The sequence below is a fragment of the Rhodococcus jostii RHA1 genome (genome assembly GCF_000014565.1).
Classification (GTDB): domain Bacteria; phylum Actinomycetota; class Actinomycetes; order Mycobacteriales; family Mycobacteriaceae; genus Rhodococcus_F; species Rhodococcus_F jostii_A.
Window position 1 is genome coordinate 3,776,377 of sequence record NC_008268.1, and the last position, 56,435, is coordinate 3,832,811.

Sequence of the window (56,435 nt, forward strand, 5' to 3'; positions counted from 1 at the left end):
TCCGCCGCGACGGCACCGTGGAACCGCTTCGCAGCTCCGGACTCCCGCTGGGAGTGATCGAAAACCACTCCTGGACGGCGCAACACACCACACTGCACCCCGGCGACATGCTCATGATCTGCTCCGACGGCCTGCTCGACCACCTCGACGACGCCGACTGCGAATGGAAGTCGGTGCCCGCGTTCGCCGCTGCGCACCCGTCGCCGAAGCAGCTGCTGGCAGCCGTCCATACCCTCGCCGCTGCCACCGCACCCCTCGACGACATCACTGTCGTCGCGCTTCGACGGCGCGACTGCTGAGGAGGACACCTGTGTCGCCCATCCGACTTGCCGGGCTCCGGATACTCATCGTCCTCACCGCCCTGCTCGGTCTCAACTACATCGTGTGGCGATGGCTGTTCTCGGTGAACTGGCCGGCGTGGTGGATCGCCGTGCCGCTGGTGATCGCCGAAACCTACAGTCTGATCGACTCGTTGCTGTTCGGACTGACGATGTGGCGCCTACGGAAGCGGCCCACGCCATCACCGCCGCCGCCCGACCTCACCGTCGATGTCTTCATCACCACGTACAACGAACCCGAGGACCTCGTGCTCGCGACCGCAGCCGCGGCACACCGGATCCGGTACCCACACACCACATGGATTCTCGACGACGGTGACCGCCCCGAACTGGCCCACGCCGCCGACGAACTCGGCGTGCGCTACATGACGCGCGCGGCGTCCTGGACGAACAAACCCCGGCACGCCAAGGCCGGCAACCTGAACAACGCACTCCTGCTCACCGAGGGCGAGTACATTCTCGTCCTCGACGCCGACCAGGTACCCGATCCGGCAATCCTCGACCGCACTCTCGGATACTTCAGGGACGAGAAGATGGCCATCGTCCAGACACCGCAGTACTTCGTGAACGTGACCGCGAGCGATCCTCTCGGCAGCCAGGCCCCCCTCTTCTACGGTCCCATCCAACAGGGCAAAGACGGCTGGAACGCCGCCTTCTTCTGCGGGTCCAACGCCGTTCTGCGCCGCGACGCCCTGATGCAGCTCGGCATCGCCGGATATGTCGAAGCCGTCGAACGCGACGTACATCGGGCACTGCGTACCGCCGCGAAGGTGGTCACGAAAGCTCGGGCCGAGCTGAACGGGGACCAGGAAGAGATCGCCGACGCCCTCGATGATGTCACCGAGGCCGTCCACTCGGCACGGGAAGCCCTCCGCGGCAACCGACCACTCGCCGACGTTACTTATGACTTCCAGCAGCGGGTCGACGCCGCCGCGCGCCGGATCGTCGACGCCGACGTCGGGTCGATGCGCGAGGACCTGGCGGCCATTGCCGCACTGGAATCGGATCTGCACGATACCGACACTCCCGTCGCGGTACTCGACGACGCCGCGTTGGCACGGCTGGCCGAACGCGAATGGTCGCCGCTCGGCGCGATCGAGTCCGTCCGCACCCTGATCCGAGCGGTTGACGTCGGCCGCGACGACGAGGCGCAGCCGGTGTTGCCGATGGCCACCATCTCGGTCACCGAGGACATGGCGACGTGCATGAAACTGCACGAACTCGGTTGGCGCACCGCCTACCACCACGAGAACCTTGCCCACGGTCTGGCACCGGAAGACGCCGGCACGATGCTGACTCAGCGACTGCGGTGGGCGCAGGGCACCATCCAGGTGATGTTCCGGGAGAACCCGCTGCTGCAGCGTGGTCTCACCCTCGCGCAGCGGCTGATGTACTGGGCGACGATGTGGAGTTATCTCTCCGGCTTCGCCGCCGTCGTCTACATCGCCGCACCCGTGATATATCTCGTCTTCGGCGTCATGCCCGTGCAGGCATACAGCTGGGAGTTCTTCGGCCGTCTCGTCCCGTTCCTCGTCCTCAACCAACTGGTGTTCTTCGTGGTCAGCCGCGGCACACCCACCTGGCGTGGCCAGCAGTACAGCCTCGCCCTCTTCCCGGTCTGGATCAAGGCGTGCTGGACCGCTGTCCTCAACGTGTACGCAGCGCGGCCGCTGGGCTTCGCGGTAACGCCCAAGACCCGGCAGGAACACGGTGCGACCCCGTGGTATTTGGTGCGATACCAGCTGATCGCGATGGCAGCACTCGTCCTCGCGTCGGTGATCGGCGTGATTCATCTCGCGCTCGGGAACATCTCCGTCCTCGGTGTCGGTGTGAACCTGTTCTGGGTCGCGTTCGACCTGGTCATCTTGAGTGTCGTCATCCCCGCGGTCCGATATCGCGGATTCCGACAGGAGGAAACTGCATGATCGAGTTCGAGAGCCGTACCACGGACGAGGGTGTGGCGGTGGTACGTCCGGCCGGCAGGCTGAACATGGTCGCAGCGCCGCGCCTGCGAGAGCTGTTGCGCGACGTCGTCGACGGCGGAACGACCTGCGTGGTAGTCGATCTCAGCGCCACCGACTTCATCGACTCCTCGGGGCTCGGGGCACTCATCGCCGGCCTCAAGGCCGCCCGACAGGCCGGTGGCGACCTCCGCATCGCCCAGCCCACCGAGCAAGTCGAGACCGTACTCGCGCTGACCAACCTCAATCGTGTACTTCGAACACACGATTCGGTCGATGCCGCATTCGATGGCCGCTGAACTCGGCTCCTTCTCCCGGCGGCTTCGCACCACCGCCCGCCCGGAAAGCCTGGACGAGGTCCACGAACTCCTCGCGGACCTGTGGGCGCACGACCCGCTGGACGTGTCCCGGCGCATCGAGTTCGAGTCCGCTGTCGCTGAAATCGCCGCGAACATCATCGAGCACACTTCCGGTGACAGTGTGACCATGACACTCGAGGTCCGTGCCCTGCCGGACCGGATCGAAGCCCGGTTCGAGGACGACGGCGATCCCGTGTCGGTCGACCTCACAGCCATCGAACTCCCAGACGAGCTCGCCGAACGCGGCCGCGGCCTCGTCATCGCCACCACGGTTCTCGACCGGCTCGACTACCGACGGGACGGCACCGTCAACACCTGGATTCTGGGCCGCAACCGGGTGGGTTGACGCGAAACCGACGACGGTCAGCCAGATCCTCCACCGAGGGCACCGCGATCCTCACCGGACTCGTTCGGGAGGGGGCGAGCATGCTCAGCAGTTGTCGGCGGCCGCTGGGGCGGGTTACCTGCTGAGGGGCTGGACCGCCCGGCTCCAGATACGGCGCCGCCATCGAATCGGTTGCGGGTCCACAACACCGGCCCGTGACCGTCGCCGACCGCAGCCACGCCGGGGCACCCGTCGTACTTCATTTCGCCGCCCAGCCGCCGTTCAGTGCCTCCGGGAGCTCACCCGGAGTTTCCGCCGGTAGCCGGAACCCGCCCTCGCCTGATCGGCGGGGACGGGTTCCGTTTCAGCTGAGGCACTTACGTTCGGACTACCGCATATCCGCCGCTTCTCCGTCGATCATGACCATTGTGGGACGGGGTATTTCGGTGGTGCCGTCCGCGAGATCCCCGAGACTGCCGCCCAGCGCCACCAGGTCTGCACGACGCCCCGCCGTCAAGGTTCCGACACGGGTCTCGTCGTGCACCAGGTACGCGCTGTCGATGGTCATGGCCCGGATCGCGCGATCCACTCCGATCCGCTGGTTCCCGCCGAGCACGGTGCCGCCCCTCGTCATCCTGGTGACCGCGGTCCTGATGGTCGCGAGCGGGTCCATCGGGGTGATCGGGCAGTCCGAATGCAGTCCGAATCGCAGCCCCAGTTCGTCGGCGCAGGCGAGGGGATCCATCTCGGCGGCGCGCTCGGCACCGAGAAACCGGTCGCGGTGACGATCGCCCCAGTAGAAGACGTGGTTGACGAAGAAACTCACCCCGAGTTCGGCTTCCCGGATCGCGGCCAGGTCGCTCGGTGCGCTCACCTGGCAGTGCTCGATGCGGTGCCGTCCCACCCGGCCGTCGGTGGCTTGCGCCCTCCTCAGCGAGGTGATCGCGGCGCCGACCGCCGCGTCGCCGTTGGCGTGCACGGCGACCTGACCGCCCGCGCGATGCACCCGCAGGATCATCTCGTCGAGTTGCGCCTGCGGGTAGAGCAGGTCGCCGTGATGGTTGGGGTCGCACGCGTACGGCGTGCGGAGTGCGGCGGACAGCCCCTGGATCGACCCGTCGGCCCAGAACTTCGCGCCGGCCAGCCGGAAGCGTGCTCCGGCCGCGGGTGCGTGTTCGAACGTGACTCCCCGGTCGTCGAGGGCCTCGAGCGCCATGTCACCGCGCAGGAACCCGACGACGTGCACCGGTAGCTCACCCGAGGCGTCCAGCGAGCGGTAGGCGGTCAGCTCCTGCTCGCCCGCCGAGAGACCCACCCCGAGATCGTGGATGGTGGTGATGCCCCGCGACCGCGCCGACAGCAGGCTGCGAAGCAGGGCGCCGTTGACCTCCTGCTCGGTCAGCGCGGGAACCGCCGCGGTGAGCCTCGCCACCGCATCGATTTCCCACGCCATCCCGGTCAGACGGCCGTCGGCCCCGCGGGGGAACAGCGGGTCGTCCACCGGCACCGTGGATTCGTCGATGCCTGCGGCCGCGAGTGCGGCGGTGTTGGCGACGGCGAAGTGCCCGCAGATGTGCAGCACGATGACCGGCCGGTCGGTGCTGACGGCGTCGAGATCCGTCCTCGTCGGATGCCGTCCCTCGGCGATCTGGGTGTCGTCGTAACCCCACCCCCTGATCCATCCGCTGCCGGTGGCCGCGGCACGCAACGCCTGCTGGATGTCGGCGATCGACCGGCACGGTGGTGTCCGGCAATCCGCCCAGCCGTCGGTGAGGCCGGCGTAGGTGGGGTGGATGTGCGATTCGATCAGTCCCGGGATCACCGTGGCGCCGGGCAGGTCGAGGCGGCGGGCCCCGCTGCCTGCGTAGTCGGCCATGTCCTTCCTGGTGCCGGTGGCGACCACGTCGGCTCCGTCGATGACCAGCGCTTCGACGCTCGGCGACGACGGGTCCTGCGTGTGAATCGAATCGGCGGTGAGCAGTGTCCTGGACATCAGGCACCCACTTCGCTGCGTGCGGCCACGGATCCCGCGGCGGTTCCGGACGTTCGGCCGTCGGCGCGAAGGCCACGGACGGGATCGGTGGGTGGCCAGAACACCCGCGTCGACACCACGAAGAGGATGTTGAGGACCAGGGCGGCCGCGCCGAGGTTGACTCCGTGCTCGGCGAGCCACAAGGACACGGGACCGTGCTTGTCGAGATACAGCCACAGCACCACGACGTCGCCGAGCACCACGCCCATGGCGAGGGCGGCCGGCCGCAACTTCCATCCGAAGACCATCGTCGCGAAGACCACCGCGGCCTGGGTGACGCCGTAGTACGCCGTGTTGACCAGGGTCAGCAGGAGCTGAGGTGTCGCGAGGGTGAGCAGGAGCGAGATACCGAGGTACGCCACGACGACGCTACGCACCCAGACCCGTTGGCGGGACTCCGGGATCCCGGGAATGATGTTGCGCGACACGATCGCGCCGATTCCGAGGGCCGCCCCGCACAGCACCACGATCGCACAGAGGGCCGCGCCGCCTGCGACGACGCCGGTCAGCCAGTCGGGCAACAGTTGTCGCGACAACTGCAAGAGCACCTGGTCGGATTCCGTGCCCTCGAGCTTCGTCGGCAGCAGCGTGATCGCCCCGAAGGCGGCGGCGACGAGGAACGGGTACATGAGCATGTACAGGGGATTGAACTTGGCGACCCGCTTGATCGTCGCCTCGGACTTCGCCGCGAGCACGGCCTGCACGATGATTGGGAAGATGAAGAACCCGACCGATTGGAACACGATCGTCGTCAGTACGAAGGTCAGTGACGACCCGGTGACCGTGGAGTGTGAGGCCGAGCCGCCGGCACTAGCGGCCGCCGCGGCGAACAGTTTCTCGGTGCCACCGGTCTCGATCACTGCCGCCAGTCCGATCAGGACGGCGCCGAGCAACAGGGCTGTGTCCTTGACGTACGACACGAATGCGGGGGCGCGCACCCCGGACAACATGAGGAACAGCAGCGCGAGGGCTGCGCCTGCGAATACCGCGACGGTGGGGTCGATGGAGATACCCAGACCGGTCAGCGCGATCTGCAGCCCGGCGAGCTGAAGCTGACCCCACGGGATGAGGAATACGACCGAAGCGATGGCGATCGTCAATTCCAGCCCACGCGACCGGAAGTGGCGCCCGGCCACATCGGGCAGCGTCATGGCGCCGTATCTCTTGCCCGCGCGCCAGAGGTAGGGGGCGAAGAAGTATCCGATCGGGTAGGCCAGCAGGATGTACCCGATGAACCAGACGCCGTAGCTCGCCCCGTGGGCGTACACGCCGCCGGGGAACCCGATCAGGGTGCCGATGCTGTACGCCTCACCCGCTCCCAGGATGAAGACCAGCAGCGGACCGAACGACCGGCCACCCACCAGGTAGTCGGAGATCTCCTTCTTGCTGCCGCGCCGCGACAGCACGCCTGCCCCGAGGGCGAGGACGAGCACGAGGGTGAAGAAGGCCGCGGTCATGACCGGTCTCCGATCCGAGCGCTCTCAGCGGCCGATTCGGCGCGCTCGGCAGCTTCGAAGTCCTTGCGGTCGAAAAGCTTCCAGGCAAGATGGAGGCAGAGCGAGGTGAGCGGCATCCACAGGAACAACCACGCGAACAGGATGGGGACTCCGAAGACCGTGGCCGTGGATCCGGACAGGGCGACGATGCCCCCCAGGACCCCGGCGAACGGGACACCTATCGCGAGTAAGGCGCTTTTTGCCTCGTTGGACATGATTGTTTTGTCTCCTATTCCGACTGCGTCCACCGGCGTCGCGGGTTGGGTCCGGTGCCGGTCGACGTGCACTCTGGCACTAGTGTGGTCTGAATCACTCCCTTCGGGCCATGGGCGAATCCCGGAAAACGCCGAGGCGGTTCGTGAATTTCACGGGAGTGCGGAAAGCGAGAGAGAGGGTGCCCGAGTCCGTGGGAGAAGACACGATCCAGCGGTTGTGCCGACAGGTCTCGGAGGAGATCGACTCGGTAACCGACCGGGCGGTGGGTCAGATCCGCGCCGAGTTGCAGTCGTACGCTGCCGTTCCGATCGACGAGCAGCGCGGATACATCAGTCGCCAGCTCGCGGCGACGTTGCGCGCCCTCGCGGAGAGCGAACCGCTCGCCGACGACGTCCTCGAGCGTTCGCGTCAGCTCGGCCGGCGCCGGGCCATGCAGGGGTTGCCACTGTCCGACGTCATCGAGACGTACCACATCGCGTCCCGCGAATTGTGGAACACGATGGTGGCCACGGCCGCCGAGCCGACAACCGACCTGCTGCGTGCAGGCGGCATGATGTGGGATCTCGTCCACACCGCCACCAGCGCGGTCGCCGTCGGGCACACCGACGCGACCCGAAGCGAACAGGCCATCCGCGCGGGGGTGCGATACCGGTTCTTCGAGGCCCTCGCGAGTTCGGTCGACGGCGACCACCGTGATGTGCGCGAGCTGGCAGAGGCGCTGGGTTTCACACCGCAGCACGAGTTCCAAGCGGTGTGCGTCGCCGCGGAGGAGTGGTCGGAGGCGGCGCTCGAACGGCTGCAACGCACCCTGGACACGATCCCGGGCACCACCCAATGCAGCGGGCACGGCACCGTCATCATCGCCCTGAGCCAGCGCACACCGGTCGACGACATCATCCGCGAGGTCCGGCTCGGTCACCCGGGGACAACGGTCGGAGTCGGATTGGGCCGCCCCGGCCTGGCCGGCGCGGCGATGAGCATCACGGACGCGCGGAGAGTCCTGCATCTGGCCTCGCCTACCGGCGGGGTGGTCCGTTTCGCCGACGAATGGGTGGCCGCCACCCTGGCCGACCATCGCAACGAGCTCGCCACGCTGCTGGAGCCGGGTGTCGCCGTCGCCGCGGACCATCCGCACCTCGTCGAGGCGGTATTGGCATTCGCCCGCAACGAATTCTCCATCAGCGCGGCCGGGCGGGACATCCACCTGCATGCGAACTCGATCACCTACCGGCTCGACCGCTGGCAACAGCTGACCGGCTGGGATCCCCGGACCCTCGACGGCCTGCAGCGCTCGGTGTCGAGTCTGAGTCTGTTCCAGCGTGATTCGGGTGATTCGGGCTCCCGGGATACGCGATCAGCGCAACGCCACCTGCACGAGGACTGCGGCGCCGAGGAAGCCGAGTAGCCACAGCACGCGCTGACGGACCTGCTGGGCGGTGGTGCGGTCGTACAGCCATTTCCCCGCGGCGGCTCCGAACATGCAGAGCGGCGTGAACAGGGCGATCTGTGTGAGGACGGGCACGGTGAGGAGACCACCGGCGGCCGACCCCGCGGCGCCGAACGCGTCGATGACGAGGAAGAACACGACGAGCGAGGCGCGCCCGGCCGCCACGTGGGAGGACGCGGAGAAGTACATCAGGACGGCGGGCGGGCCACCGAGCGCGAAGCCGCCGTTGAGGAGACCGGACGCCACCCCCGTCACCGTGGTCAACCCGGGGCCGGGCAGCGACTGCCGGTCGGGGACGGCGGCCATGGCGACGGCGGAGCCGATGATCGCGACACCCAGCAGTACGCGCACCAGGTCGCCGGACAGTTGCGTGAGCGCCCACATCCCCAGCGGCATTCCGATCAGGGTGCCGGCGAACAACCAGCGCAACGACTTCCAGTGCACCTGCTGCCACACCTGGGGCAGCATCGCGGCGCTCGCGACGACCTCGAGGACGAACACGGTGGGGATCACCGACGTCGGCGGGAGCAGGACGACGAGTCCCGCAACCCACACCATCGCGCCACCGAACCCACCGAAACCGCGGACGACTCCGCCGGCCACCACGACGCCGAGCGCGAAGAGGAGGGCAGGCAACGACAGATCCCACACCGTTGCCGCCATACCCTGTTTCACCGCTTCCGTTCGCCGTTGTCTCCGTCAGAAGTGTGGGGGTCGCGGCGGCGAAGCGACAGGTCCAGACGGCGTCGAATCGTCGGTACCAGGAACGCACGGGGCGTGGCCCCCGGGCGTGAGCGCCGGGGGCCACGCGCTCGCAGGGAACGGACTACACGTAGTCCTTGTACTTGTCGAGCAGGCGAACCGGCTTCGACAGCGCGTCGCGGCGGAAGGGGTCGCCGAGTTCGCGGGTGCACATGATCTCGATGACCGTCGTCTTGCCCTCGTTCATCTGTGCGGCGACCGCGCGCTGCAGTGCGGGACCGACCTCTTCGAGCTTGTCCACCACGATGCCCTCGGCGCCCATCGCCTGTGCGATTCCGGCGAAAGACTCGCTCTCGAGCTCACCGGCGACGAAGCGGCGGTTGTAGAAGTCGACCTGGTTCTTCTTCTCCGCACCCCACTGCCGGTTGTGGAAGACGACGGCGGTGACCGGGATGTCGTGCCGGACAGCCGTCATGATCTCGCCCAGGCTCATTCCCCAGGCGCCGTCGCCTGCGTAGGCGATGGCGGGCCGTTCCGGTGCCGCCGCCTTCGCGCCGATGATGGTCGGCAGCGCGTAACCGCAGTTACCGAAGCTCATCGGGGCGAGGAAGCTGCGCGGCTTCTCGAACCGGAGGTAACTGTTGGCGACGGAGTTGATGTTGCCGATGTCCGTGGACACCATCACGTCGTCCGGCATCGCATTCTCCAGCTCCCGCAGCACCTGACGCGGGTGCAGCCAGTTGCCGTCCTCACCTTCCTGTTCGGCGATCATGTCGAGGCTGAACGCATCGCGCTCGTGCGTCCATTCGTCGAGTTCCTTCTCCCACGCGGCCTTCTCGGCGTCGATCTTCTCGCCGCGTGCCGCACGGTTGGCGTCGCAGACGAGGGACTTGCCCTCGAGCCGCTCGGTGAGGGCGACGGCAGCGGCCTTCGCGTCACCGCAGATCCCGACGGAGATCTTCTTGACCAGACCGAGCATCTTGTGGTCGGCGTCGATCTGGATGATCTTGGCATTCTTCGGCCAGTAGTCCATGCCGTGCTGCGGGAGAGTCCCGAAGGGGCCGAGGCGGGTGCCGAGGGCGAGCACCACGTCCGCCTGGCTGATCAGCTTCATCGCGGCCTTGGAACCCTGGTAGCCGAGCGGTCCGGTCCACAGCGGGTGGCTGGCGGGGAACGAGTCGTTGTGCAGGTAGCTGTTGACGACGGGGGCGCCGAGACGCTCGGCGAGTGCCTTGCACTCCTCGACACCGTCGGCCATCACCACGCCGCCGCCGGAAACGATCACCGGGAACTCGGCCTGCGCCAGCAGTTCAGCCGCCTCGTTCAGGCTCGTCTCGCCACCGGGACCGCGGTCGAGGCGGGTGGGCTGCGGGATCTCCGTCTCGATCTCACCGTAGAAGTAGTCGCGCGGAATGTTGAGCTGCGTCGGGCCCATCTCGGACATCGCGCGGTCGAAGCAGCGGCCCGTGAACTCGGCCATGCGCTTCGGGTTGTTGACGTGCCCCTGGTACTTCGTGAATTCCTGGAACATCGGCAGCTGGTTGGCTTCCTGGAAGCCGCCCAGGCCCGTTCCCATGGTGCCGGCCTCGGGAGTGACGATGACGACGGGGCTGTGCGCCCAGAACGCGGCGGCGATCGCGGTGACACAGTTGCTGATACCCGGACCGTTCTGCCCGATCACCATGCCGTGCCGCCCGCTGACCCGGGCATATCCGTCGGCCATGTGTCCCGCGCCCTGCTCGTGCACGACCGGGACGAGTCGAATGCCGGCGGGAGCGAAGATGTCCATCGCATCCATGAAGGCGGATCCCATGATGCCGAACATGTCGGTGACGCCGTTGGCGACCATCGTCTCGACGAACGCCTCCGACGGCGTCATCTTCTGTACACCGGAGACAGCGGTGCGATCGGCACCGTTCTTCTTCTTGCTCATGTGTGATCCTCCTTCAAGGGCGCGCCGGAACCGGCAGAGAATGTCAAAAATCGGAACGTTTCGTTCGTGATTTTGTGATCTGCAGTGACAGTAGGCCACGTCACACACTTCGTCAATGAATGTTCCTAAAACTGGAACGAGATGTATGATTTTTCGATACACGATGCGAATGCGTCGCCGTTTCGGCCAAGGAGGAACCGTGGGTGAGATTCACCGGATCGACGAGTCGAACGGACACCCGGCAACGGAGCTACCCGGAGACACACCGACGCTCCGCCTGTTCGCACTGCTCGAGATGATCGCATCCAAGGACCAGCTGTTCACGTTGCAGGGGCTCGTCGAGGAGACGGGCATGGCCAAACCGACGCTGCACCGCATGCTCCAGCAGCTCGAGGGCGCCGGACTCCTCACCCGGCAGAACAACGGCAGGCATTACGGCACCGGCGTGCGCCTGCGACGTTTCGCCGAGAATTTGCTGCTCAACGACACCCACCACGGCGCGCGGCACGCCATCCTCCGGAACCTCGTCGCGGAACTCGGGGAGAGCTGCAACGTGACCACCCTGTCGGGCAGCGAAGTGGTGTATCTCGACCGCGTGGAAACCTCCGAGCCCCTTCGGTTTACACTCCATGCTGGTTCGCGGGTGCCCGCGCACTGCTCGGCCAGCGGCAAGATGATCCTGTCGCAGCTCAGCCCCGCCCAGCGCCGGCGACTTCTCGGGCGGATGCCGCTCGAAAGGTACACCAACAAGACGGTCACCGACATCGAGCTGATCGAGACCGAACTCAAACAGGTCCGCCGCGACGGCTACGCCATCGACGACGAAGAGTTCCTCCCCGGCCTCGTGTGCGCCGCGGTGCTCGTCCCCTGTGCCACAGGCAATTCCAATCTCTGCATCGCGGTCCAGGCCCCGGTCATGCGACTCACCCCAGACAAGGCGCTCAAGCTTCTGCCCGCACTCCGGCGGGCAGCCGACGCCATCGGCGAGATCGAGAACGAGGTCATGGACGACGGTTCGTCAGACCTGAACTGAAGGAGGGCGCATGCCCGAAATGACCACTGCGACACCCAGCCACGTGGTGTCCGCACGCGAGCTGTTCGGACTCGACACCGACCTGACGGTACGCGCCTTCCGCGAACCCGCCGACCACGTCCCCGACGTCGACCCCGCATACCGGTTCGATCACGCGGTGACCACGGCCCTGCTCGCCGGGTTCAGCCGCAACCGACGAGTGATGGTGCAAGGCCTGCACGGCACCGGCAAGTCCACGCACATCGAACAGGTCGCGGCGCGGCTCAACTGGCCGTGTGTGCGGGTCAACCTCGACGGACATCTCAGCCGGCTGGACCTGATAGGCCGGGACGCGGTGGTGCTGCGAGACGGCAAGCAGGTCACCGAATTCCAGGAAGGCATCCTGCCCTGGGCGCTGCAGCGACCCGTCGCCCTCATACTCGACGAATACGACGCCGGCCGCCCCGACGTCATGTTCGTCATCCAGCGTCTCCTCGAACGCGACGGGAAACTCACCCTGCTCGATCAGAACAGGGTCCTGACTCCACATCCGGCCTTCCGGTTGTTCGCCACCGCCAACACCGTCGGCCTCGGCAATCTCAACGGGTTGTATCACGGTGTGCAGCGGCTCAATCACGCGCAGATCGATCGCTGGAACATCGTCGCGACGCTCGATCACCTCCCCGCGGAACAGGAAATCGAGATCGTGTCCGCGCGGGTGCCGTCGCTGAGCCGGGAGCTCATCCGGTCGATGGTCGCCGTGGCCAACCTGACCCGGAGCGGTTTTCGGGTGGGCGACCTGTCGACGCTGATGTCGCCGCGCACGGTGATCACCTGGGCCGAGAACATCGAGATCTTCCACGACCCGGCGCTGGCATTCCGGTTGTCGTTCGTCAACAAATGCGACGAGGCCGAGCGGCCCGTCGTCGCCGAGTACTTCCAGCGATGCTTCGACTCGGAACTGGAGCGGTCTGCGATGCTCGCAACGAGCACGGCCTGAGCGGGCAGTCATGACAGAACTGCCTGTGCGTCCCGCGTCGGTCCGCCGTCAGCAGGAGGTGCACGAACTCTGTGCCGGCGCGATCCGCGCCCTCGCGGGTCAGGGTGGGTTGCACTTTCGCGGACCGGAACTCCATCGCGGACATCGGCGCGTGCCGATGCCCGCCCCACACCTGCACCCGTCGTTCGACGGCGCCGACTTCGCATCCTTCCGCGGTGCGGCGGACGGCATGGCGTCACGCCTCCTCCACACCGACCCCGTCCTGCATCGCAGCCTGTGCCCGGACGACACGGCGGGCCGGCTGATCTTCGAGATCCTGGAACAGTTCCGCGTCGAGTCGCTGGCCGCCGACGCGTGGAGCGGCGTGCGCGCCAACCTCTCCCACCGCTTCGCGCAGTGGTCGCAGGACTACGTGACGTCCGGTCTGACCGAGACCGTGCACGGGATGCTGCTGTTCACGGTGACGCAGATGTGCCGGGCCCGGATCACCGCCGAGCCGATTCCCGAGGCCACCGAGGACCTGATCGAATCGACGCGGTTCGCTCTCGCCGCCGTTCTCGGCGACCACCTCCCGTGGCTGCGTCGAACCCGTTTCTCGCAAGACGACTTCGGCGTCCACGCACAGGACGTCGCCGAGCTGATCGGCCGTCACCTGGAGTCACCCGCCGACACGGACGGCTCGTCCGACGACCGGAGCGACGGCCGGGCGGCGTTCTCCCTCCTGTTCGACTTCGACCCCGACGACGACGAGACCGTCGCGACCGCGGTGTCGGGACGCAGTCGCGCGCTGGGGGAGGGCGGAGACGGATACCGCGTGTTCACCCGCGCCTACGACGAGACCCGGCAGATCGCGTCCCTCGTCCGCCCCGAGTTGCTCCAGGACTACCGCCGGCGACTCGACCTCGTCATCGACACGCAGCATCTCAACGTCCGGAAACTCGGACGGCAGCTGAAGGCGCTGCTCTCGGAACCGGTCCGCGACGGATGGGAAGGCGGCCGGGAAGAGGGGTACCTCGACGGTCGGCGGCTCGCCCAGCTGGTCACCTCGCCCACCGAGCGCAGACTCTTCCGGGCCGAACGCACCGAGCCGCACACCGACACGACGGTGACCTTCCTCATCGACTGCTCCGGTTCGATGAAGGAGTTCGGCGAACCGGTCGCGGTGCTGGTCGACGTGTTCGCCCGGGCCCTCGAACTGGCCGACGCCCGGTGCGAGATCCTCGGTTTCACGACCGCTGCATGGAACGGGGGCCGAGCCCGCCGAGACTGGCTCCGGTCGGGCCGTCCGCACGACCCGGGACGGCTCAACGAGGTCCGGCAGCTGGTGTTCAAGGACGCCGAGACTTCCTGGCGCCGAGCCCGTCCCGCGATCGCCGGGCTGCTGAAGAACGACCTGTTCAAAGAGGGCGTCGACGGTGAGGCCGTCGACTGGGCGTGCTCCCGGATGCGGGACCCTCAGGGCCGCAGGCTCCTGTTCGTGATCTCGGACGGAAGCCCACTGGACGGCGCCACCGCCCTGGCCAACGACGAGTTCTACCTGGACCACCACCTGCAGGTCGTGGTCGAGCGACACGAGGACGAGCGGGCCGTCGAGGTGTACGGACTGGGAGTCGGGCTGGATCTGAGCCCGTACTACGACCGCTGCCGGACACTCGATCTGTCGCACGGTACCAACAGCGACGTCATTGCCGACGTGCTGTCGATGATCGGCCACTGACAGCCATCACCTGCCAGTGACGCAACAGTGAAGGAGTCACACCCATGACCGCACACGGGGTTTCCCTGGTCACCTTGGACATTGCCGGAACGAGCGTCGACGAAGGCGGCGCCGTGTACGCCGCGTTGCGCGACACCGTCGAGAAGCACCTCGGCGAGCCGATTCCGGATGCTCGGTTCGACCGGTGGAAGGGCACGGGCAAGCGGCAGGCCATCGAGGGACTGCTACGGGAGACCGGGGTGCCGGCTGAGAAGAATGTCCTGGACGCCGTCGAATCCGATTTCACCGCAATGCTTCTGGACGCGTACCGGAAGACACCGCCCACCGCACTGCCCGGGGTTCACGATGCCTTCGGTGCGTTGCGGCAGCGCGGCATCAAGATCGTTCTCCAGACCGGCTATTCCCGCGAGATCGCGGAACCGCTACTGGAGCAGGTCGGGTGGGAGATCGGGCGGGACATCGACGGTGTGATCACGAGCGATCAGGTGCGGATGAGCAGGCCGTCGCCGTATCTCATCTTCCGCGCCATGGAGCTCGCCGGAGTGCAGAACGTCGACGCGGTGCTGGTGGGTGGTGACACCCCGAACGATCTCCGAGCAGGGACGAACGCCGGGGCGCGGTACGTGGTGGGTGTCCTGACCGGCGCACACGACGCGGCGGCGCTGCGTCCGGAGCCCCACACGCACATCCTGGAGAGCGCCGCGAAGATCCCCGAACTGCTGGGCTGAAAGACAACTGTGGGCCGGTTCTGCTGCACGACAGCGGAACCGGCCCACAGTGTTTTCGGAGGAGCAGGGATCAGAACGTCACCAGCCGCGTTCGGCGAGCCGGTGCGGGACGGGGATGTCGTCGACGTTGATCCCGACCATCGCCTCACCCAGCCCACGGGAAACCTTCGCCAGCACATCCGGGTCGTCGAAGAACGTGGTCGCCTTCACGATCGCCGCGGCCCGCTCCGCCGGGTTACCCGACTTGAAGATCCCCGACCCGACGAACACACCCTCCGCACCGAGCTGCATCATCATCGCCGCATCCGCCGGGGTGGCGATGCCACCGGCAGTGAACATCGTGACCGGCAACTTCCCGGCCTTGGCGACCTCGACGACCAGATCGTACGGCGCCTGCAACTCCTTCGCCGCCACATACAGCTCGTCCTCGCTGAGCGAGGTCAACCGGCGGATCTCCCCACCAATCGTCCGCATGTGCGTGGTCGCGTTCGACACGTCACCGGTACCGGCCTCCCCCTTGGACCGGATCATCGCCGCACCCTCGGTGATCCGCCGCAGCGCCTCACCGAGATTGGTGGCACCGCACACGAACGGGACGGTGAACTGCCACTTGTCGATGTGATTGGCGTAGTCGGCCGGGGTCAGCACCTCCGACTCGTCGACGTAGTCGACCCCGAGGGACTGCAGGATCTGCGCCTCCACGAAGTGCCCGATCCGGGCCTTGGCCATCACCGGGATCGACACCGCGGAGATGATGCCGTCGATCATGTCCGGATCACTCATCCGGGACACCCCGCCCTGCGCCCGGATGTCCGCGGGCACCCGCTCGAGCGCCATCACCGCGACCGCACCGGCATCCTCGGCGATCTTCGCCTGATCGGGGGTGACGACGTCCATGATGACCCCGCCCTTCAACATCTCGGCCATGCCACGCTTGACGCGTGCCGTACCGACGGCGGAATTGTTCACGACTGTCTCCTCTGATGACGATGGGTGTGCGGCTCCTGTTGTGCCGCGGCAAGCAGTTCGATGTCCGAGCCGCCGAGCGTCTCCACGGACTCGATGCGCTTCTCCGCCTCCGCAACCGACTCGTCCGCGGAACCGATCGGGGGAGCACCGGACAGCGATTCGTCGTCGCGACCGCCCTTGCCGAGCAACTTCCGCACCTCGTAGCTGATCAGGATGACGATCAACGTCAGACCGCTCATGAGGAACTGGGAGCGGGTGGTCGGCAGGAACGCCATCGCGAGGATGACGGTGGCCATCAGGGCGATGGTGGCGTAGCTCAGCCACGGGAACAACCACATCCGCAGTTGCAGTGCGGCTGGGTCTTCGCGCTCGAGTCGACGCCGGAGCACTACCTGGGAGATGGCGATCAGGAGGTACACGAAGAGCGCGACGGCGCCGTACGAGTTGACGAGGAAGCCGAAGACGACGTCGCCCCACACGTACGTGCAGGCGACGGAGACGTATCCGACGGTGGTGCCGAGCAGGATCGCACGACGGGGCACACCGTTGCGGGACAGTGTCGTGAAGAACTTCGGGGCGTCGCCGTTGCGGGTGAGCGCGAACAACATTCGGGACGTGGTGTACAGCGCCGAGTTCAGGCAGGAGAGGACCGCCGTGAGGACGATGAAGTTCATGATCGTCGCGACACCGGGAATTCCCAGGACCTCGAGCACCGCGGCGTACGGGCTCACACCCACACTCTCGGTGTTCCACGGCTGGATCGTGACGACCACGAGAATCGAACCGACGTAGAACGTCACGATCCGCACCACGATCGACCGCATGGCGTGGGCGACAGCACGCTTCGGCTCCTCCGACTCGGCGGCCGCGATCGTCACGATCTCGGCTCCCGTGTAGAAGGCGACGCAGGGGACGACCGCCGCGAGCACCGCGCCCCAGCCGAGCGGGGTGAAGCCGCCGTGGTTCACGAGGTTGCCGAGCCCGGGCGTCGAATCGGGCCACAGCCCGGTGATCCACAGGGCCCCCATCCCGAGAAACAGAACGATCGCCACGACCTTGATCGACGAGAACCAGTACTCGAACTCGCCGTAGGAGCGGGCGGACACCATGTTGGTGGCCGTCAGCAGGAGCATCAGCCCCAGGCTCAGGAGCCACAGCGGGATCATCGGCAGCCAGAGCTGCAGGATCCGGCCACCGGCGATCGCCTCGACGGCGACGACAATGACGAAGAAGTACCAGTACATCCACCCCGTCGCGAACCCGGCGCGGCGCCCCAGGGCCTGGCGGGCGTAGACGTAGAACGATCCGACCACCGGCCGGGCCACCGCCATCTCCGCCAGCATCCGCATGATCAGCAACGTGATGATGCCTGCGATGAGGAAGGAGATGATCGCGCCGGGGCCGGCCCCGCCGATGACGACACCGCTGCCCACGAAGAGACCGGCGCCGATCACCCCGCCCAGGGCGATGAGGTTCATGTGCCTGCGTTTCAGGCCCTTGCCGAGACCTGAACTGTCGGTGTGTCCGGGAACGGTACTGTCCACATTTCCTCCAGAAGGCGCTGCCGGGACCCTCGCCCGACACGACCTCGTCGGTCGTACGTCGATGCGGGCACCCACCGGTTCAGCGACCCAATCGTATGTGTGATCCACATCACTTATTCCAGTGTTCACCTCACACTACGACTGGTGTCAGAACTCGCCCAGAGCCAGTTGCCTCGCAAGCGATGGGTCCAGTTCGACCGCGGAACCGCCGACCGAGAAACCCCGTGAACTGGGAAGACGGCGATCATCACCGGGAGGAGCGTGTTCGGTTGGCCCGGCGGGTGCGCTGTCGCGGCCGATCTGGATCCCCCGGCGCCGGCGCTCACCCACGAGACCGTGTACACGCCCTTACCCTGTGACCAGTGGTAACGAACTGGTCCTCAGACGTGCCGTCGAACTGGCACTGTGCTGCCCACCGGACCCTCCATACAGTGTTGTGCATCACATCAACAGTTCAGTTCGCGGTGGATCGTCTCCCGTATCTCCGCCGGCACTGTTCTCCGTTCCAACCGCCCGACGATCCGGCCCCGGATCGCGATGGCGACCTGACGATTCCGGTCAGCGCACAGTGGAGGAAAACGTGACTTCAACACCACCCCCGGTCCAATCCCAGGACTCCGGCCTCGGAAAGGGCCTGAAGAAACGGCACATGAACCTCATCGCCCTGGGCGGCGTGATCGGTGCCGGATTGTTCGTCGGCAGCGGCGTCGTCATCGAGAGCGCAGGCCCGGCGGCGATCGTGTCGTTTCTCATCGCGGGGATCATCACACTCCTGATCATGCGGATGCTGGCGGAGATGGCGGTGGCCCGGCCGGTGGTCGGATCGTTCTACGTGTACGCCAGGGAAGCGCTCGGCAATCGCGCCGGCTTCTCCGTCGGCTGGATGTACTGGTACTTCTTCGTCATCGTCGTCGCCGTCGAAGCCATCGCCGGCGGCCGAATACTCCAGCTCTATCTCCCGTCCGCGCCGCTGTGGATCCTCAGCCTCGGGCTTCTCGTCATCCTGACCTGCACCAATCTCGTGTCAGCGCGTTCGTTCGGCGAATTCGAATACTGGTTCTCGTCGATCAAGGTGATCGCGATCGTCCTCTTCCTCGGTTTGGGCGCACTGTGGATCACCGGACTGTGGCCGGACGCGACCCCCGGAGTGGCGAATCTCGTCAGCCACGGCGGATTCGCCCCGCTCGGCTGGGGCGCGGTGCTCGCCGCGGTCGTCCCCTGCGTGGCCTTCTTCACCGGGGCCGAGATCGTGACAATCGCGGCCGCCGAGTCCGCGGAACCCAAGAAAGCGGTCGCCCGGGCGATGCGTTCCATCGTGGTCCGGATCATCACCTTCTACGTCGGTTCCATCTTCGTGGTCGTCGCGGTGGTGCCGTGGAGCACGGAGGCCGTCGGCGTCAGCCCCTACGCGGCAGCCCTCTCCGCCCTGCACATTCCCGGTGTCGCCACGATCATGAACGTCGTCATCCTCACCGCGGTGCTGTCCTGCCTGAACTCCGCGCTGTACACCTCCTCGCGGATGCTCTTCGCGCTCACCCGCAACGGCGACGCCCCGCACATGTTCACCCGACTGTCCGGCGGCGGCGTGCCCCGGCGCGCGATCCTCGCCGGAACGGTGATCGGCTACGCGTCGGTGATCGCGGCGTTCGTCTCCCCGGATCTCGTGTTCTCGTTCCTGGTCAACTCGTACGGCGCCGTGGCGCTCTTCGTCTACCTCATGATCGCGATCTCCCAGGTCGCGCTCCGCAAGAAGCTGGAAGCGCGAGATCCCGAGGCCCTCAGCCTGAAGATGTGGCTGTTCCCCTGGCTCAGCTACGCGACCATCGTCCTGATGGGAGCCGTGATCGCCGCCATGGCCGTGCTCCCCACCACCCGTTCGCAGTTCTGGCTGAGTGTGGTGACTCTCGCCTTCATCCTGATCGGGTACGAGTTCCGCCGCCGCAGCCGGACCAGCGCCGAACGCCTCGACACCGTCACACCGCCCGCGGCCTCGCCCGGCGACGGATCCGACGCGGAACAACTCGTCGGAGTCGTCACCCGCGAGCAGCCCTGACGCACCCGCCGTACCGAAGGACAGGGACCGCACCAGCGGTCCCTGTCCTTCTCTGTGCGTCCGATGCCACATCGGCTTTTCCGGCACGACCCGCCGAAAATCGGGGCACACTTGCAGAAGACCTCGGCGGAGGAGGGCACCGTGTTCCACCGCGGAGACGACGCCGTCACCGAAGAACACTCGCTGGACGAGTCCCTGCTCGTCGAGCCCGAATCCCGGAGCCGGCCGTGGCGGGAATTCCTCGTCTCGACCCCGGGACGACTGTCCGTGCTGGGGATCGCCCTCGTGACCGCCGCGCTGGCGACCGGGGCGATCACGTCGGCGGCGATCGGTGCCCGGCAACAGCGCATCGAGACCCTGCGGACACACACCGAACCCCTCACCTACGCGGCCGAACGGCTCTACAGTTCGCTGTCCATCGCCGACGCCGCGGCCGCCACGTCCTTCATCTCGGGCGGTGTCGAGCCGATCGACGTCCGCAATCGGTACAACCAGGCGATCGGGGACGCGTCGAACGCGCTGGTCACCGCGTCTAACGGCGTCGACTCGACAGACGCCGCGGCCCTCGCGCTGCTGTCCGAAATATCGCGGGATCTCGCCGACTACACCAGCCTGATCGCCACGGCCCGCGCCAACAATCGGTCGGGCAACCCGGTCGGCGTCGCCTATCTCAGCGACGCCTCCACGATGATGCAGGACACGATCCTGCCCGCAGCCGAGAGCCTCTACTCGGAGCAGTCGAGAGCCGTCGCCGACACCCAGGTCCTCACCGCGCGGCTCCCGAGAGCCGCATCCGCCGTCGCCGTCGCCCTGCTCGTCGCGCTCGTCCTCGCGCAGGTGTACCTGGCGCGCAAGAGCAAACGCCGCGTCAATCCCGGCCTCGTCCTCGCCTCCCTCCTCGCCGCCACCCTCCTGATCTGGCTGGCCGCCGCCACCCTGGTCTCCACCGCGGCCACGGACCGAGCGAGAACCCAAGGGGCGCAACCACTCGGCACGATCACCCAGGCGCGGATCCTCGCCCAGCAGGCCCGGGCGGACGAGACCCTCGCGCTGCTGCAGCGCGGCTCCGACGAACAGTCCGAGGTCGACTACGCCCGGCGGTCGGCCGAACTCGCCGACATCCTCGGGGCGCTGCAGGACGGCGATCACGGGCCGGCGACGACACCGCCGATCGACGCCGCCGTCACCGCGCTCGGCGACTGGCGGCGCGCGCACACCATGCTGCAGGAGAAGCTCGACGTGGGGGACTACCCGGGGGCGAAGGCCATCGCGATCGGCCCCGCGGACTCGGCGTCCCCCGCCACCTTCGCGGCGCTCGACGAGTCGTTGCAGGACGGCATCGACCGATTCCGCAGCGAGGAACTCGACGGGATGGCCGACGCATATCGCTCGTTGTCGCTGCTCGCGGTGGGTAGCATGGTGATCGGCGTCCTCTGCGGGTTCGCCGTCGGTGGGGGGATCTGGCCCAGACTGAACGAGTACCACTGATGACGCGGGTGATTCGACCGAGACGGCGGACGCGCCCGCGCGCCCTCCTCCTCTCCGCCGCCGTGGTCGCCGTCCTCGCAGCCGGATGCGCCACCCCGCAACCCCTCACGCCCACCGTCAGCGGCGACTACTCGGAGGTGCCGCTGACGAGTGGGGCCGAGATCCTTCTGCCCACCGGCGACGTGCCCGAGGAGCCACCCGCACCCGACTCCTGCGGTGCGCTCGCGAGTCTCCGCCCCGCCGCCACCCCGGACGTCCGGGCGCCGGGAAGCTCGCTGGCCGAGATCACCGCCCGCGGCCGGCTGATCGTCGGAATCGATCAGAACACCAACCTCTTCAGTTTCCGGGATCCGACCACCGGCATGCTGATGGGATTCGACGTCGACGTCGCGGGCGAGATGGCGCGGGACCTGTTCGGTGACCCCTCCCGGGTCGAATTCCGCCTCCTCACGTCCGGCGACCGCTTCGACGCCCTCCAGAACGAGGACGTGGATCTCGTGGTGAAGAGCACGTCGATCACGTGCGAACGGTCCGAGCGTGTCGCCTTCTCCACCGTGTACTTCCAGGCCTATCAACGTCTGCTGGTGCCGAAGGGCTCCGGCATTTCCGGCCCGGCGGATCTGGCGGGCAAGCGCGTCTGCACCGCCGGCGACACCACCTCGCTGGACACCGTTCGCCGAGTGCAACCCGAAGCCACGATCGTGGCGGTACCCGACTGGGACGACTGCCTCGTGGTCCTCCAGCAGCGGCAGGCCGACGCCGCGAGCACCGACGACTCCATCCTCGCCGGGCTCGCCGCCCAGGACCCGAACCTGGAGATCGTCGGCCCGCCGCTCGAATCGGAGCCGTACGGCATCGGGGTCAACAAGAACCACGACGATCTCGTGCGCTTCGTGAACGGCACGCTGGATCGGATGCGTGCGGACGGAACCTGGACGAGGCTCTACGACAACTGGCTGACGGTTCTCGGCCCTTCCGCCGGACCACCCGCCCCCACGTACCGGGACTGAGGTGACACCGAGTGAGCGACGAAACCAGGCGAACACCGATGGACGACCCGCAATCCACCAGGGGTGTGCGGTTCGATCCGTTCGCGGACGACGACGATGACGACGTCCCCTCCGCACGCACGGTGCCGGACGCCGCCCACACCTCCGACCTGTCGATGCTCCTGACCAATCCCGTTCTGGCGGAGCACAAACGTTACTGCGACCGATGCAAGCGCCCCGTCGGACGTTCCACCGCCGCGCGGCCGGGCGACACGGAGGGTGTGTGCACCCACTGCGGCACCGTCTTCTCGTTCGCCCCGCAACTCGAGGCGGGTGAACTGGTCGCGGGCCAGTACGAGGTCCTGGGGTGCCTCGCCCACGGCGGTGTCGGCTGGATCTACCTCGCGCTCGACCACAACGTCAGCGACCGCTGGGTTGTCCTCAAGGGCCTGCTGCACTCGGGCGACCCCGAGGCCCAGGAGGTAGCTCTCGCCGAGCGCCGGTTCCTCGCCGAGGTGACGCATCCGAGCATCGTGAAGATCTACAACTTCGTCGAACACCCTGGGATGGACGGCAATCCCATCGGCTACATCGTCATGGAGTACGTCCGGGGCAGAACCCTGCGCGACCTGCTCACCGAACTGAAGGAGGACGCCGGACCCGACGACCCGAAGCCGATGCTGCCGGTGGAGCACGCCATCCGCTACCTCCTCGAGGTCACGCCCGCGCTCGGATACCTGCACTCGATGGGGTTGGTGTACAACGACCTCAAGCCCGAGAACATCATGATCGGCGACGACTACGACCAGCTCAAGCTCATCGACATGGGCGCGGTCGCCAGGATCGGGGATCACGGATACATCTACGGCACACAGGGTTACCAAGCCCCCGAGATCGCCACCACCGGTCCCACCGTCGCCTCCGACATCTACACCGTCGGGCGGACGCTCGCCGTGGTGACCCTCGACATGCCCACCGCCGGCGGCTGTTACGTCGACGGCCTGCCAACGCCCGAGGAGGCGCCGCTGCTGGCGGAGTACGAGTTCTACCACCGGCTGCTGCTCCGGGCCATCCATCCCGATCCGGCCCGGCGGTTCGCGTCGGCCGAGGAGATGTCGACCCAGCTCGAGGGTGTCCTGCGCGAGGTGCGGGCCCAGCAGACCGGCCACCCGCAGCCGGGGCTGTCCCACCGGTTCAGCCCGCAGCGCACGACGTTCGGGACCGACCTCACGATCAGCCGCACCGACGTCTACGTCGACGGGCACCGCCGGGACGAGCGGATCAGCGCGATGAGTATCGTTCGAGCGCTGCCGATTCCGTTGGTGGACCCGGACGATCCGGCCGCCCCGTTGCTCTCCGTCGTCCACAGCCGACCGAGGGAGCTTCTCGATTCACTGCACAGGGCGAAGGAGGTGGCGGACGACGGTGTGGCGTCCACGAGCATCGAGATCCCGCTCGCCGAGGTACGCGCGCACCTCGACCTCGGGCAGCCCCGTGATGCCGCCACCATTCTCGAATCCCTCGACCATCAACGTGAGGACACGTGGCGCGTCGACTGGCACACGGGACTGTGTGCGCTGGTGGGCGGCGACTTCGAGGCGGCATTCACCCGGTTCGATTCCGTCCTGACCGCGCTACCGGGCGAGGAGGCCCCGAAGCTCGCCCTCGCGGCGACGGCCGAGATGTGGTGCGAATACCGCTCCGGTGAGGACATCGGGCGGTGGCGCCGGACCGCCGAAAAGTATTACTGCACAGTGTGGCGCACGGATCACGGCGCGGTGAGTGCGGCGTTCGGATTGTCGCGGCAACTGGAGCACCGCGACGACCGGGCGGCCGCGGTGGAGGCCCTCGACGAGGTGCCACCGACATCCCGGCACTATGCCGAGGCCCGGTTGACGAGTGTGCTGATGCTCGTCCACGATCGGCCCCTCGCCGAGGTGAGCGAACGGGATCTGCAGGAGGCCGCCCGGCGGGTCGAACTACTCGCCCACGACGAGCGTCGCGCACTCCAGACCCGGGTGCTCGTCCTCGGCGTGGCCGTCGACTGGCTGCACGCCGGCGGCATTCCCGAGACCACGCGGATCCTCAGCGTGCCGTTCACAGAACGCGGTCTGCGCACCGGGGCGGAGTCGGCGCTCCGGGCCCTCGCCCGCAAGGCCCCCGAGCGCAGGCATCGGTACACCCTGGTGGATCTCGCCAACCTGATCCGCCCGACCACGTGGCTGTGACTCCCGGACTCGGGTCACCGCACCCCGAATCCGGTGTGCTCGCGGCCCCACCGGGCATTCCACGCCATCACCTGCACGCGGTCGCTCAAAGCATCACGGCTGCGGACCGTTTCGGCCAGCTGGCCCATGAGTTCGATGATGCGGCGCCGGGCGTCCTCCAGTTCCGTTGCCAGGCGCTCCTCCTCCCTCGACCTCGCGGTGCGGTTTCTGCGCGCGACCATGGTGTTCATCTCTACTCCGATCGTGACGACGTGGTGTTCGGCTCCTCGCACCGACAACTCTGGGCCGTCTGGTACGGGTCCAGAAGATCCAGATAGACGGCGAGACAGGGGTCCAATCTGGACCTATGACGTAGCGCACAAGTGGTTCTGACGTCGGAGACGATTCGATCGTAGGGTTCAAGTGCTCGCCGAATTCTCGACCGGAGGTACCCATGCGCATCCACACCGACGCACTCACGATCGCGGGCCGGGACTTCGCGTCCCGCCTCGTCATGGGCACGGGCGGTGCGGCCAACCTCTCGGTACTGGAAGAGGCACTCGTCGCCTCGGGCACCGAACTGACGACGGTGGCACTGCGCCGGGTGGACGCCGCGGGGAGAACCGGGCTGCTCGAACTGCTGGATCGACTGGGCATCGCGTTGTTGCCGAACACAGCCGGCTGCCGGGGCGCCGCGGAGGCGGTGCTGACTGCGCGCCTGGCTCGCGAGGCCCTGGGCACCAACTGGGTCAAGCTCGAAGTGATCGCCGACGAGCGCACGCTCCTGCCCGACGGGATCGAACTCGTCTCGGCAGCAGAACAACTCGTGGACGACGGATTCGTCGTGCTGCCGTACACCAACGACGACCCCGTGCTCGCGCAGCGCCTGGTCGATGCCGGGTGCGCCGCCGTGATGCCGCTCGGGTCGCCGATCGGCACCGGGCTCGGTATCTCGAACCCCCGCAACATCGAGATGATCGTCGCGCGCACCGGCGTCCCGGTCATTCTCGACGCCGGGATCGGCACCGCCAGCGACGCAGCTCTGGCGATGGAACTCGGCTGCGACGCCGTGCTGCTCGCCTCCGCGGTGACGAGGGCGTCGGACCCTCCGCTGATGGCCGCGGCGATGGCCGCAGCGGTCACGGCCGGGCACCTCGCCCGGAATGCCGGACGGATCCCGAAACGGTTCTGGGCGCAGGCGTCGTCGCCGGTCGCGGTGTAATCGGGCATCCGCGAAGCCGGGCCTTCGGCCCGTGCGCGGTTGACGAGCCCCTGCACTCGTCAGCCACGCACGGGCGCTACTTGGCCCATTCCAGCAGGTCGTCGGCGGACCACGTGTTCACGACGCGGTCGGCCTCGACACCGCACCGCATCGCCCGCTCGCATCCGTACCCCTGCCAGGCAAGTTGCCCGGGTGCATGCGCGTCGGTGTCGATCGAGAACAGGCACCCCAGGTCCATGGCCAGATCGATGAGACGGCTCGGGGGGTCGCGGCGTTCGGGACGGCTGTTGATCTCGACGGCGGTGCCGTTGTCGCGGCACGCGGTGAACACCTGCTCCGCGTCGAACGTCGACTCCGGCCTGGTCCCGCGCCCGCCTTCGACGAGACGGCCGGTGCAGTGTCCCAGCACGTCCACCAGCGGATTCTCCACCGCCCGGACCATGCGGCGGGTCATCGCCCCGCGCTCCGCCCGCAACTTGGAGTGCACACTGGCGACGACGATGTCGAGTTCGTCGAGCAGATCCGGATCCTGGTCGAGTGAACCGTCGTCGAGGATGTCGACCTCGATGCCGGTGAGGATGCGGAACGGTGCCAGTTCCTCGTTCAGCTCGGCGATCACCTCCAGCTGAGAACGCAGCCGCTCCGCCGACAGCCCGTTCGCGACCGTCAGGCGTGGGGAATGGTCTGTGAGAGCGCAGTATTCGTGACCCAGCGCGGCTGCGCTGCGCATCATTTCGTCGATGGGGCTGCCGCCGTCCGACCAGTCGGAGTGAGTGTGCAGGTCGCCTTTCAGTGCCTCCCGCAGCGCACCGCCGCCGATCGGCTCCGCGTTCTCCCGTAGTTCCGCGAGATAGACGGGCACCCCGTCGAGCGACTCCCGGATCACGGTCGCCGTCTTGGGTCCGATGCCCGGCAGATCCTTCCAGCTGTCGGTGCGCCGGCGGACGTCCCGCTGCTCCTCGGACAGTTCGGCCACCACGTCGGCGGCACGCCGGTACGCCTTCACGCGGTGCGTCTCCGCACGCGACCGTTCGAGCCAGAACGCTGTCTCTCGCAGGGCCTGCACCGGGTCCATCGGGCTGTCGGCGTCCATGCCTCCAGTGTTGCGCCCACCCCGACGTCACCGCAACGCTTCGCGCGCCCCGTCCCGGACTGCGGTGGTGAGCGCCGCGAGGATCGGCGAATCCAGCTTCCATCGCTGCCAGTACAGCGGGACGTCGACCGGGCGGGACGGGTCGAGTTCGACGAGCCCGTGGTCGTCGCCGGTGTGTAATTCCGGCAGCAGTCCCCAGCCCAGTCCGTGGCGGACGGCGTCGGAGAACGCCGAAGAGCCGGGAACGAAGTGCCGCGGCGGCTGGAGCCTGCGCCGCGTGAATCCGCGCAGGAACCGGGCCTGCAGTTCGTCCTTGCGGTCGAAGTCGAGCATCGGCGCCACCGCGAGGGCGTCCGCCGTCGGGCCGTCGGGGAGCCAGCGGTCGGCGTAGTCGCGGCTGCAGAGCGCGCGGTACCGCATCGACCCCAGCTTCTCGACGGTGCAGCCCTGCACCGCCTCCGGGACGGACGTCACCGCGGCCATCACCGTGCCCTCCTTCAGCAGGGTGGTCGAGTGGAATTCGTCTTCCCGATGCAGATCGAACAGCGCCCGATGCTCCGGCGCCAGGCGGGCGAGGGCCGGAATCATCCACGTGGACAGCGAATCCGCGTTGACGACCAGCGACAGCGTGCTCGTCGTCGCCTCCTCGGGATTGAGGGACGACATGGCCTCGCGCTCGAGGTGGGCCATCTGGCGGGCGAGCGTGAGCACGACGTGCCCGGACTCGGTGGCCCGGACCGGCTTGGCCCGCTGCACCAGCACGCGTCCGACCTGCTGCTCGAGTGCCTTGATCCGCTGGCTCACCGCGGACGGCGTGATGTGCAGGACCCGGGCCGCGGCGTCGAAGGTGCCTTCGTCGATCACGGCCGCGAACGTGCGGAGAGAAGCGCGGTCCAGATCCATATGAAGCAATGCTAATGGCAATGAAGGATAATTAGCTGGATTGATGGTCGCGGGCTTCGTAGCGTGGTCCTCATGCACCTCACCCCTGCCTTGCTCACGGCGGCCGCCGGCTTCGGTACCGGCCTGTCGCTGATCGTCGCGATCGGCGCGCAGAACGCGTTCGTCCTGCGACAGGGGATCGCACGCAGGCACGTCCTGCCGGTGGTCGTGCTGTGCGCGGTGTCGGACGCCGTGCTCATTGCCGTCGGGATCAGCGGGATCGGCGCCGTACTCGCGCACGCTCCGGCCGCCATCACCGTGATCCGCTGGGCGGGCGCGGCATTCCTCGTCTCCTACGCGGTGCTCGCCGCTCGCCGCGCCCTCCGCCCCGGAACGCTCGATGCGACGCAGGAAATAGGATCGGCGACCCTCGCGACGTCGATCCTCACCTGCCTCGCACTCACGTGGCTCAACCCGCACGTGTACCTCGACACGGTGCTGATGCTCGGCTCGGTGGCCAACAACCAGGGCGATTCGGGCCGGTGGCTGTTCGGTCTCGGTGCCGCCACCTCGAGCGTCGTCTGGTTCCTCGCGCTCGGCTACGGCGCCCAGTTCCTGCACCGGGTGTTCGCCCGCCCCGGCGCGTGGCGCGTGCTCGACGCCGGGATCTCCGCATTGATGCTCACCCTCGGCATCACCCTCGTCACGAGTTAGGCGTGTCTCCCAATTCCTCTCGGATGCACCTGGCTCGGATGCACCTGGCGAAACAATCGTCGTCCGGCAAGGCGGAGGAGAAGCCGATACCGCTGTCGTATCGGCGCCGACGACAACGCAGCAGGCCGGCGATTGGGCGTCAGGAGCGCCGAACCGGGAATTGGGAGACACGCCCTCAGTCAACATTTGATTGACAAGATGACTCTTGTCAACGAATACTTGACACATGCCGGACGCCGCGCTCACCCAACTGCTGTCGGACGCGATCGCCAAGGCGGACCCCGAGATCGACCCGAGGCTGGACCACGACCCCGCCGCCTACCTGGCCCTCGTCCGGCTCACCTCGCAGGCACGGGAGTCGGTCGACGAACTGCTGGTCTCCGCGATCGCCGCCGCACGCTCCGCCGGCCACAGCTGGGACACGGTCGGCGCCGCACTCGGCATGTCGCGGCAGGCGGCGCAACAACGCTTCGGCAAACGGATCGGCGACGCCCCCGACACGGACCCGGACGGCCGGACCCGCCGGCTCACCCCGCTCACCGCGTTCAACGAGATGCGCATCCTCAACCACGCCGGTTCGTACGGCTGGCACTCCGTCGGGTTCGGCACCCTGTTCCACACCGTCCGCAAGTCCGAGGAGCAGTGGGAACACACCCGCGTGTCGGCGCTGGCGAGCCGCCAGAAGCTCGAGTCCGACGGCTGGCAGAAGGTCGGGACATTGTGGTTCCCCTGGGCGTACTTCAAGCGCCCGTTGGGCATTCCCGCCCTCCCGGAACCGGTGAGCGGCGACTACCTGATGGAACCGTGATGGACGCCGTCGCGCGATTCGCGGCCGCCCGCATCGCGCGGCTCGCCACGGTCGGGGCCGACGGGGTGCCGCATCTCGTCCCGCTCGTCTTCGCACTCGACTCCGACACGATCTACTCCTGCGTCGACCACAAACCGAAGCGCACCAAGGCCTTACGACGTCTCACGAACATCGCGGCCAACCCCGCGGTCACCCTGCTCGTGGACCACTACGACGAGAACTGGGACCACCTGTGGTGGGTGCGGGTCGACGGCCGGGCCGAGGTGCTCACCCCCGACTCCCCGGCGGGCGGCGCCGCGATCGACGTCCTCGCCGCGAAGTACCCGCAGTACGTCGACCGCCGCCCCGACGGGCCGGTGATCGCGATCCGCGACCTGACGTGGCACCACTGGTCCGCGCTGTGAGTACTTGTCAACCGCCCGACGTTGACAAGTACTCACGGGCGTTAGCCTCGACAGCATGCCCACAGCCCTGATCACCGGCGCGAGCCGTGGCCTCGGAGCCGCCATCGCCCGCGAACTCGCCCCGACCCACGACCTCCTGCTCGGCGCCCGTGCGGCCGGGTCGCTGACCGACATCCTCGACGAACTGCCGGAGGCGACGCCCTGGCCGGTCGAGCTGACGGACTACGACGCGCTGGCGGCGGCGTGCGCCCCGATCGAGCGACTCGACGTGCTCGTCCACAACGCCGGCGTCGCCGATCTCGCGACCGTCGCGGAGTCGGCCGTCGAACAGTGGCGGCACACGCTCGAGGCGAACGTCGTCGCGGTGGCCGAACTGACACGGCTGCTGCTGCCCGCTCTCCGCGCCGCGGGTGGGCACGTCGTCCTGATCAACTCGGGTGCCGGGCTCCGCGCGAACGCCGGATGGGCGTCGTATGCGGCGAGCAAATTCGCCCTGCGGGCGTTCGGTGACGCGCTGCGTCTCGAGGAGCCGTTACTGCGCGTAACGTCAATTCACCCCGGTCGGATCGACACCGATATGCAGCGCGCCATCGTGGCCGGCGAGGGCGACGAGTACCTGCCGGAGAAGTATCTGAAGCCGTCGACCGTCGCAAAAGCCGTGCGCAACGCGGTGGAGACACCGAGTGATGCGCACCCCACAGAAATCGTGCTGAGGGTCCGCTGACAACGAAGAAACCTGCGTGAGATAGATCACAGATTGATCTCACAGAAAGGCTTTAAGCTGCTCACAATCAGTCGCCCTACAGTTCTTCTCATCAGCAGAGGTCGCAAACGTGAGTCAGATTCAACGAGCTGACTCCCAGGAGGTATCCCCACGATGAACACCGACCAGCGTATGTACAGCGACACCGTCGTCGCCGTCGACGGCGACGTCTTCGCGACGATGTTCACCCTCGATCTCGGCGACGGCGAGGTCGATCGCGAAGCAGTCGAGCGGATTCACGGCGGCGACTTCGACGAGTGGATCGAGGCGGCAGCGCGGTCCGGTCTGTTCACTCCGCAGGCGGTCGCGGGCCTCGTTCAGACGTGGCAGGACAACCCGAAGTCCTTGTTCGACGCCCTGCTCGTCGATGCCGACGAGATGACCCACAAGCGCTACGCGATCATCTGGGACGCGCTCGACGAGGCCGACACGTTCGAGAACGTCGAGTACGCCTGACGCTCAGAACGGCCACGCGGGCACGGGCGGCAAGCCCTCCCGCGTGGGGCGCCCGATAACCCACGCCAGCAGGTCGGTGCGCGGAAGTTCCGGCACCGCGACGTCCGGATGCCTGGCCGCCAGCTCGGGCAGCTCCGCTTCCAGCGTGTGCTCCACGAAGGCCGCCGGCCAGTCGGCCGCCGAGTAGTCGAGCCCCAGGTCGACGTGGTGGATCTCGAGCTCACGCCACCGCAGCACCGGCACCTGCCGCGCAGGCACCCGCTGACGCCAGTTCACCGGCGTCTCGTACAGATCTTCGGTGATCCGCCGCAGCGACTCGAGCACCCGCCGTCCCGCGAAGCGGAAATCGGCCGCCAGTAGTTCGGCCGGACGCCCGGCCCCCTCCTCGATCGCCGCGGCCCGCGCGGCCGGGCCGCCCGGGTACATTTCGGGCGCGGCCTCGCCGGTGATCACCCCGACCGCGAACCGGTTGAGCGCGTCCGCATTCCTCGCGAGGTGCGTGACGACGTGCCCCCGGCTCCACCCCGGCAGCAACGACGGCTCCCGCGCCTGGTCGTCGGTCAATCCCTCCAGCGTCGCCTCCACCGTCCGGTGCGATTCGGCAACCGTGTCGAGCAGTTCGGCATACGACAGTGCGGCACTCGGCGACGTCATGCTGACGATGCTAGGCGATGCCACCCACAGCCCACCCACGACACAATCCTCGGGTTTCCAGTGACGGAACGGGGACGATCGATGCCGCATCGAAGGCTCTGGCGCGCAAGCGGTCCGGGGAGTGGGTGTTCACCGCGCACCTCGAGATCACCGGTCACCTGCCCGAGCCGAGTCGCCGTCGTCGCCGCCTGTACCGCCCGCGACGAACGTGAGCAGCAGCTCGTTCACCTCGTCCGGTCTTTCCTGCTGGACGAAGTGCCCGGCGCCCTCGACGAGATGGAGTCCGCGCAAGTCGGGGACGGTGTCGCGCATCCGGTCGAGGGCCTGCGCACCACTCATCGTGAGGACGGGATCGTGCGCACCGGCCACGAACAGCGTCGGCACCTCGATTTCGGCTCCGGCGAGATTCCCGGAGCGTTCCCAGTTGGCGTCGTACGCCCGGTACCAGTTCAGTCCGCCGGTGAATCCCGTCCGGGTGAAGACCTCCACATAGTGGTCGAACTCGTCCTCCGTCAGCCACGACCACGGCAGGGGTGGGGCTTCGGGCAGCACGTCCAGGTAGCCGTTGCCCTCCGAGGGGTGCTGCCAGATGTCCAGATAGCGGTAGGCGCCCGACAACGCATAGAACAGCCGCTGCAGGAATCCGCGGGGATCGGCGTCGAGTTCGCGGTCGGCGACACCGGGTTCCTGGAAGTAGTGGATGTGCAGGAAGTGCTTGCGCGCCATCGACGCATACAGCTCCGACGGTCGCAGCGGGAACCGGTCGGGCGCGTAGGGGACCGCCATTAGCACCAGCCCGGACACGCGTGTGCGGTGACGCAGTGCGGCGGTCCAGGCGACCGGCGCGCCGAAGTCGTGGCCGACGAACACGGCACGCTCGTGACCGAGCGTGTCGAGCAGGCCGATCAGCGCGTCCGACACCCGCTCGTTCGTGTAATCGTCGATGTCGCGGGGCACGTCGGTGCCGCCGTAGCCGGGCATGTCCGGGGCGATCGCCCGGTACCCGGAAGCCGCGAGAGCCCGCATCTGATGGCGATAGCTGTAGCCGAGCCCCGGGAATCCGTGGCACAGGACTACGGGCGGACCGTCACCGAGTTCGGAAATCTGCCAACGGAATCCGTCGACCGTGACCACCCGCTCCGTCGACGACGCCATGCTCCGCATCCCTCCACCGGCTGGAACGTGTTTCAGCACTGTAGCGTAACGACGACGCCATTAGAATGCACCTGACTCGCAGTGGCGACCGTCGACCGGCGGGGAAGTGGAGTGATGCGCAATGGTGGAGGCACGCTCCCGCCATGAGTTCGTCGCACTCCAGCTCCGGCAGCGCATCATGCAGCGGCAATACGCGGTGGGTGAGTCGCTGCCCAGCGAAAGCATGCTGTGCGCGGAGTTCGAGGTCTCGCGCGGTCCCGTGCGCCAGGCCCTGGCGACGTTGAAGAACGAGGGGCTCATCCAGCTGTCCCAAGGCAAACCGGCCGTGGTGCGCAGTCACGACATCACGCAAACCCTGGACACGTTCACCCCTTTCTCGCAGTGGGCGCGTCGAACCGGCCGCGTCGCGGGGAGCCGCACGCTCGAGATCTCACGTCGCCGGGTGTCCGAACCTGCCGCCAGCGCATTGGGATCGGCTCCGGACGACTTCGTCGTCGAGGTGCTCCGCGTCCGGCTGCTGGACGGCGAACCGACGATGATCGAGCGGAGCACGTTCACCGACCGCGTCGGCTCCCTGCTGTTCGACTTCGACATCGACACCGGATCGATCACCGATTACCTCACCTCCCGCGGCGTCCGCTTCGAATCCATGGAGCACGTGCTCGACGCCGTCGCCGCAACTGGGGTCGACGCCGAGAATCTCCGCATCGACCCCGGCAGCCCGTTGCTTCGGGAACGTCGGACGTCGCGGGATCAGAACGGCGACACGTTCGAGTACGCGGACGATCGGTACCGCCCCGACCTCGTCGCCTTCAGCATCGTGAACGCCCGCACCATCGACCCCCGTCTTCCGTCGGACGACGGCAACGGAGCCTGATCGGAAAATCAGGTGTTGCGCAGTTCGGCGAGCAGACCGGGCAGATCTGCGACGCTGTCGAGAACGTGGGTGGCCCCGGCCTCGGACAGCTGGGTGGCGTCGTGGGCGCCGGTGAGCACGCCCACGGAGGCGAGTGCTCCGGCGCGGAGGCCGGTGGTGACGTCCGACGTGGTGTCGCCGAGCACCACCATGGACTGCACGGACGGGGCGCCGGTGCGCATCAACGCGGTCAGCGCCAGGTCCGGGAAGGGGCGGCCGCGGACACCGTCTCCGGGGCACAACACGACGTCGGCGACGTCCTGCCAGCCGAGCGCGCGGATGATCGACATCTGCGTCTCGTGCGCGAACCCGGTGGTGAGCGCCGTCTTGATGCCCTGCTCCCGCAGGGAGCCGAAGAGTTCCTCGGCGCCGGGGATCGCGCTGCACCGACCGTCGTCGACGAGTTGCGAGTAGCAGCGTTCGAATTCCTTGTTCGCGGCCTGCGCCTGCTCCTCGTTACCGCCGCTGAGATGGCGGAAGACGACGATCTTGGACTGGCCCATGGTGTCGGAGACGTAGTCGAGCATCTGCCGGCGGTCCTCGTCGGTCTTCGACAGTCCGGCATGCTCGTCCGCGGCGAGGAAGGACTGCTGTACCAGCCCGCTGTCCTCCACGGTGGTGCCTGCCATGTCGAAGACGACGAGGCTGATGTCCCGGTGATGTGTTCCCATTGCCTGGTTCCTCTCGGTGTTCGGTGAATGTGATTGTGCTGCTATGCCATTACGGGCAGGATGTCGCTGCCGAAGACGTGGTCGATGCGGTCCTTCGCCAGACCCATGCTGGTGGTCATGCCGATTCCGGTGGTCACGGTGACGATGTGCACGCCATCGATCGGCTCCTCGATCAGGAACTCGGAATCGGGTGCCGAGCTGTACACGCCCTGCCAGCGTTCGGTGACGGTGACGTCCGAGACGCCGAAGAGGGCGGCGGCCTCACGGATCAGCACCTCGAACCCCTTCTCCGACTGGAACGGCTCCGCCGAGATCTCACGGATGTGGGTGTCGCCCAGCAGGATCGACCCGTCGGGCTGCGGTGTGTACATCTGGTGGAGGTCGAGATCGACGTAGTCCGGGTACTCGTCACGCAGCCTTGCCGCGACCGCCGCCGTCGCAGGAAGATTCTCGAAACCGCTGTACCGCACGAGCGACCAGCCCGTGAACAACGGCGCGGACAACGGCGCGGACAACGGAATCCTCGCGCGCATCATGTGGAGCCGGCACCGCAGGAGCCCGCCGCGCTCGGCCGGCTCCGGGAACAGGCGGTCGATGTCGTAGTTGACGGTGACGAACACCGTCGCCGCGTGCAGATCGCCCCGCGAGGTATGAACGACTCCGGTGTCGAATCCGGTTGCGGCGGTCCGCCAGAAGAAGTCGACGCCCGACGCTCCGAGCCACCGCGCAATGGCGGGGGCCGCTTCCCGCGGGTTCACCTGGAGGTCGTCGGCCATGTACATGCCCCCGACGACGCGGTCGCCGACGATGGGTAACGCGCCGAGGATCCGGTCTCGGGACAGCAGTTCCACTTCGGCCGGTTCGCGTACTTCGGCGAACTCGGTGATGACGGCCAGCTCGTCGTCATGTCGTGCCACGCAGTATGTTCCGGATTCGGCGGACCAGAACCCGGCCTTGCGTGCCAGGTCGAGCCAGTGCTCCCGGCCCGCTCGGGCGTAGTCGCGGGCGACGCCCGACTGGGCGGTGATGCAGGCGTGGCCGAAGTTCTGGACGGACGCGCCCGCAACTCGGTCGGCGTGGTCGATCACCGCCACGGACAGGCCTCGATTGCGCGCGTGATACGCGTGCGCGAGGCCGACGATTCCGGCACCGACGACCACCACGTCGTAGCGTCGTTGAGTTGTCATGCGACTCACTGTGGACCCACCCGGGACAACATATCAATACAAGTGCAAGGAGTTTGCCACAGGTATAGATAAGTTTCCTTCCGTTAACTGTCCGTTGTGCGGCCCGGCGGGCGCGTCGGGTGGTCGGGGTCGTGGGTTGCTGGGAAAATTGCCGCCTGAGTCCATCCACCTGCAGAGGGGCTGATCAATGAGTAGTGGTTCCGGCCCGAGAGCCGTTCCCGTCCACGAACCGGCGTCGTCCCACGACCGCTTCGGTCCCCTGATCGAGCGCCGCGACGACGCCGACTTCCCCTTCTACAACGGGACGCCCACCACGCTGTCGGTGCGGCAGTGGGTCCTGGCATGGGCCTCGGTCGCAGTCGGCTTCGCGGCCCTGGTCCTCATCCCGTATCCCGACAACGTCGTTGCGCTGCTTCCGCGCATCCTGTTCGTCGTCATCCCGCTCGTCGTGCTGGCGATGGTGACGCGCGAGCACTGGACAGCGTTGTTCCGGAAGGTGCACGGCCGGGACGTCCTCACGATGATCGGCTTCGCCGTGCTCAACCTCGTTGTCACGTCCGTGCTGGCGTTGATCGTGCGGGCCCTGTTCGGGGTGGCGTCCAACGAGGCCATCGACGGTGCAGGCGAGGGCGGTGCGCTCGACACGGCCGCGTTCTACGTGGGAACCGGGATCCAGTTGGTCGGCGAAGAAGTCTTCACCATGGTCCCGTTTCTCGCGCTGATGTATTACCTGTTCGCCAAGGCAAAACTGTCCCGCAAGACCGCGATCATCCTGGCCTGGCTGCTCAGTGCGGTGTGGTTCGGCGCCGCCCACCTGCAAACCTACGACTGGAACTTCGCGCAGGCCTTCATCGTGATCGGCGGGGCCCGACTGGTGCTCACCCTCGCCTACATCCGGACCAAGAACCTGTGGGTCTCGACGGGCGCGCACATCATCAACGACTGGACCCTCTTCACCCAGGCGATCGTGATCAACGCCGCGCTCGTCACCCGGTAGCCGAGTCTCCGCGGCCGACCCTCAGTTGGGAATGGGGATGACGATGGGTGGCAGACCCGGAATCTGCACCTGAATCTGCTGTGGCGGTACGGGCGCCGGCGCGGCGGGAGGCGGGTAGTTCACCTGCGGCTCGGGCGCGGGCGGCGGCGGTGGAGGCGGAGCGGGTGCCGGCGGCGGGGGCGGAGGCAGAGGTTCCGGGGAGGGAGCCGGCGCGGGACGGGGAGCCGCCTGCTGCACCACCGCGGGCGGCGAATCCACCACCGGCGCCTGGGCTTCCACGGGCGCCACCGGATTCGGGCGCTCCACAGGCTGCTGCGGGCCGGAACCGATCGGCACCGGCGACAGTCCACCGGTCATCAGATCCACCACGGTCACTTCGGTCATCGCCAGGTTGGAGGGCTGCACGACGTACAACCTGTCCTGTTGGAAACCCGGCCACGGATCGCCCTGCACGTCCGCGTTCTCGTTCACCACCGGGGACAGCAGTGGGCTTCCGCGCACACATCGGACGCGGGGAACGCCGTGGTCGTCGATCAACACGATGGTCCCCGCCTCGAGAACGGACTGGAATGCGCTCGCATGCCCGTCGTCGAAGCCGTGATTGGTGACGCGGGTGTCCGCACGGAGCAGCACCGGTGTCAGGGTGCGGACGTAATTCCGCACGTCGTCGACCTGGAACACGCTCGACCAGGCTTGTAGCCTCGCCGGATCCTGCTCGAGGTCGTCGACGAGACGCTGCCGGTCGCAGAGCACCCGGTCGGGGCTTCCGCCGTAGAGACCGGCACGGTCGCCGATCACCCGGATCCCGGCCGCGCGGGATTCGCTCGGCAGGTCGGTGCCGGGCGGACCGAACGGGACCGTCGTCGGCGTCTGCGGTGGAAGCAGCACTTCCGTCCACGGAAGCTGCCCGCTGTCGGTGGCGCGGTCCAGGTCGATCGGATCGGGGTGGCCCCCGGAACCCGAGGAGCACGCCACGAGCACCGTGGCGGTCAGGGCCCCGGCGACCGCCAGCCAGCTACGCGGTGCGCGCCCGGGGCGCGTACCGGCTCGAACGACTGCTCTGCGTCGGGCACGCCGTGCGGCCTGCCCGGCGACGTCGGTGGCCACCACGCCATGGTAAGCACAGTCGCTGATCAGCCGGGCCGAATTGCGGTGTGGTTGCCGGGCCCGGCCGTCGGTCAGCTCGTGATCATGTCTTCCTGCGACCAGAAGGCGCGCATGGAGGTGATCTTGCCGTCGTCGTCGAACGTCATGACGTCGATCGGCGCGATCTCGAGCTTCTGCTCACCCAGGTCGGTGACGAGGGAGAAGTGAAACGCGGCCGAGTTTCCGGCGATCTTCAGCGTCAGGAGCTCGCCGGTCTGCTTCAGCGGTTCGATCACCCCGTAGAACTCCCGCAGCGATTCCACCGTGGTCCGCGGCTCGGTACCCACCGGATCCTCGACGGTGGCGCCCTCGGCGTACAGCGCGACGACGTCGTCGGTGGTCCCGGTGGCCACCGCCTCGATGTACCTCTCGACGGTCTTGCGGATGTCTTCTGCGGACGGTGCCATGATGCGAACTCCTCAGTCGAATAGAACGTGTTCTAGTGGTGAGAGTAACGCAGCACCGGCCCGGTCGGGAGCCCCTTCTCCCAGGCAGCGGGACATGTTCGCACCGGGCCCGCCCCTGCCGACATCGGAAGCCGGCAGGGGCGGGAGGTAACGATCCTCAGGTTCGCGGCGCGGACGCCTCCTCCAACTTCTCCACCCGGGGAGCGCTCGTCCCCATTACCGGGGCAGCGGTTACGGAGGACACCTCTTCCAGCGACTTCCCCTTCGTCTCCGGCGACATGAAGAAGCAGATCACGAACGCGACCGCCGTCAGCACCGCACCGAAGAGCATCGTGGTGCCGGTTCCCAGCGCCGAGATGCTCAGCGGCAGCAGGTACGTGCCCGTCGCGGCGCCGAACCGGCTCACCGCGGTGGCGATTCCCACCGCGGTCGCCCGGAACTCGGTGGGGAAGAGTTCGTTGGGGTAGATCCACACCAGGATGCTCGGACCGCCGGAGATGAACGCGTACGCGCAGAAGGCGGCGACGATGAACCAGAGGGGACCGTCCGCCCACAACCACAGCCCTGCCAGCGGAATCACCATCAGGGCCAACGGGACCACGGCGATCGGACGCCGGCCCCACTTCTCGACCAGGAACAGTGCGGGGATGGATCCGGCGACGATGAGCCCGATGATGACGGTTTCGACGATGAGCCCCGCGGAACCGTCACCGGAGATCGAGAAGCCTGACAGGATCGTGGGCAGGAATGTCAGCAACGCGTAGAGCGGGGTGACGACCGCCAGATACAAAGCGCTGCACATGATCAGCCGGGCCAGGTACTGGCCGCGGAAGTAGATCCGGATGTCGGCCTTCGGCTTGTCCGCCGTGTCCTCGACGGTGACCTTGCTCAGGTCGAGTTTCTCCCCGTAGATCTTCTCGACCACGGCCTCGGCGTCGGCCACCCGGCCGTTCTTCAGGAGCCAGCGCGGCGACTCCGGGATTCCGCGGCGCACCAGGATCACGATCAGACCCAGCACCGCACTGGACGCGAGGAGCAGGCGCCAATGGTCGTTGCCACCGGAGATGCCGACGACGAGCGCACCGACCACGTACGCGGCAACCGCGCCCGCCGACCACGCGACGGCCGACATCCCGACCATGGCGCCGCGCTTCTTGGTGGGAGTGAACTCGGTGAGCAGCGAGGTGGCGATGGGGTAGTCGGCACCGATGGCCGCACCGATGACGAAGCGCAGAACGATAAGCTGCCACGGCAATTGGACGAACACCGACAATGCGCACGCGACGACCAGTACCACCAGGTCGAGGGCGTACATCTTCTCCCGGCCGATCCGGTCGGTGAGGAAGCCGAACACTGTGGCGCCGAAGAAGATTCCGATCAGCGAGGCGGCACCGATCAACCCTGCCTCGGCTGTCGTCGGGTGAAGTTGCTCGGTCACCCCGAGCAGGGCCACGCCGATGATGCTCATGACGTACCCGTCCAGGAATGGTCCGCCACAGCACGCGATCAGGAGCTTGGTGTGAAACCCGCGTTTGGCGGGTCTGTCCATCACGTCGAAGGAACTCATGTCGTCTCCACTACGTAGATTGGTGCCGTCACCCTGGGGGTGGCGGTCGAGTCGGCCGCACTCGGCCGGTACCGCTAAGAGGTTGTCTTGTTCAGCGCCGAGTAGGCGAGCTGCTCGAGCAGCAGCGAGGCATGGTGCGGGGAGTCGGCGCTGACGTCCAGCACCTGCTTGGTGATGCTCAGCGCCAGCGGCGAATACGCCGCGAGTTCGTGCGCGATGCTCAGCGCCTGCTTCACGTGCTCCGCGGGAGGGGCGATCTCACTGACGACGCCCCAGCGTTCGGCCTCGGTGTGATCGAAGCGCCGTCCGCGCAGGACGAGGTCGCGGGCACGGCCCGCCCCGACGACGCGGGTGATGCGGGTGACCCCACCGGAACTGGGGAGGATTCCGATTCCGATCTCCGGGAATCCGAAGACCGCGGCCGGATCGGCGACGCGGATGTCGGTGGCGAGAGCCAGTTCGAGCCCGCCGCCGAGGCAGTAGCCGGTGATCGCGGACACGGTGGGTTGCGGGAGAGCCGCGAGCGCCTCGTACACCGACCCGGAGGTCCGGTAGTACTCGGCGATCGCCTCCGGCGTCATCTCCCGCAGTTCGGTGACGTCCGCGCCGGCCGAGAACACCGAGTCGCCCCCGGTGAGAACCACCGCACGGCTGGATTTCACCTCGGGTGACCCCAGTGCGCCGAGCAGTTCGGCTTCCATGTGCGTGGACAGCGCGTTCCGCTTCCGTTCGCGCCTCAGGGTGACGACGGCGACGTCGCCGTCGCGGCGCACATCGACGGTCCCGGGGTTCTCGGTCGACATCGTGCTACTTCTCCCCGGCCTCGTAGCGGAACGACAGCAGGTTGTCGAGACCCCGCTTGTTGGCCTCGTTCGCGATGACCAGGCGCTGGATCTCCGACGTGCCCTCCCAGATGCGGTCGACGCGCAGTTCGCGCCACAGCCGCTCGACGGGGTAGTCGCGGATGTAGCCGCGCCCACCGAAGATCTGGACGGCCCGGTCGGCCACCCGGTTCGACGCCTCCGAGGCGGCCAATTTCACAGTCGCGGCCTTGGCGTGCAGCGTCTTTCGCAGATCGGCGTCGTGGGGGTCGGCCTGGTCGAATTCCCACGCCACCTGGTGGGTGAGTGCCCGGTTGGTGGTGATGTCCACGACGGAGTCGGCGATCATGCCCTGGATCAGCTGACGATTGATCAGCGGCTCGCCGCCCTGCACCCGCTCCCGCGCCCAGTCGACGGCCAGGGTCAGCGCCCGCTCGGCGGCACCGATCGTGCGTGCGCCGATCATCAGCCGCTCCTCCGTGAACCAGTCGCGGGTGAGGTCGTGACCCTGCCCGATGCCACCGAGCACGGCGTCCTCTCCGACGCGCACATTCTCGAACGTGAACTCGGGGTGCTCGTAGACGAAGGTGTGCGTGTAGCGGGGGATGTGCTTGATCTTCACACCCGGGGTGTCGACGTCGATCAGGAAAATCGTTGCGGCGTGCTCGGGTTCGACGTTGGCCAGCACGATGAGGTAATCGGCGACGTCACCGACCGTGACGAACCACTTCTCGCCGTTGATGATGTACCCGCCGTTGCCGTCGGGGGTCGCGGTGGTACTCGCCGCGGAGAAGTCCGAGCCCGCGTTGGCCTCGGAGATCGCGACGGCGTCGCGGCGGTCACCGCGGGCACCGGGAATCAGGTAGCGCTCCCGCTGTTCGGGGGTCGCATGGGTCAGCGGGTTCGCGGGCCGCCACACCGTGTCCCACAGCGCGTTGGTGAGCTTACCGAGTTCGTCCTGCACGACGGCCTGCTCGAGCACCGTCAGTCCGGCACCGCCGTATTCGACGGGGGTGTTGATCGCCTGCAGTCCCGATGCGAGGACGGCCGCCTTGATGGTGGCGTGGGATTCGTCGGAAATTCCGTTGTTTCTTTCGCACTCGTCCTCGAACTGCATGATCGTGTCGGTCAGGGCGCGTGCGCGCTCCTTGAGGTCGGCGAGGCGGGGGCTGTATGCGAATTCCATGGTGAATGAACTTCCTTGTGTCAGTTGGTGTTCGATGAGCTGAGGACGATGCGTGCGTCGAGTCCGAGGGCGTGCTTCGGAGTGACGAATAGTGGGTTGATCTCGAGTTCCGCGATCTCGGGGTGTGCGGTGGCCACGGTCGTGACGGCGGCGATGGCATCCGCGGCCGCGTCGACGTTGATCGGGGGCCTGCCGCGAACCCCTCGGAGCAGAGCGGACGCCCGCAGGTTGTCGAGCAGGCCGCGGGCGGTCTCCGCATCGACCGGCGCCAGCGCGAAGGCGACGTCCGCGAGGACCTCGGTGAAGATACCGCCGAGACCCACCATCGCCACGGGACCGAACCGCGGGTCGGTCTGGACTCCCACGATGAGTTCGACTCCCTCACTGAGGTCCGCCATCCCCTCCACGCAGTAGGCGGGCGCACCGAGCGAGTCGTCCATCCGCGTGAACGCGTCGGTGAGTTGCTGCGCGGTTCCCAATCCGAGCGCCACCCCGCCGGAGTCGGACTTGTGCAGCAACCCCATCGCCTTCAGGACCACGGGGTACCCCACGGTGTCGGCCGCTGCCACCGCCTCGGCGCAGGTCCGCACCAGTTGCGCGTCCGGGAACTCGACGCCCGCAGTGCGGAAGAGTTCGCGGGCGTCCCAGTACGCGTCGCTGGTGACCGGCTCGGCCGGCTCGCTCGACAGGCTCGCATGATGCTGCGGCGCAGCGGTTTCGGCGATGATCCCGAGCGCACCCGCGGCATCCTCCACCGCCCGGAAGACCGGAACTCCGCTGTCGGCGAGGACCCGGGCCGCGGCGCTGTCGGGATGCATCGTGTGCACGACGACCGGCTTGCCGTGGGTGCGCGCCGTCTCGGCCATCGCACGGGCGGTGTCGACCTCCGCTCGCGCGAGGTTCTCGCCGTAACTTCCGTAGCCGCCGAAGTATCCGGTGAGCAGGACGGAATCGACGGCCGGACTCTGCAGGATGGTGTCGAGGACCGAGACGAACGAGGTGATGTCCTGTTCCCCGGCTCCGGCGAGGTCGACCGGGTTCGTCACCCCGGCGGACGGCGGCAACAGAGTGCGCAGTGCGCTGCTGATGTCGGCGGTGAACTCCGGCACCGCGAGTCCGGCTGCCTCGACGACGTCGGACGCGACACCCGCGTGCCCGCCGCCGTCCGCGATGACGCCGACCCTGCGTACCTCCGCAGGTCCGTACCCGAGGAGTGTGGCCGCCACGTCCGCGAGCTGCCGTGGACTCGACACCCGGTACACCCCGGCAGCCCGGCAGGCCGCGTCGATGACCGCGCTGTCGGAAGTCAGCGATCCCGTGTGCGACTGCGCCCCGCGGATGGAGGCCGCGCTGCCACCCACCGTCAGCAGCAGAACCGGCTTCCCGGCTCGGGATGCCTGCGCGGCGGCATCGACGAACGCCCGCCCGTCACCGAAGTCCTCGCAGTACACGGCGATGAGATCGGTGTCGTCGTGCTCCACGCAGGAGCGGATGAGGTCGGCGGCGCCGAGGTCTGCCTGGTTCCCGAGCGAGGCGAACCGGGAGAACCCGTGCCCGCGGGCCTCGAGGAACTGGCTGAGTTCGAGTGCCATGTTGCCGCTCTGGGAGAGCAGCGCGACCCGTCCGGCGGGAAGCGCGTTCGAGGCCAGCGTCAGCGCGGTGCTCGAATCCAGCACACCCAGGCAGTTCGGCCCGAGAAGGACGGCTCCGGCCGCCCGCACCCGCTCCACGACCCGATCCTGCACAGCCTTTCCGGCAGCACCGAGTTCGGCGAAACCGGCGGTGACGCCGACGATGGCGGTGGCGCCCGCCGCGAGGGCGTCGTCCACGGCCTCCTCGAAACCCTGTGCCGGAACGGTGATGACAACGAGATCGACTCGTTCGTCGAGTTCCGACAGGCTGCGGAGCGAAGGGTGTCCCAGGATGCGCTCACCGCGCCGGTTGACGAGGTGGACCGACCGGTTGCCCTTCATGCGGAGCGCCTGAACGCTGATCCAGTTGCCGTACTTCGTCTCGTCGTTGCTGGCACCGAGGACGGCGACCGACCGGGGGTCGAACAGTGCCGTGAGGTCACGGTCGGTGATCGTGCTCATCGCGTCTCCTCGACCTTCGGAGCGGGGTGACCCGTACCCCAGGCGTCGGCGCCGCCGTCGATCACCAGCGTGGTGCCGGTGACGTAACTGCCTGCGGGCGACGCGAGGAATGTGACCACTCCGGAGACGTCCTCGGCCGTACCCAGGCGTCCGAGCGGAACCGCGGACGTCCACTGCGCGCGGGCCTCTTCGGTGTAGTTGCCCTCCATGCCCTCCGTCGCGATGGTGCCCGGGGCGATGCAGATCGACCGGATTCCGTACCTGCTCCACTCCAGCGACAGTCCGGACGCGAGGTTCTCGAGGGCGGCGCGGGCCGAGGTGGCATGGACCATCGATGCGATTCCGCGACGCGGGGAGAACGCCATGAAGAAGATGCATCCCGACCGCTGCGGAATCATCGCGCGAACGGCGACCTCCCGGGTGACCGCCCAGGTGGCGTCGACGGCGAGGCGGTGAACGGCGCGCCATCCCTTGCTGGTGATGTCCTCGGCCGGCGCCGCGAACTGGCCGCCGGCGTTGTTGACGAGGATGTCGATCCGGCCGAATGTGTCTAGAGCGCGGTCGACCAGGTCGGTCACCTGCTCTTCCTCGCGAATGTCGGCGGGCACTGCGAGCACCCGGGCGCCCAGCGCCTCGATCTCGGCGGCGGTTTTTTCGAGGGGCTCGGACCGGCGGCCGCTGATGACGACGTCGGCTCCACACCTCGCCATGTCCAGCGCGATCGCGCGTCCGATCCCGGTGCCTCCACCGGTGATCAGTGCCACCCGCCCGCGATGGACGTCGGGGCGCAGCACCTGCCCGGCGCCTCCACCTGGGTTCTCACATTCCATCGAGCGTTCGCCTCTCGTCGCTGCCGTTCCGACCCGGGGGTCTGACTGATGCATCAGTTATACCGTGATGCAGCCCACAGATGTCAAGGGTTTTCCGGAAATTGGGTCGCCGCCCGAATGGTTCTTCTGCTCATTTAGATGGTTTAAGCTGCTGTTATGCAGGGGAGTCCGCGGAGTCGACCACTTTCACGCAGGGGATGCGCTGTCTGACTGATGCGTCAGTTTGAGGCGTATGATTTGATGGATCAGTCAGATGACTAATCGAAGGAGGGACAGTGACCGCTCAAGTCACCGAGGACGCGCGTCGAACGGCGATACTCGATGCCGCGGCTCAGCTGATCGCCGAGCGCGGATACCACTCGGTCCGCATCTCCGACATCGCACAGGTCGTCGGCACCAGCACCGGGGCGGTGCACTACTACTTCCCCGGCAAGAGCGACGTCCTGACGGCTGCCCTCCGCCACGCCATCGACAACGCGTTCGACCGGCAGAGCCGCGAACTCAAGGCGATCGACAACGCCCACGAGCGGCTGCTCCGCCTGATCGACATGCAGTTGCCCCGCGTCGGGCCACTGCGCGACGAGTGGTCCATCTGGCTGCAGTTCTGGGCCGAGGCCACGCTGCGACCCGAACTCCGCCCGTTCCACAACACCTACTACGCGCGCTGGCACGAAACCGTCGTCAAGATCGTCCGTCGCGGACAACGCCAGGAGATCTTCCGCACCGACGTCGACCCGGAGACCATCGCGCAGCGGCTGACCGCGCTCACCGACGGGACCGCCATCCAGGTGCTCACCGGCGCACCGAACATGACCGTCGCCGCCATGAAAGAGGTTCTCGTGCAGTTCGTTCACGACGAACTCGTCGCGCCGCGGACATGGTGACCCGACCACCGCGGACCGCTCGGCGCGTTCGAGTCCATGGGCGATAGCACCACCCGCGGCCGCAGTGCCGTCGCCTGGGGATGTGGTGCGGCCTCCGCGGTCGCCTACGGACTCACGCCGACGTTCGCCGCGATCGGCTACGCCGGTGGAGTGTCGCCGGCCGTCCTCGTCTGCCTCCGCAGCCTCGTCGGTGCCGCACTCCTGCTACTCCTGGCCTGGTCGACCGGACGACTGACGGGCGTGACCTGGAAATCCGCTGTCGGGCTGTGCTTCATCTGCGGCCCGCTGTTCGGCATCCAGCTGCTGTGTTTCTTTGCGGCAGTGCGCGTGACCGGCGCCCAGATCGCGGTCGTGATCGTCCACATCTACCCGCTGTTCGTGATGGCGCTGGTCTGGGTGCTCACCCGGAACAGGATCCACCGCGGTCAGCTGGTGCTGGCCCTCGCGATGTCCGGCGGCATCGCGCTCGTCGCAGGCGCGGGCAGCTCCGCCGTCGCCGTGAACGGGGCGGTACTCGCCCTCCTCAGCGCTGCCGGGTACGCCCTGTATCTGGTGGTCGGGGAACGATGGGTACACCAGGTCAGCCCCGTCGCCGCCGGGGGACTGGCGTCACTCGGCGCCGGAATCGCCACCGGCACCATCGCCGTCGTCGACGGACAGTCCTGGACGTTCGCACCCAGCGGGTGGGGGTCCATCCTGTTCCAGGGGCTCCTGCTGATGCCGATCGGGATCGGCTGCTCCTTCATCGCGGTACGCGCGCTCGGTTCGGCCTCGGTCAGCCTCCTCGGACTGCTCGAACCGGTGGTCGGGGTGCTGGCCGCCCAGATTCTGCTGGGCGAGCAACTGTCGCCGGTGCAGTGGGCGGGGATGGCCGTCGTCCTGATCGCGTCCGCAGCACTGCCGTGGATGCGGGAGAAGCGTCCCCGTCACGTCGATCGGCCGCCGTCCCTCCACGACGCCGAGAGCCGATAGCGACTACTGGTCCGGAGCGAGACCCACAGCCCGCTGCATCGCCTCGAAAGCGTTGTCGGCGTCGGTATTGGGCCCGACGATCAAGATGTCGAGGCGACGTCCGTCGGTACCGAAGACGTACATGATGTCGGGCGGCTGATCCGGATCCGGGCCGGACACCTCGATGCCGTCCCGCCGGTCGATGCCGCGTTGCGAGATGCTCAGCGAGTTCCAGTCGAACGCGACGCGTTCGGTCGTTCCCACTCGATCCGTCAACGCGCTGATCAGGTCGTGCAGTTCGGTGGTCAGATTGGTGGTTCGGGGCCACCACGCCCCGTCGACGCCCTCCGACACCTCGCCGCGAGCGCGCAGAAGCAGTCTCGGGGTCCGGGTGGGTGCGTCGAAAGGCTGCCCACCGTCGGCCGGCCGAGAAAGTCCCAGCCCACGACCGGAGTGCGTGATGTTGTCGTCGTGCGTCATCGTTCACGTCCCTTCGCGCTCGTGGTGCGGTCGAAGCCGTCCCTGATGCCCGACATCAGCAGTTCGTCGGCGGTCAGGGCACTGTTGGGGTTGGCCGCCGTGTGCATCGTCGAGTCGGCATAGCGGGCATCGGCCTCGGGGGGCACCACCAGGAGCGTCAACCTCGTCCGCTTCAGACCGCTCACGTACAGGGTGTTGAGCGGCTGGTACTCGTAGCCGTCGAGATGCACCGACCGCCCCGCGACCGTGACCCGGCGCGGCGCAGGAAGCCAGGCCTTGATGTCGTACACGACCCGATCGACCACACCCACCCGAACCGCCACCAGCGCAACCAGATCCGCAATCTCCACGGTCAGGTCACGGGACCGGGGCCACCAGGCGCCGTCCACCGTGCCGGCACCGGGCGCTTCCGGCTTCAACCGAAGCCGCGGCGACTGCGCCGGGCCGCCACGAGTATGGGCGCCGTGAAGACGACCGGGAAAATTGCGATCCTGTTGTAGCGTCATGACGACGCTCCCGCCTCGGCCGCAATGCGACCGATATCTCTGTCGGCGGCGACGCGATCTCGGGCGTTCGCGTACGAAGTGCCGCCGATACCCTCACCCTACGCGCAGGGGGTACGGCGATCGGCTACGCCGACCACTCGACCAACGGCGGACGCACCGCAGCGCACAGCGGATTTCCCCGGGCGTCGGTGAGCCCGAGTCGCGCCGTGATGCGACCGGCAGCCGACGCCGCGTCCGCAATCGCCGGATCCACCGCGTCCACATCAACTTCGCCCGGCGGAACATGTCGAATCGGCCGTCGGCATCGAGCGTCCCCCACGACAGGTAGACGAACCGCGCGCCCCGGCCGGCCCTGCACGTACGGTCCGGTGAGGTCGAGACCCGTCAGCGTCGGGGTCGCCGTGCAGTCGAGAACCCAGCGCGCCGTGGTCGCGTCTCCCGGCTGCAGACCGAGAAGGTCGGTTGCCTCGATGACGAGTTGCACCCATGTGTCAAACCACCCGTGAGTACTTGTTAACCGCCGGTGGTTAACAAGTACTCACGGGCGCGCACGCCCAGCGCAGAACCGAATACAGCAGTTGCGTTGCGCCGGGCATGAACCCGGATCCGTGGTGGTACACGGGGTCCATCGTGGTGACGAGCAGCCGCCCCGCGGTAGTGGTCTCGTCGACGAACAGGATCGAACCGTCGCGCTCACCGTGCTCGGTGTGGAGGTCGACCAGGCTCACCGCGCCGCTCGGCGGCTCCAGGACGCCGTGGTAGTGCCAGATCACGGAGCGTTCGGAGAAGTAGTCCCACGCCGGGTGGTCGGGGGAACGCAGACGCAGTCGGTGATCCTCGCCGGTGCGCCACCACCAGAACACGGTCGGGCGGCTGTCCTCGCGGACACCGGGAAGCCAGTCCCCGCAGTGGTTCTCGCCGAAGACGACCACCGTGGCACCGCGACCGAGACAGTCGATGATCGCCGCGGTCCACCGTGTCAGCAGGTCCGGGCGCAGGCGGTCGACGACCACCAGGACGTCCACGTCGCAGAGGTCGCCGAGGTCGCCGGTGCGCACGTGCACCGGGCGGATCCGGTACGGCTCCAGGGCGGGGTCGGCGAGAGTGGCCAGCTGGGCGTGGCTGCCACCGTGCAGGAAGGCGACGGTCGCGGCGCGGGTCATCTCACCTCCAGCCATCGGACGATCTGCGGCCGCAGGTCGGCGGTGCCGCGATCGGCACTCGAGAACTGGAGCAGGTCGTTGCCGCCGTGTACCAGCACCCGGCCGGCGCCGAGCGGGTACTCGTAGTCGATCGGGGCGCGGGTGCGACCGATCGTGTGCACCACCCGCGCGCCGTCCGGCAGGTCCAGATAGCAGCCGCGGCCGTAGAACCCCGCGACGCCGATGCGTTCGAGTTCGGCGAACGCCACCGGTCCGCGGCGCCCCGTGTTGTAGAGAAACGCCTTCGGATCGGTCCCGGCCCACACCGGGTGCTCCGTCACACGCGTCAGCGCCAGGTCCGCGGGGCCGCGGTACTCGAGCTTGCGCCACCGGGTCAGTCCGTCCAGGAAGACGCGCTGCACGTGCCCGTTGACGACGACCCGGCCGCCGCGGACCACGAAAGAGTTCAGGAAGTCCCGCTGCTCGACGAGGAATTCCTGATCGACGTCCCACCTGAGGTAGATACCGGTGACGTCCGCGGTGCACGCGGTCGGCAGGTCGTAGACGTCGACTTCACTGAACCCGTCGACCACCGTCTCGTCGCGGGGAGCCATCACGGCTTTGAGAACGGTCATACGACGATCCTGCCGTGAGTACTTATTAACCGCCCGACGTTAACAAGTACTCACGGGCGCGTCAGCGCACTATGTTGACCATCTTGCCGGGAACGACGATCACCTTGCGGGGATCCTGGCCGTCGAGGAGCGCCACGATCTTGTCGTCGGCCAGCGCGATCTTCTCGATCTCCTCGCGCGGGGCGTCTGCCGCGACGGTCACGCGGCTCCGGACCTTGCCGTTGACCTGGATCGGGTACTCGACGGTGTCTTCCACCAGCCACTTCTCCTCGGCCACCGGGAAGGGGCCGTGGGCCAGGGACTTCTCGTGCCCGAGCCGCGACCACAGCTCCTCCGCGAGGTGCGGGGCCAGCGGTGCCAGCATCAGCACCAGCGGCTCCACCACCGAGCGGGGGGCACCGCCGGGGTACGCCTTGGTGAGGTGGTTGGTGTACTCGATCAGCTTGGCCGCCGCCGTGTTGTCGCGCAGGGCCGTGTAGTCCTCGCTCACACCGGCGATCGCCTTGTTCAGCGCGCGCAGCGTGTCCTCCGCCGGGGCGTCGTCGGTGACGCGCAGTGCACCGGACTCCTCGTCGACCACCACCCGCCACGCGCGCTGCAGGAAGCGCTGCGCACCGACGACGTCCTTGGTCGCCCACGGGCGGGACGTGTCCAGCGGGCCCATCGACATCTCGTACACGCGGAGCGTGTCGGCGCCGTACTCCTCGCAGATCTCGTCCGGCGACACGGAGTTCTTGAGGCTCTTGCCCATCTTCCCGTACTCGCGGTTGACCTCGACGCCCTGGTGGAAGAACTTGCCGTCCTTCTCCTCCACCTCGTCGGCGGGCACGTACACGCCGCGCGCATCGGTGTACGCGTACGCCTGGATGTAGCCCTGGTTGTACAGACGGCGGTACGGCTCGCTCGAGCTGACGTAGCCGAGGTCGAACAGCACCTTGTGCCAGAACCGCGAGTACAGCAGGTGCAGCACCGCATGCTCGACGCCGCCGACGTACAGGTCGACGCCGCCGGGATCGTTGGGTCCGTGGATCTCCGGGCGCGGACCCGTCCAGTACCGCTCGTTCTCCTTGTCGCAGAACACGTCCGGGTTGGTGGGGTCGATGTACCGCAGCTGGTACCAGGAGCTGCCGGCCCACTGCGGCATCACGTTGGTGTCGCGGCGGTACGTCTGCAGCCCGTCGCCGAGGTCGAGTTCGACGTTGACCCAGTCGACGGCCTTCGCCAGCGGGGGAGAGGGCTCCGAGGACGCGTCGTCGGGATCGAACGACACGGGTGCGTAGTCCTCGACCTCCGGGAGTTCGACGGGCAGAGACGATTCCGGCAGGGCGTGCGCGTTGCCCTCGGCGTCGTACACGATCGGGAACGGCTCGCCCCAGTACCGCTGGCGTGCGAACAGCCAGTCGCGCAGCTTGTACTGGATGGTGCCCTTGCCGGTGCCGTCCGCTTCCAGACGCTCGGTGATCGCCTTCTTGGCATCGGCGACACTCATGCCGTTCAGGAAATCGGAGTTCACGATGGTGCCGTCGCCGGTGTACGCGTCCTTGGTGAGGTCGCCGCCGGAGATGACCTCGACGATGTCGAGACCGAATTCGGTCGCGAACTCGTAGTCGCGGTGGTCGTGGCCCGGGACCGCCATGATGGCGCCCGTGCCGTAGCCGGTGAGGACGTAGTCGGCGATGAACACCGGCAACTTGTGCCCGTTGACGGGGTTCACCGCGTAGGTGCCGAGGAAGACGCCCGTCTTCTCCTTGTATTCCTGACGCTCGAGATCCGACTTGGCCGCGATCGACTTCCGGTACGCCGCAACCGCTTCGGCGGGAGTTGCGGCACCACCGGTCCAGCGCGAATCCACACCCCGGGGCCACTCGGCCGCAACGATGTCGTCCACCAGTTCGTGCTCCGGCGCCAGCGTCACGTACGTCGCGCCGAACAGCGTGTCCGGACGCGTCGTGAACACCTCGATCTCATGACCGTCCGCCTGGAACTTCACCTGCGCACCGTGCGAGCGCCCGATCCAGTTGCGCTGCATGGTCTTGACCTTCTCGGGCCAGTCCAGGTACTCCAGGTCGTCCACCAGACGGTCCGAGTACGCGGTGATGCGCATCATCCACTGCTGCAGGTGCTTACGGAACACGGGGAAGTTGCCGCGGTCGCTGCGACCGTCGGCGGTCACCTCTTCGTTCGCCAGTACCGTGCCCAGACCGGGGCACCAGTTGACCATCGAATCGGAGTGGTAGACGAGGCGATAGGAGTCGAGGACGGCCTCCTTCTCGGACACGGACAGCGACGCCCATTCCCGTCCGTCCTCCAGCGAGCGCGCACCCGACACGAACTCGGCCTCGAGCTCCGAGATCCGCCGGGCCTTGCCCGCCTCCTTGTCGAACCACGCGTCGTGGATCTGCAGGAAGATCCACTGCGTCCAGTGATAGAAGTCGGTGTCGGTGGTCGCGAATGTGCGGCGTTCGTCGTGGCCGAGCCCGAGGCGGCGCAGCTGCCGCTTCATGTTGACGATGTTGGCCTCGGTGGTGGTCCGCGGGTGCGTGCCCGTCTGCACCGCGTACTGCTCGGCAGGCAGACCGAACGCGTCGTAGCCGAGGGTGTGCAGCACGTTGTGGCCCTGCATGCGGTGATAGCGGGCGAACACGTCGGTGGCGATGTAGCCGAGCGGGTGGCCCACGTGCAGACCCGTGCCCGACGGGTACGGAAACATGTCCTGCACGAACAACTTGTCCGCGGGAACGTCGCCGGCGAGGGGACCGACCGGGTTGGGCGCGTTGAACGTGCCCTCCTCGCTCCACCGGTCCTGCCAGCGCTGCTCGATCTGGCCGGCGAGCTCCGCGGTGTAGCGGTGCTGCGGGGTCGCGTCGGACGGGTTGGCGGGCTGCACGTGCTCGGTCACTGTGGTCGCTATCTACTTGGCTGACATTCTGAATTAGGGGGATACCGTCAACCAGGGTAGAGCCTCACCCCACCCGGGCTCACCTGCGCGTCCGGGTCCGCCGTATCCTGGTCTCGTGTTGATTGCCTCCGTCGTGCTGTTCGTGCTCGCCGTCGCTGTCTCCGGTGTCGCCGTTGCAGGCCTCGCCGAGCGCCTCCCGCGCAACCGGTGGGCGGGTGTCCGCACCCCCGAGACGATGCGCGACGATCAGACGTTTGCGCTGGCCAACAAGGTCGCAGGGCCCACCCTGCTCGCCGCGGCCGGGCTCCTCGTGATCGGCGGAATCGCCGGAATCCTGATCGGCGGAGTCTTCGGAATCGGTGCCGTCCTGGTCAGCGTTGTGGCTGCCGCTCTCACCGCGGCGACGGGCGGATCACTCGGTGCCCGTGCCGCCGCGGCGGTGCCCGCTGCCGACACCGGCGGGTGCGGCAGTTCCTGCGGTGCGTGCTCGCTGAAGGGCGCCTGCCAGCCGTCCTGACCGGCTGCCGACGGCCCGTCCGGTGAAGTCCTCGCGCGTCGTCGACCCCGCAGGCGCAGTTTTCGGTCTCCTGCTGCCGGTCCTCGCCGCCCTGTTCGGGGTCGTCCTCACGAAGATCTGGGAACCGCGGCTGCCCGCGGAGATCGCAACCCACTGGACCACCACCTCGCCCGACGGCTTCGCCACCCCGATGTCGAGCGCTTGGACCTTTGCCCTGGTGACGGTCCTGTTCGGTGGCGGATGTGCCGCGATCGCCGCACTGGCCCAGGCGATGCTGATGATGCGCCGCACGATGCTCGTCGTCGGACTGTCCGTGGTCGGCCTGATCCTGACGGTGCAGGTGGTGCTGCTCTACGTCCAACTCGACATCACCGACGCCGCTCATACCCAACTGCCGTTGTGGTCGCTCGGCCTCGGCGTCGTGATCGGCGCGGTCGTCGGCCTGCTCGGCGCCGCCCTGCTGCGCGACTACCGGCCCCGGGTGTCCGCCACAAGTCCCCCCGACCCCCGGTTGCCGCGCGCCGACGACCCGGCGACGGTCGCGGACACGGTCGGTTTCGGCACCGTCGGCTCGCTGGTGCTGCTCCTGCTGCTCGGTGTCGCGCCCGCTGTCGCCGTCTGTCTGCTCGTCGACGGGTGGTGGCCGCTCGCGGTGTTCGTTCCGGTCGGGCTGCTGGTGGTGAGCCTGCTCCGCTTCCGGGTGATCGTCGATCCGTCCGGCATCCGGGTGGTGAACATGGGCATGACCGCATTGCAGTACGGCGTCGACGAGATCGAGGGCGCCCGCGTCGACGTGATCAAGCCGTTCGACGACTTCGGAGGCTGGGGACTCAAGGTGAAGGGCCGGCGGAACTACGGCGTCGTGACGAGGAGCGGTCCCGCCGTGATCGTCACGACGGCGTGCGGCGACCGGCTGACCGTCACCAGTGCACGGGCCGAGGACATGGCCGGGGCGCTCAACACGTTCGCCGACAGGCGGCTCCGCCACCCGTGAGTGGCCCGGGAGTGCAGGGACTCGCTAACCACTCACGGGCGGGAGGCCTGGTGCACCGCGTCGAGCACGCGGTCGAGGTAGCCGAGGGCGGCCCGGACCGCGGCGTCCGCGTCGCGGGCGGCGATCGCGTCGATGACGGCGCGATGGTCGTCGGTGGTCAGCGACGGGGGGTGGACGCCCTCGGTGAAGTCGTAGGTGGCGCGGGTGGGTTCGAGGATCCCCGCGAACAGGTCGGACAGCACCGGATTGTGCGCGGCCTCCACGACCCCGAGGTGAAATGCGAGGTCGGCGTCCGCGAACCGGGACGGCTGATCCGTCGTTCGCTGCCGCTCTTCCAGTAGCGCGGACAGGGACCGCAGGTCTTCGTCGGTGCGGCGACCGCACGCCAGCCGGACGGCCTCCGTCTCGAGGGCCCGCCGGACCTCGAAGACGTTCAGCATCTCGGCGACCGCGACCTGTCGCCCGAGCAGCCCGCCGATGTCGGTGCGGGCCCGCACGAACGTCCCGGACCCGCGCCGGATCTCGAGGATGCCCGTCGACGTCAGGGTCTTGATGGCCTCGCGCACGGTGTTGCGCCCGACCCCGAGCAGCGTCATCAACTCGGGTTCCGTCGGGATGCGCTCGCCCACCGTCCAGTCGCCCTGGGCGATCTGGCCACGCATCCAGTCCAGGGACTGCTGATACGCGGATTCGCGCCGAACCACTGCCATGTACTCATCCTCACACCTCGCCGGCTCGCGACTCCCGACCGGCCCGCCTAAACTACGTAGGACGTCCCATGTATTCGGACAGCCCGAGGAGGCGACCCCACACGTCCACGTCAACCGCTCACGCCGACACCGTCCCCACCTCCACCGTCCGCACCACCAGCCGCCACTTCCACGGCCTGAACTACCTCCTCGTCGTGCTGCTCCTCGGCGCCAACATCCCCACGGCGCTGTACTCGCTCTACCGCCACGAGTTCGGATTCACCCCTCTGGTCCAGACGCTGATCTTCGCCGTCTACGTCGCCGGACTGCTTCCCTCGTTGCTGTTCTTCGGCCCGCTGTCCGACGCACTCGGACGCCGTTTCGTGTTGCTGGCCGCCATCTCCTTCAGCCTGCTGGGCGCACTGGTCCTCGCGTTCGCCGACTCGACCATCTGGCTGTTCTTCGGCCGAATCGCCCAGGGCATCGCCGTCGGTGCGTGTTCGGCCGCCGGATCCGCCGCCCTCATCGAGCACGAACCGGCCCGTAACCTCCGCCGCGCGGGTCTCGCCGCCACCCTCACCACCGCACTCGGTGCGTCGCTGGGCCCGCTGTTCGGCGGGGCCGTCGCGCAGTACCTTCCGCACGCCCTCGTCCTGCCGTACGTGCTGTTCGCGCTGACACTGCTGCCTGCACTGATCATGGTGCTGCTGCTCCCCGCACCCACCGGCGGGCAGTCCCGCCCCACCCAGCTGTTCCAGGTCCCGCACGTCCCCGCACCCATCCGTCAGGTGTTCTGGCTGTCCTCCCTCGGAGTCGCACTGGCGTGGGGTGCCGTCGGCCTGTTCCAGTCGGTGGTCCCGACGTGGATCATCGGCCTGCTCGGCGTGAGCAACCTCGTGGTCGCCGGCGGTGCCGCCGCACTGGTCATGATCTGCTCGGTGACCGCACAACTCGTGGCCAACCGATTCGGAACCGTGCTCTGCCGAACCCTGGGCATCGGCGCCGTCGGCGCAGGCATGATCGGGTTGCTCGTCGTCGACTTCGTGCCGTCCCTCGTCCTGCTGTGCGTCGTGACCGTCATCGTCGGTGTGGGGCACGGACTCTCGTTCGCCGGAGCGATGCGCGCGGTGGGTGCCGCCGCCGCGGAGCACGCCCCCGACGCCCAGGGCGGGACGCTCGCCGCGTTCTTCACCGTCGGCTACGTCGGTCTCGCCGTGCCGTCCATCTGCGCGGGCATCGCCATCACCGTCCAGGGCATGCACGTCGCCATCATCGAACTCGCGATCATCGGCGCCGTCCTGTGCGGCGTCCTCGCGGTGCTGAGCGTCCGCACGAAGGGTCGTGACCACGCCGTTCTACCCTTGACGCAGTGAAATTTCTCAGCCGGTTCCACCTCGACGGGTTCGTCCTCGGCATCGTCGCCGTGGCGATCCTGGGGACCGTCTTCCCCGTGTCGGGGACCGGTCAGACGGTGCTCGACTGGGCCACCCGGATCGCGATCGGCGTCCTGTTCCTGCTGTACGGCACGCGGCTGTCGCCGCAGGAGGCGCTGAAGGGGCTGAAACACTGGCGGCTGCATTCCGTCGTGTTCGCCGCGACGTTCGTGCTCTTCCCGCTGATCGGGCTCGCGCTGCGCATCCTCGTGCCGGGGGTGCTCAGCGAGGACCTGTACACGGGCATCCTGTACCTGTGCCTGGTTCCGTCGACGGTGCAGTCGTCGATCGCGTTCACGTCCATCGCCAAGGGCAACGTGGCGGGGGCGATCGTGAGCGCGTCGTTCTCCAATCTCATCGGTGTGTTCGTGACACCGGCGCTGGTGATCCTGCTGATGAACACCACCGGTGACGCCCACGTCGACTTCTCGTCGATCCTCGACATCGTGCTACAGCTTCTCCTGCCGTTCTTCGTCGGCCAGCTGATCCGGCCGTTCGTCATCGACTGGTTGCAGAAGTACTCCGAACCCACCCGGATCGTGGATCGCGGCTCGATCTTCCTCGTGGTCTTCTCCGCGTTCAGCGCGAGCATGACCGAGGGAATCTGGCACACGGTGACGGTGTGGCAGGTGATTGGTGTCGTGCTGGTGTGCTTCGTCATCCTCGCTGTCGTACTCGCCGTCACGGCAGTGGCCGGTCGGAAGTTGGGATTCTCCGTCCCCGACCGGATCGTCATCGTCTTCTGCGGATCGAAGAAGAGCCTCGCGACCGGTCTGCCGATGGCCTCGGTCCTGTTCGCGGGACATCCGGTGGGGCT

General features: G+C 67.7%; 55 protein-coding genes (2 of these 55 only partly in view). 27 read left to right on the forward strand and 28 right to left on the reverse strand.

The window, feature by feature from the left end:
* The 4 genes in view from RHA1_RS17325 to RHA1_RS17340 are tightly spaced (at most 11 nt apart) and all read left to right on the forward strand, a layout consistent with a single transcriptional unit that may run on beyond the window.
* Positions 1-299 carry the end of a PP2C family protein-serine/threonine phosphatase gene (locus tag RHA1_RS17325; protein ID WP_009476649.1) on the forward strand. It extends 925 nt beyond the left edge of the window, so 299 of the gene's 1,224 nt are visible here — the last part of the coding sequence; the start codon falls outside the window, past its left edge; it ends in the stop codon at positions 297-299.
* 11 nt (positions 300-310) lie between these two features.
* Entirely contained in the window at positions 311-2,263 is a 1,953-nt protein-coding gene (locus RHA1_RS17330) for a glycosyltransferase (RefSeq protein WP_009476650.1), read from the forward strand.
* Positions 2,260-2,598, forward strand: coding sequence for an STAS domain-containing protein (locus RHA1_RS17335; protein ID WP_011596191.1), 339 nt, complete (start codon positions 2,260-2,262; stop codon positions 2,596-2,598). The genes RHA1_RS17330 and RHA1_RS17335 overlap by 4 nt, the downstream gene beginning before the upstream one ends.
* The gene (locus tag RHA1_RS17340) at positions 2,588-3,004 is read left to right on the forward strand and encodes an ATP-binding protein (RefSeq protein ID WP_016884754.1); all 417 of its coding nucleotides are present in this window, start codon (positions 2,588-2,590) and stop codon (positions 3,002-3,004) included. Before RHA1_RS17335 ends, RHA1_RS17340 begins: the two co-directional genes overlap by 11 nt.
* Before the next feature lie 367 nt (positions 3,005-3,371).
* On the opposite strand, the gene RHA1_RS17345 is transcribed toward RHA1_RS17340, so the two are convergent.
* From RHA1_RS17345 to RHA1_RS17355, 3 genes are read right to left on the reverse strand one after another with little or no spacing between them, the layout of a single operon-like run.
* On the reverse strand, positions 3,372-4,976 hold the full coding sequence (locus RHA1_RS17345) for an amidohydrolase (protein ID WP_009476652.1): 1,605 nt from the start codon (positions 4,974-4,976) through the stop codon (positions 3,372-3,374).
* Positions 4,976-6,472: a sodium:solute symporter family protein gene (locus RHA1_RS17350; RefSeq protein ID WP_011596193.1), complete on the reverse strand. Its 1,497-nt coding sequence runs from the start codon at positions 6,470-6,472 to the stop codon at positions 4,976-4,978. Before RHA1_RS17350 ends, RHA1_RS17345 begins: the two co-directional genes overlap by 1 nt.
* Positions 6,469-6,726 (reverse strand): DUF3311 domain-containing protein, encoded by a 258-nt coding sequence (locus RHA1_RS17355; RefSeq protein WP_009476654.1) that lies wholly within the window; start codon positions 6,724-6,726, stop codon positions 6,469-6,471. The genes RHA1_RS17350 and RHA1_RS17355 overlap by 4 nt, the downstream gene beginning before the upstream one ends.
* Positions 6,727-6,905: 179 nt before the next feature.
* Between RHA1_RS17355 and RHA1_RS17360 the strand changes: the two genes are divergently transcribed.
* Positions 6,906-8,132: a PucR family transcriptional regulator gene (locus RHA1_RS17360; protein ID WP_041811634.1), complete on the forward strand. Its 1,227-nt coding sequence runs from the start codon at positions 6,906-6,908 to the stop codon at positions 8,130-8,132.
* On the opposite strand, the gene RHA1_RS17365 is transcribed toward RHA1_RS17360, so the two are convergent.
* Positions 8,082-8,837 (reverse strand): sulfite exporter TauE/SafE family protein, encoded by a 756-nt coding sequence (locus tag RHA1_RS17365; protein ID WP_011596195.1) that lies wholly within the window; start codon positions 8,835-8,837, stop codon positions 8,082-8,084. The two genes, RHA1_RS17360 and RHA1_RS17365, sit on opposite strands and share 51 nt — an antisense overlap.
* Before the next feature lie 163 nt (positions 8,838-9,000).
* Entirely contained in the window at positions 9,001-10,809 is a 1,809-nt protein-coding gene (gene xsc, locus RHA1_RS17370) for a sulfoacetaldehyde acetyltransferase (RefSeq protein WP_011596196.1), read from the reverse strand.
* A 199-nt stretch (positions 10,810-11,008) separates the two neighbouring features.
* Here xsc and RHA1_RS17375 point away from each other — a divergent pair, with 199 nt between their 5' ends.
* The 4 genes from RHA1_RS17375 to RHA1_RS17390 are packed head-to-tail and all read left to right on the forward strand — an operon-like array spanning position 11,009 to position 15,266.
* Positions 11,009-11,842 carry an IclR family transcriptional regulator gene (locus RHA1_RS17375; RefSeq protein WP_011596197.1) on the forward strand — a complete coding sequence of 278 codons (834 nt, stop codon included), beginning with the start codon at positions 11,009-11,011 and terminating at the stop codon, positions 11,840-11,842.
* A 10-nt stretch (positions 11,843-11,852) separates the two neighbouring features.
* Positions 11,853-12,821 (forward strand): AAA family ATPase, encoded by a 969-nt coding sequence (locus RHA1_RS17380; protein WP_011596198.1) that lies wholly within the window; start codon positions 11,853-11,855, stop codon positions 12,819-12,821.
* A gap of 10 nt (positions 12,822-12,831) precedes the next feature.
* On the forward strand, positions 12,832-14,538 hold the full coding sequence (locus RHA1_RS17385; RefSeq protein ID WP_011596199.1) for a cobaltochelatase CobT-related protein: 1,707 nt from the start codon (positions 12,832-12,834) through the stop codon (positions 14,536-14,538).
* A 44-nt stretch (positions 14,539-14,582) separates the two neighbouring features.
* Positions 14,583-15,266, forward strand: coding sequence for a phosphonatase-like hydrolase (locus tag RHA1_RS17390; protein WP_011596200.1), 684 nt, complete (start codon positions 14,583-14,585; stop codon positions 15,264-15,266).
* A gap of 78 nt (positions 15,267-15,344) precedes the next feature.
* Here RHA1_RS17390 and pdxS read toward each other — a convergent pair whose 3' ends face one another.
* Positions 15,345-16,235, reverse strand: coding sequence for a pyridoxal 5'-phosphate synthase lyase subunit PdxS (gene pdxS / locus RHA1_RS17395; protein WP_011596201.1), 891 nt, complete (start codon positions 16,233-16,235; stop codon positions 15,345-15,347).
* Entirely contained in the window at positions 16,232-17,779 is a 1,548-nt protein-coding gene (locus RHA1_RS17400) for an amino acid permease (protein WP_016884746.1), read from the reverse strand. The genes pdxS and RHA1_RS17400 overlap by 4 nt, the downstream gene beginning before the upstream one ends.
* A gap of 649 nt (positions 17,780-18,428) precedes the next feature.
* On the opposite strand from RHA1_RS17400, the gene RHA1_RS17405 reads away from it, so the two are divergent.
* From RHA1_RS17405 to RHA1_RS17420, 4 genes are all read left to right on the forward strand, one after another.
* Positions 18,429-19,832, forward strand: coding sequence for an amino acid permease (locus RHA1_RS17405; protein ID WP_237727018.1), 1,404 nt, complete (start codon positions 18,429-18,431; stop codon positions 19,830-19,832).
* 141 nt (positions 19,833-19,973) lie between these two features.
* Positions 19,974-21,320, forward strand: a complete 1,347-nt coding sequence (locus RHA1_RS17410; protein WP_050787500.1) for a GlnX family signal transduction membrane protein — start codon at positions 19,974-19,976, stop codon at positions 21,318-21,320.
* Positions 21,320-22,330, forward strand: coding sequence for a glutamate ABC transporter substrate-binding protein (locus RHA1_RS17415; RefSeq protein ID WP_009476669.1), 1,011 nt, complete (start codon positions 21,320-21,322; stop codon positions 22,328-22,330). Before RHA1_RS17410 ends, RHA1_RS17415 begins: the two co-directional genes overlap by 1 nt.
* A 38-nt stretch (positions 22,331-22,368) precedes the next feature.
* Positions 22,369-24,537, forward strand: a complete 2,169-nt coding sequence (locus RHA1_RS17420; RefSeq protein WP_167540971.1) for a serine/threonine-protein kinase — start codon at positions 22,369-22,371, stop codon at positions 24,535-24,537.
* A 14-nt stretch (positions 24,538-24,551) separates the two neighbouring features.
* On the opposite strand, the gene RHA1_RS17425 is transcribed toward RHA1_RS17420, so the two are convergent.
* On the reverse strand, positions 24,552-24,767 hold the full coding sequence (locus RHA1_RS17425) for a hypothetical protein (protein ID WP_016884741.1): 216 nt from the start codon (positions 24,765-24,767) through the stop codon (positions 24,552-24,554).
* Positions 24,768-24,970: 203 nt separating this feature from the next.
* Here RHA1_RS17425 and RHA1_RS17430 point away from each other — a divergent pair, with 203 nt between their 5' ends.
* Entirely contained in the window at positions 24,971-25,738 is a 768-nt protein-coding gene (locus tag RHA1_RS17430) for a thiazole synthase (protein WP_011596207.1), read from the forward strand.
* A gap of 76 nt (positions 25,739-25,814) precedes the next feature.
* On the opposite strand, the gene RHA1_RS17435 is transcribed toward RHA1_RS17430, so the two are convergent.
* Both RHA1_RS17435 and RHA1_RS17440 read right to left on the reverse strand, forming a co-directional pair.
* Positions 25,815-26,813, reverse strand: a complete 999-nt coding sequence (locus RHA1_RS17435; protein ID WP_029539747.1) for a PHP domain-containing protein — start codon at positions 26,811-26,813, stop codon at positions 25,815-25,817.
* Positions 26,814-26,858: 45 nt separating this feature from the next.
* The gene (locus RHA1_RS17440; protein WP_011596209.1) at positions 26,859-27,734 is read right to left on the reverse strand and encodes a LysR family transcriptional regulator ArgP; all 876 of its coding nucleotides are present in this window, start codon (positions 27,732-27,734) and stop codon (positions 26,859-26,861) included.
* Positions 27,735-27,806: 72 nt separating this feature from the next.
* Between RHA1_RS17440 and RHA1_RS17445 the strand changes: the two genes are divergently transcribed.
* The 5 genes from RHA1_RS17445 to RHA1_RS17465 all read left to right on the forward strand — a co-directional run bounded on the left by RHA1_RS17445 (position 27,807) and on the right by RHA1_RS17465 (position 30,858).
* The gene (locus RHA1_RS17445) at positions 27,807-28,427 is read left to right on the forward strand and encodes a LysE/ArgO family amino acid transporter (RefSeq protein WP_011596210.1); all 621 of its coding nucleotides are present in this window, start codon (positions 27,807-27,809) and stop codon (positions 28,425-28,427) included.
* Positions 28,428-28,653: 226 nt separating this feature from the next.
* On the forward strand, positions 28,654-29,235 hold the full coding sequence (locus tag RHA1_RS17450) for a hypothetical protein (RefSeq protein WP_011596211.1): 582 nt from the start codon (positions 28,654-28,656) through the stop codon (positions 29,233-29,235).
* Positions 29,235-29,639 carry a TIGR03668 family PPOX class F420-dependent oxidoreductase gene (locus RHA1_RS17455; protein ID WP_011596212.1) on the forward strand — a complete coding sequence of 135 codons (405 nt, stop codon included), beginning with the start codon at positions 29,235-29,237 and terminating at the stop codon, positions 29,637-29,639. Before RHA1_RS17450 ends, RHA1_RS17455 begins: the two co-directional genes overlap by 1 nt.
* A gap of 55 nt (positions 29,640-29,694) precedes the next feature.
* A complete protein-coding gene (locus tag RHA1_RS17460; protein WP_011596213.1) occupies positions 29,695-30,363 on the forward strand; it encodes an SDR family oxidoreductase in 669 nt (222 codons plus the stop codon).
* Positions 30,364-30,516: 153 nt separating this feature from the next.
* Positions 30,517-30,858, forward strand: a complete 342-nt coding sequence (locus RHA1_RS17465) for a hypothetical protein (RefSeq protein WP_011596214.1) — start codon at positions 30,517-30,519, stop codon at positions 30,856-30,858.
* Positions 30,859-30,861: 3 nt separating this feature from the next.
* Here RHA1_RS17465 and RHA1_RS17470 read toward each other — a convergent pair whose 3' ends face one another.
* Together RHA1_RS17470 and RHA1_RS17475 are read right to left on the reverse strand one after the other, a co-directional pair.
* Complete coding sequence (locus RHA1_RS17470) at positions 30,862-31,512, reverse strand: maleylpyruvate isomerase family mycothiol-dependent enzyme (RefSeq protein ID WP_029539746.1); 651 nt, start codon at positions 31,510-31,512, stop codon at positions 30,862-30,864.
* 147 nt (positions 31,513-31,659) lie between these two features.
* Positions 31,660-32,667: an alpha/beta fold hydrolase gene (locus RHA1_RS17475; protein ID WP_011596216.1), complete on the reverse strand. Its 1,008-nt coding sequence runs from the start codon at positions 32,665-32,667 to the stop codon at positions 31,660-31,662.
* Between the two features lie 121 nt (positions 32,668-32,788).
* Between RHA1_RS17475 and RHA1_RS17480 the strand changes: the two genes are divergently transcribed.
* Positions 32,789-33,544 (forward strand): GntR family transcriptional regulator, encoded by a 756-nt coding sequence (locus RHA1_RS17480; RefSeq protein ID WP_011596217.1) that lies wholly within the window; start codon positions 32,789-32,791, stop codon positions 33,542-33,544.
* Between the two features lie 8 nt (positions 33,545-33,552).
* Here the strand turns inward: RHA1_RS17480 and RHA1_RS17485 are convergent, their stop codons facing one another.
* A complete protein-coding gene (locus RHA1_RS17485) occupies positions 33,553-34,254 on the reverse strand; it encodes a phosphonatase-like hydrolase (RefSeq protein ID WP_009476689.1) in 702 nt (233 codons plus the stop codon).
* Positions 34,255-34,295: 41 nt separating this feature from the next.
* Complete coding sequence (locus RHA1_RS17490; protein WP_011596218.1) at positions 34,296-35,441, reverse strand: TIGR03364 family FAD-dependent oxidoreductase; 1,146 nt, start codon at positions 35,439-35,441, stop codon at positions 34,296-34,298.
* A 187-nt stretch (positions 35,442-35,628) separates the two neighbouring features.
* Between RHA1_RS17490 and RHA1_RS17495 the strand changes: the two genes are divergently transcribed.
* Entirely contained in the window at positions 35,629-36,438 is an 810-nt protein-coding gene (locus RHA1_RS17495) for a CPBP family intramembrane glutamic endopeptidase (protein WP_011596219.1), read from the forward strand.
* A 21-nt stretch (positions 36,439-36,459) separates the two neighbouring features.
* Here the strand turns inward: RHA1_RS17495 and RHA1_RS17500 are convergent, their stop codons facing one another.
* The 7 genes from RHA1_RS17500 to RHA1_RS17530 all read right to left on the reverse strand — a co-directional run bounded on the left by RHA1_RS17500 (position 36,460) and on the right by RHA1_RS17530 (position 44,488).
* Positions 36,460-37,548 carry a DUF6777 domain-containing protein gene (locus RHA1_RS17500; protein WP_011596220.1) on the reverse strand — a complete coding sequence of 363 codons (1,089 nt, stop codon included), beginning with the start codon at positions 37,546-37,548 and terminating at the stop codon, positions 36,460-36,462.
* 68 nt (positions 37,549-37,616) lie between these two features.
* Positions 37,617-37,991, reverse strand: a complete 375-nt coding sequence (locus RHA1_RS17505) for a nuclear transport factor 2 family protein (RefSeq protein ID WP_005249169.1) — start codon at positions 37,989-37,991, stop codon at positions 37,617-37,619.
* A gap of 157 nt (positions 37,992-38,148) precedes the next feature.
* Entirely contained in the window at positions 38,149-39,558 is a 1,410-nt protein-coding gene (locus RHA1_RS17510) for an MFS transporter (RefSeq protein WP_011596221.1), read from the reverse strand.
* A gap of 74 nt (positions 39,559-39,632) precedes the next feature.
* Positions 39,633-40,361, reverse strand: a complete 729-nt coding sequence (locus tag RHA1_RS17515; protein WP_011596222.1) for an enoyl-CoA hydratase/isomerase family protein — start codon at positions 40,359-40,361, stop codon at positions 39,633-39,635.
* Positions 40,362-40,365: 4 nt separating this feature from the next.
* On the reverse strand, positions 40,366-41,565 hold the full coding sequence (locus RHA1_RS17520) for an acyl-CoA dehydrogenase family protein (RefSeq protein ID WP_009476695.1): 1,200 nt from the start codon (positions 41,563-41,565) through the stop codon (positions 40,366-40,368).
* A 20-nt stretch (positions 41,566-41,585) separates the two neighbouring features.
* Complete coding sequence (locus tag RHA1_RS17525) at positions 41,586-43,658, reverse strand: acetate--CoA ligase family protein (protein ID WP_009476696.1); 2,073 nt, start codon at positions 43,656-43,658, stop codon at positions 41,586-41,588.
* A complete protein-coding gene (locus RHA1_RS17530; protein WP_011596223.1) occupies positions 43,655-44,488 on the reverse strand; it encodes an SDR family NAD(P)-dependent oxidoreductase in 834 nt (277 codons plus the stop codon). Before RHA1_RS17530 ends, RHA1_RS17525 begins: the two co-directional genes overlap by 4 nt.
* Before the next feature lie 275 nt (positions 44,489-44,763).
* Between RHA1_RS17530 and RHA1_RS17535 the strand changes: the two genes are divergently transcribed.
* Both RHA1_RS17535 and RHA1_RS17540 read left to right on the forward strand, forming a co-directional pair.
* On the forward strand, positions 44,764-45,372 hold the full coding sequence (locus RHA1_RS17535) for a TetR/AcrR family transcriptional regulator (RefSeq protein WP_009476698.1): 609 nt from the start codon (positions 44,764-44,766) through the stop codon (positions 45,370-45,372).
* Between the two features lie 36 nt (positions 45,373-45,408).
* The gene (locus RHA1_RS17540; protein ID WP_011596224.1) at positions 45,409-46,344 is read left to right on the forward strand and encodes a DMT family transporter; all 936 of its coding nucleotides are present in this window, start codon (positions 45,409-45,411) and stop codon (positions 46,342-46,344) included.
* 3 nt (positions 46,345-46,347) lie between these two features.
* Here RHA1_RS17540 and RHA1_RS17545 read toward each other — a convergent pair whose 3' ends face one another.
* The 6 genes from RHA1_RS17545 to leuS form a co-directional block, all read right to left on the reverse strand.
* The gene (locus tag RHA1_RS17545; RefSeq protein WP_009476700.1) at positions 46,348-46,803 is read right to left on the reverse strand and encodes a DUF5994 family protein; all 456 of its coding nucleotides are present in this window, start codon (positions 46,801-46,803) and stop codon (positions 46,348-46,350) included.
* The gene (locus RHA1_RS17550) at positions 46,800-47,309 is read right to left on the reverse strand and encodes a DUF5994 family protein (RefSeq protein ID WP_011596225.1); all 510 of its coding nucleotides are present in this window, start codon (positions 47,307-47,309) and stop codon (positions 46,800-46,802) included. The genes RHA1_RS17545 and RHA1_RS17550 overlap by 4 nt, the downstream gene beginning before the upstream one ends.
* Before the next feature lie 124 nt (positions 47,310-47,433).
* A complete protein-coding gene (locus tag RHA1_RS17555; RefSeq protein WP_011596226.1) occupies positions 47,434-47,793 on the reverse strand; it encodes a DUF5990 family protein in 360 nt (119 codons plus the stop codon).
* A 43-nt stretch (positions 47,794-47,836) separates the two neighbouring features.
* Positions 47,837-48,472, reverse strand: coding sequence for a hypothetical protein (locus RHA1_RS17560; protein ID WP_016884733.1), 636 nt, complete (start codon positions 48,470-48,472; stop codon positions 47,837-47,839).
* A complete protein-coding gene (locus RHA1_RS17565) occupies positions 48,469-49,086 on the reverse strand; it encodes a hypothetical protein (RefSeq protein ID WP_009476704.1) in 618 nt (205 codons plus the stop codon). The genes RHA1_RS17560 and RHA1_RS17565 overlap by 4 nt, the downstream gene beginning before the upstream one ends.
* Positions 49,087-49,147: 61 nt before the next feature.
* Positions 49,148-51,985 (reverse strand): leucine--tRNA ligase, encoded by a 2,838-nt coding sequence (leuS, locus tag RHA1_RS17570; RefSeq protein ID WP_011596228.1) that lies wholly within the window; start codon positions 51,983-51,985, stop codon positions 49,148-49,150.
* A 115-nt stretch (positions 51,986-52,100) separates the two neighbouring features.
* On the opposite strand from leuS, the gene RHA1_RS17575 reads away from it, so the two are divergent.
* On the forward strand, positions 52,101-52,502 hold the full coding sequence (locus RHA1_RS17575; protein WP_005249154.1) for an SdpI family protein: 402 nt from the start codon (positions 52,101-52,103) through the stop codon (positions 52,500-52,502).
* Between the two features lie 22 nt (positions 52,503-52,524).
* A complete protein-coding gene (locus tag RHA1_RS17580; RefSeq protein WP_011596229.1) occupies positions 52,525-53,496 on the forward strand; it encodes a DUF1648 domain-containing protein in 972 nt (323 codons plus the stop codon).
* A gap of 32 nt (positions 53,497-53,528) precedes the next feature.
* Here the strand turns inward: RHA1_RS17580 and RHA1_RS17585 are convergent, their stop codons facing one another.
* On the reverse strand, positions 53,529-54,206 hold the full coding sequence (locus RHA1_RS17585; protein WP_011596230.1) for a FadR/GntR family transcriptional regulator: 678 nt from the start codon (positions 54,204-54,206) through the stop codon (positions 53,529-53,531).
* A gap of 68 nt (positions 54,207-54,274) precedes the next feature.
* Here RHA1_RS17585 and RHA1_RS17590 point away from each other — a divergent pair, with 68 nt between their 5' ends.
* Together RHA1_RS17590 and RHA1_RS17595 are read left to right on the forward strand one after the other, a co-directional pair.
* On the forward strand, positions 54,275-55,558 hold the full coding sequence (locus tag RHA1_RS17590) for an MFS transporter (RefSeq protein ID WP_011596231.1): 1,284 nt from the start codon (positions 54,275-54,277) through the stop codon (positions 55,556-55,558).
* Positions 55,555-56,435, forward strand: partial view of a bile acid:sodium symporter family protein gene (locus tag RHA1_RS17595; RefSeq protein ID WP_011596232.1) — the 5' portion only. Its footprint extends 112 nt past the window's final position; 881 of the gene's 993 nt are visible here — the first part of the coding sequence; it begins with the start codon at positions 55,555-55,557; its stop codon lies off the right edge, out of view. The genes RHA1_RS17590 and RHA1_RS17595 overlap by 4 nt, the downstream gene beginning before the upstream one ends.

Bases quoted from the DNA above. Each gene is read 5' to 3' on its own strand.
- RHA1_RS17390 (WP_011596200.1), top strand. From the start codon at position 14,583: ATGACCGCACACGGGGTTTCCCTGGTCACCTTGGACATTGCCGGAACG.
- RHA1_RS17460 (WP_011596213.1), top strand. From the start codon at position 29,695: ATGCCCACAGCCCTGATCACCGGCGCGAGCCGTGGCCTCGGAGCCGCC.
- RHA1_RS17530 (WP_011596223.1), bottom strand. From the start codon at position 44,488: ATGGAATGTGAGAACCCAGGTGGAGGCGCCGGGCAGGTGCTGCGCCCC.
- RHA1_RS17385 (WP_011596199.1), top strand. From the start codon at position 12,832: ATGACAGAACTGCCTGTGCGTCCCGCGTCGGTCCGCCGTCAGCAGGAG.
- RHA1_RS17350 (WP_011596193.1), bottom strand. From the start codon at position 6,472: ATGACCGCGGCCTTCTTCACCCTCGTGCTCGTCCTCGCCCTCGGGGCA.
- RHA1_RS17485 (WP_009476689.1), bottom strand. From the start codon at position 34,254: ATGGGAACACATCACCGGGACATCAGCCTCGTCGTCTTCGACATGGCA.
- RHA1_RS17345 (WP_009476652.1), bottom strand. From the start codon at position 4,976: ATGTCCAGGACACTGCTCACCGCCGATTCGATTCACACGCAGGACCCG.
- RHA1_RS17510 (WP_011596221.1), bottom strand. From the start codon at position 39,558: ATGAGTTCCTTCGACGTGATGGACAGACCCGCCAAACGCGGGTTTCAC.
- RHA1_RS17450 (WP_011596211.1), top strand. From the start codon at position 28,654: ATGCCGGACGCCGCGCTCACCCAACTGCTGTCGGACGCGATCGCCAAG.
- RHA1_RS17470 (WP_029539746.1), bottom strand. From the start codon at position 31,512: ATGACGTCGCCGAGTGCCGCACTGTCGTATGCCGAACTGCTCGACACG.
- RHA1_RS17380 (WP_011596198.1), top strand. From the start codon at position 11,853: ATGCCCGAAATGACCACTGCGACACCCAGCCACGTGGTGTCCGCACGC.
- RHA1_RS17435 (WP_029539747.1), bottom strand. From the start codon at position 26,813: ATGGACCCGGTGCAGGCCCTGCGAGAGACAGCGTTCTGGCTCGAACGG.
- RHA1_RS17545 (WP_009476700.1), bottom strand. From the start codon at position 46,803: ATGACGCACGACGACAACATCACGCACTCCGGTCGTGGGCTGGGACTT.
- RHA1_RS17445 (WP_011596210.1), top strand. From the start codon at position 27,807: ATGCACCTCACCCCTGCCTTGCTCACGGCGGCCGCCGGCTTCGGTACC.
- RHA1_RS17525 (WP_009476696.1), bottom strand. From the start codon at position 43,658: ATGAGCACGATCACCGACCGTGACCTCACGGCACTGTTCGACCCCCGG.
- RHA1_RS17520 (WP_009476695.1), bottom strand. From the start codon at position 41,565: ATGGAATTCGCATACAGCCCCCGCCTCGCCGACCTCAAGGAGCGCGCA.
- RHA1_RS17495 (WP_011596219.1), top strand. From the start codon at position 35,629: ATGAGTAGTGGTTCCGGCCCGAGAGCCGTTCCCGTCCACGAACCGGCG.
- xsc (WP_011596196.1), bottom strand. From the start codon at position 10,809: ATGAGCAAGAAGAAGAACGGTGCCGATCGCACCGCTGTCTCCGGTGTA.
- RHA1_RS17420 (WP_167540971.1), top strand. From the start codon at position 22,369: ATGGACGACCCGCAATCCACCAGGGGTGTGCGGTTCGATCCGTTCGCG.
- RHA1_RS17365 (WP_011596195.1), bottom strand. From the start codon at position 8,837: ATGGCGGCAACGGTGTGGGATCTGTCGTTGCCTGCCCTCCTCTTCGCG.
- RHA1_RS17505 (WP_005249169.1), bottom strand. From the start codon at position 37,991: ATGGCACCGTCCGCAGAAGACATCCGCAAGACCGTCGAGAGGTACATC.
- RHA1_RS17490 (WP_011596218.1), bottom strand. From the start codon at position 35,441: ATGACAACTCAACGACGCTACGACGTGGTGGTCGTCGGTGCCGGAATC.
- RHA1_RS17480 (WP_011596217.1), top strand. From the start codon at position 32,789: ATGGTGGAGGCACGCTCCCGCCATGAGTTCGTCGCACTCCAGCTCCGG.
- RHA1_RS17515 (WP_011596222.1), bottom strand. From the start codon at position 40,361: ATGTCGACCGAGAACCCCGGGACCGTCGATGTGCGCCGCGACGGCGAC.
- RHA1_RS17540 (WP_011596224.1), top strand. From the start codon at position 45,409: ATGGGCGATAGCACCACCCGCGGCCGCAGTGCCGTCGCCTGGGGATGT.
- RHA1_RS17335 (WP_011596191.1), top strand. From the start codon at position 2,260: ATGATCGAGTTCGAGAGCCGTACCACGGACGAGGGTGTGGCGGTGGTA.
- RHA1_RS17585 (WP_011596230.1), bottom strand. From the start codon at position 54,206: ATGGCAGTGGTTCGGCGCGAATCCGCGTATCAGCAGTCCCTGGACTGG.
- RHA1_RS17550 (WP_011596225.1), bottom strand. From the start codon at position 47,309: ATGACGCTACAACAGGATCGCAATTTTCCCGGTCGTCTTCACGGCGCC.
- RHA1_RS17455 (WP_011596212.1), top strand. From the start codon at position 29,235: ATGGACGCCGTCGCGCGATTCGCGGCCGCCCGCATCGCGCGGCTCGCC.
- RHA1_RS17405 (WP_237727018.1), top strand. From the start codon at position 18,429: ATGAACCTCATCGCCCTGGGCGGCGTGATCGGTGCCGGATTGTTCGTC.
- RHA1_RS17465 (WP_011596214.1), top strand. From the start codon at position 30,517: ATGAACACCGACCAGCGTATGTACAGCGACACCGTCGTCGCCGTCGAC.
- RHA1_RS17560 (WP_016884733.1), bottom strand. From the start codon at position 48,472: ATGACCCGCGCCGCGACCGTCGCCTTCCTGCACGGTGGCAGCCACGCC.
- RHA1_RS17440 (WP_011596209.1), bottom strand. From the start codon at position 27,734: ATGGATCTGGACCGCGCTTCTCTCCGCACGTTCGCGGCCGTGATCGAC.
- RHA1_RS17415 (WP_009476669.1), top strand. From the start codon at position 21,320: ATGACGCGGGTGATTCGACCGAGACGGCGGACGCGCCCGCGCGCCCTC.
- RHA1_RS17590 (WP_011596231.1), top strand. From the start codon at position 54,275: ATGTATTCGGACAGCCCGAGGAGGCGACCCCACACGTCCACGTCAACC.
- RHA1_RS17430 (WP_011596207.1), top strand. From the start codon at position 24,971: ATGCGCATCCACACCGACGCACTCACGATCGCGGGCCGGGACTTCGCG.
- RHA1_RS17475 (WP_011596216.1), bottom strand. From the start codon at position 32,667: ATGGCGTCGTCGACGGAGCGGGTGGTCACGGTCGACGGATTCCGTTGG.
- RHA1_RS17565 (WP_009476704.1), bottom strand. From the start codon at position 49,086: ATGACCGTTCTCAAAGCCGTGATGGCTCCCCGCGACGAGACGGTGGTC.
- RHA1_RS17340 (WP_016884754.1), top strand. From the start codon at position 2,588: ATGGCCGCTGAACTCGGCTCCTTCTCCCGGCGGCTTCGCACCACCGCC.
- RHA1_RS17355 (WP_009476654.1), bottom strand. From the start codon at position 6,726: ATGTCCAACGAGGCAAAAAGCGCCTTACTCGCGATAGGTGTCCCGTTC.
- RHA1_RS17425 (WP_016884741.1), bottom strand. From the start codon at position 24,767: ATGAACACCATGGTCGCGCGCAGAAACCGCACCGCGAGGTCGAGGGAG.